The 57671-nt window shown below is 38.7% G+C and carries 53 protein-coding genes, 1 other RNA gene and 2 other annotated features (2 of these 56 cut by a window edge); of the genes, 48 read left to right on the forward strand and 6 right to left on the reverse strand.

The window, feature by feature from the left end; genetic code table 11:
- The 10 genes from safA to yajC all read left to right on the forward strand — a co-directional run.
- Positions 1 to 1854, forward strand: partial view of a SafA/ExsA family spore coat assembly protein gene (safA, locus tag G3O09_RS12395; RefSeq protein WP_163101811.1) — the 3' portion only. Its footprint begins 303 nt before the window's first position; 1854 of the gene's 2157 nt are visible here — the last part of the coding sequence; its start codon lies off the left edge, out of view; it ends in the stop codon at positions 1852 to 1854.
- Positions 1829 to 2812 carry a phosphotransferase gene (locus tag G3O09_RS12400; protein WP_163101812.1) on the forward strand — a complete coding sequence of 328 codons (984 nt, stop codon included), beginning with the start codon at positions 1829 to 1831 and terminating at the stop codon, positions 2810 to 2812. Before safA ends, G3O09_RS12400 begins: the two co-directional genes overlap by 26 nt.
- 141 nt (positions 2813 to 2953) lie before the next feature.
- Complete coding sequence (locus tag G3O09_RS12405) at positions 2954 to 3667, forward strand: YhcN/YlaJ family sporulation lipoprotein (protein ID WP_163101813.1); 714 nt, start codon at positions 2954 to 2956, stop codon at positions 3665 to 3667.
- A 176-nt stretch (positions 3668 to 3843) separates the two neighbouring features.
- Positions 3844 to 4425 carry an intercompartmental signaling factor BofC gene (locus G3O09_RS12410; protein WP_240338420.1) on the forward strand — a complete coding sequence of 194 codons (582 nt, stop codon included), beginning with the start codon at positions 3844 to 3846 and terminating at the stop codon, positions 4423 to 4425.
- A 111-nt stretch (positions 4426 to 4536) separates the two neighbouring features.
- Positions 4537 to 5142, forward strand: a complete 606-nt coding sequence (gene ruvA, locus G3O09_RS12415) for a Holliday junction branch migration protein RuvA (RefSeq protein ID WP_163101814.1) — start codon at positions 4537 to 4539, stop codon at positions 5140 to 5142.
- Positions 5143 to 5164: 22 nt separating this feature from the next.
- Positions 5165 to 6166, forward strand: a complete 1002-nt coding sequence (gene ruvB, locus G3O09_RS12420) for a Holliday junction branch migration DNA helicase RuvB (RefSeq protein ID WP_163101815.1) — start codon at positions 5165 to 5167, stop codon at positions 6164 to 6166.
- Positions 6163 to 6369, forward strand: a complete 207-nt coding sequence (locus tag G3O09_RS12425) for a DUF2905 domain-containing protein (RefSeq protein WP_163101816.1) — start codon at positions 6163 to 6165, stop codon at positions 6367 to 6369. The genes ruvB and G3O09_RS12425 overlap by 4 nt, the downstream gene beginning before the upstream one ends.
- Before the next feature lie 31 nt (positions 6370 to 6400).
- On the forward strand, positions 6401 to 7429 hold the full coding sequence (gene queA, locus G3O09_RS12430) for a tRNA preQ1(34) S-adenosylmethionine ribosyltransferase-isomerase QueA (RefSeq protein WP_163101817.1): 1029 nt from the start codon (positions 6401 to 6403) through the stop codon (positions 7427 to 7429).
- Between the two features lie 42 nt (positions 7430 to 7471).
- The gene (gene tgt, locus G3O09_RS12435; protein WP_163101818.1) at positions 7472 to 8611 is read left to right on the forward strand and encodes a tRNA guanosine(34) transglycosylase Tgt; all 1140 of its coding nucleotides are present in this window, start codon (positions 7472 to 7474) and stop codon (positions 8609 to 8611) included.
- 31 nt (positions 8612 to 8642) lie between these two features.
- Complete coding sequence (gene yajC / locus G3O09_RS12440) at positions 8643 to 8918, forward strand: preprotein translocase subunit YajC (RefSeq protein WP_163101819.1); 276 nt, start codon at positions 8643 to 8645, stop codon at positions 8916 to 8918.
- A 146-nt stretch (positions 8919 to 9064) separates the two neighbouring features.
- On the opposite strand, the gene G3O09_RS12445 is transcribed toward yajC, so the two are convergent.
- A complete protein-coding gene (locus G3O09_RS12445; protein ID WP_163101820.1) occupies positions 9065 to 9445 on the reverse strand; it encodes a TIGR04086 family membrane protein in 381 nt (126 codons plus the stop codon).
- A gap of 121 nt (positions 9446 to 9566) precedes the next feature.
- On the opposite strand from G3O09_RS12445, the gene G3O09_RS12450 reads away from it, so the two are divergent.
- Complete coding sequence (locus G3O09_RS12450) at positions 9567 to 10238, forward strand: DUF421 domain-containing protein (RefSeq protein WP_240338421.1); 672 nt, start codon at positions 9567 to 9569, stop codon at positions 10236 to 10238.
- On the opposite strand, the gene spoVB is transcribed toward G3O09_RS12450, so the two are convergent.
- Complete coding sequence (gene spoVB, locus G3O09_RS12455) at positions 10227 to 11774, reverse strand: stage V sporulation protein B (protein ID WP_163101821.1); 1548 nt, start codon at positions 11772 to 11774, stop codon at positions 10227 to 10229. The two genes, G3O09_RS12450 and spoVB, sit on opposite strands and share 12 nt — an antisense overlap.
- Before the next feature lie 144 nt (positions 11775 to 11918).
- Here spoVB and G3O09_RS12460 point away from each other — a divergent pair, with 144 nt between their 5' ends.
- The 7 genes from G3O09_RS12460 (at position 11919) to G3O09_RS12490 (ending at position 21645) form a co-directional block, all read left to right on the forward strand.
- On the forward strand, positions 11919 to 12215 hold the full coding sequence (locus G3O09_RS12460) for a post-transcriptional regulator (protein WP_163101822.1): 297 nt from the start codon (positions 11919 to 11921) through the stop codon (positions 12213 to 12215).
- Between the two features lie 288 nt (positions 12216 to 12503).
- Positions 12504 to 14759 (forward strand): protein translocase subunit SecDF, encoded by a 2256-nt coding sequence (gene secDF / locus G3O09_RS12465; protein WP_163101823.1) that lies wholly within the window; start codon positions 12504 to 12506, stop codon positions 14757 to 14759.
- Positions 14760 to 15166: 407 nt separating this feature from the next.
- Positions 15167 to 17536 carry a single-stranded-DNA-specific exonuclease RecJ gene (recJ, locus tag G3O09_RS12470; protein ID WP_163101824.1) on the forward strand — a complete coding sequence of 790 codons (2370 nt, stop codon included), beginning with the start codon at positions 15167 to 15169 and terminating at the stop codon, positions 17534 to 17536.
- Entirely contained in the window at positions 17527 to 18039 is a 513-nt protein-coding gene (locus tag G3O09_RS12475; RefSeq protein WP_163101825.1) for an adenine phosphoribosyltransferase, read from the forward strand. The genes recJ and G3O09_RS12475 overlap by 10 nt, the downstream gene beginning before the upstream one ends.
- A gap of 309 nt (positions 18040 to 18348) precedes the next feature.
- Positions 18349 to 20544 (forward strand): RelA/SpoT family protein, encoded by a 2196-nt coding sequence (locus tag G3O09_RS12480; protein WP_163101826.1) that lies wholly within the window; start codon positions 18349 to 18351, stop codon positions 20542 to 20544.
- Between the two features lie 12 nt (positions 20545 to 20556).
- A complete protein-coding gene (gene dtd, locus G3O09_RS12485) occupies positions 20557 to 20997 on the forward strand; it encodes a D-aminoacyl-tRNA deacylase (protein ID WP_163101827.1) in 441 nt (146 codons plus the stop codon).
- Positions 20998 to 21171: 174 nt separating this feature from the next.
- Complete coding sequence (locus tag G3O09_RS12490; protein WP_240338422.1) at positions 21172 to 21645, forward strand: GNAT family N-acetyltransferase; 474 nt, start codon at positions 21172 to 21174, stop codon at positions 21643 to 21645.
- A gap of 54 nt (positions 21646 to 21699) precedes the next feature.
- Here the strand turns inward: G3O09_RS12490 and G3O09_RS12495 are convergent, their stop codons facing one another.
- Positions 21700 to 23490, reverse strand: a complete 1791-nt coding sequence (locus tag G3O09_RS12495) for an N-acetylmuramoyl-L-alanine amidase family protein (protein ID WP_163101828.1) — start codon at positions 23488 to 23490, stop codon at positions 21700 to 21702.
- 294 nt (positions 23491 to 23784) lie between these two features.
- Here G3O09_RS12495 and G3O09_RS22190 point away from each other — a divergent pair, with 294 nt between their 5' ends.
- The 5 genes from G3O09_RS22190 (at position 23785) to G3O09_RS12515 (ending at position 29065) form a co-directional block, all read left to right on the forward strand.
- Positions 23785 to 23961, forward strand: a complete 177-nt coding sequence (locus G3O09_RS22190; RefSeq protein ID WP_205439651.1) for a hypothetical protein — start codon at positions 23785 to 23787, stop codon at positions 23959 to 23961.
- Positions 23962 to 24038: 77 nt separating this feature from the next.
- Positions 24039 to 24280, forward strand: a binding site (T-box leader).
- 75 nt (positions 24281 to 24355) lie between these two features.
- Entirely contained in the window at positions 24356 to 25627 is a 1272-nt protein-coding gene (gene hisS / locus G3O09_RS12500; RefSeq protein WP_163101829.1) for a histidine--tRNA ligase, read from the forward strand.
- Between the two features lie 17 nt (positions 25628 to 25644).
- Positions 25645 to 27420, forward strand: coding sequence for an aspartate--tRNA ligase (aspS, locus tag G3O09_RS12505; RefSeq protein WP_163101830.1), 1776 nt, complete (start codon positions 25645 to 25647; stop codon positions 27418 to 27420).
- A gap of 62 nt (positions 27421 to 27482) precedes the next feature.
- Positions 27483 to 27668: non-coding RNA, 6S RNA (gene ssrS / locus G3O09_RS12510), on the forward strand.
- Between the two features lie 626 nt (positions 27669 to 28294).
- A complete protein-coding gene (locus G3O09_RS12515) occupies positions 28295 to 29065 on the forward strand; it encodes a tRNA threonylcarbamoyladenosine dehydratase (protein WP_163101831.1) in 771 nt (256 codons plus the stop codon).
- A gap of 19 nt (positions 29066 to 29084) precedes the next feature.
- Here the strand turns inward: G3O09_RS12515 and G3O09_RS12520 are convergent, their stop codons facing one another.
- The gene (locus tag G3O09_RS12520) at positions 29085 to 30371 is read right to left on the reverse strand and encodes a replication-associated recombination protein A (RefSeq protein ID WP_163101832.1); all 1287 of its coding nucleotides are present in this window, start codon (positions 30369 to 30371) and stop codon (positions 29085 to 29087) included.
- Between the two features lie 223 nt (positions 30372 to 30594).
- Between G3O09_RS12520 and cymR the strand changes: the two genes are divergently transcribed.
- The 5 genes from cymR to recD2 all read left to right on the forward strand — a co-directional run bounded on the left by cymR (position 30595) and on the right by recD2 (position 36636).
- A complete protein-coding gene (gene cymR, locus G3O09_RS12525) occupies positions 30595 to 31014 on the forward strand; it encodes a cysteine metabolism transcriptional regulator CymR (RefSeq protein WP_163101833.1) in 420 nt (139 codons plus the stop codon).
- A 33-nt stretch (positions 31015 to 31047) separates the two neighbouring features.
- On the forward strand, positions 31048 to 32190 hold the full coding sequence (locus G3O09_RS12530) for a cysteine desulfurase family protein (protein ID WP_163101834.1): 1143 nt from the start codon (positions 31048 to 31050) through the stop codon (positions 32188 to 32190).
- Between the two features lie 15 nt (positions 32191 to 32205).
- Positions 32206 to 33321: a tRNA 2-thiouridine(34) synthase MnmA gene (gene mnmA, locus G3O09_RS12535; RefSeq protein WP_163101835.1), complete on the forward strand. Its 1116-nt coding sequence runs from the start codon at positions 32206 to 32208 to the stop codon at positions 33319 to 33321.
- A 131-nt stretch (positions 33322 to 33452) separates the two neighbouring features.
- The gene (locus G3O09_RS12540; RefSeq protein ID WP_163101836.1) at positions 33453 to 34115 is read left to right on the forward strand and encodes a tetratricopeptide repeat protein; all 663 of its coding nucleotides are present in this window, start codon (positions 33453 to 33455) and stop codon (positions 34113 to 34115) included.
- A gap of 100 nt (positions 34116 to 34215) precedes the next feature.
- Complete coding sequence (recD2, locus tag G3O09_RS12545) at positions 34216 to 36636, forward strand: SF1B family DNA helicase RecD2 (protein WP_163101837.1); 2421 nt, start codon at positions 34216 to 34218, stop codon at positions 36634 to 36636.
- 273 nt (positions 36637 to 36909) lie between these two features.
- Here recD2 and G3O09_RS12550 read toward each other — a convergent pair whose 3' ends face one another.
- Positions 36910 to 37524: a PH domain-containing protein gene (locus G3O09_RS12550; RefSeq protein ID WP_163101838.1), complete on the reverse strand. Its 615-nt coding sequence runs from the start codon at positions 37522 to 37524 to the stop codon at positions 36910 to 36912.
- 263 nt (positions 37525 to 37787) lie between these two features.
- Here G3O09_RS12550 and G3O09_RS12555 point away from each other — a divergent pair, with 263 nt between their 5' ends.
- The 16 genes from G3O09_RS12555 (at position 37788) to G3O09_RS12630 (ending at position 53498) form a co-directional block, all read left to right on the forward strand.
- The gene (locus tag G3O09_RS12555) at positions 37788 to 38519 is read left to right on the forward strand and encodes an SH3 domain-containing protein (protein ID WP_163101839.1); all 732 of its coding nucleotides are present in this window, start codon (positions 37788 to 37790) and stop codon (positions 38517 to 38519) included.
- A 148-nt stretch (positions 38520 to 38667) separates the two neighbouring features.
- A complete protein-coding gene (locus G3O09_RS12560) occupies positions 38668 to 39144 on the forward strand; it encodes a PRC-barrel domain-containing protein (RefSeq protein ID WP_163101840.1) in 477 nt (158 codons plus the stop codon).
- Between the two features lie 11 nt (positions 39145 to 39155).
- Positions 39156 to 39347: a hypothetical protein gene (locus tag G3O09_RS12565; protein WP_163101841.1), complete on the forward strand. Its 192-nt coding sequence runs from the start codon at positions 39156 to 39158 to the stop codon at positions 39345 to 39347.
- A 224-nt stretch (positions 39348 to 39571) separates the two neighbouring features.
- Complete coding sequence (locus G3O09_RS12570; protein WP_163101842.1) at positions 39572 to 40666, forward strand: AI-2E family transporter; 1095 nt, start codon at positions 39572 to 39574, stop codon at positions 40664 to 40666.
- Between the two features lie 71 nt (positions 40667 to 40737).
- Positions 40738 to 40965, forward strand: a binding site (T-box leader).
- A gap of 66 nt (positions 40966 to 41031) precedes the next feature.
- Positions 41032 to 43668 carry an alanine--tRNA ligase gene (alaS, locus tag G3O09_RS12575; protein ID WP_163101843.1) on the forward strand — a complete coding sequence of 879 codons (2637 nt, stop codon included), beginning with the start codon at positions 41032 to 41034 and terminating at the stop codon, positions 43666 to 43668.
- A gap of 134 nt (positions 43669 to 43802) precedes the next feature.
- Entirely contained in the window at positions 43803 to 44072 is a 270-nt protein-coding gene (locus tag G3O09_RS12580) for an IreB family regulatory phosphoprotein (protein WP_108669496.1), read from the forward strand.
- On the forward strand, positions 44072 to 44494 hold the full coding sequence (ruvX, locus tag G3O09_RS12585; RefSeq protein ID WP_205439652.1) for a Holliday junction resolvase RuvX: 423 nt from the start codon (positions 44072 to 44074) through the stop codon (positions 44492 to 44494). The genes G3O09_RS12580 and ruvX overlap by 1 nt, the downstream gene beginning before the upstream one ends.
- A gap of 13 nt (positions 44495 to 44507) precedes the next feature.
- On the forward strand, positions 44508 to 44795 hold the full coding sequence (locus tag G3O09_RS12590) for a DUF1292 domain-containing protein (protein WP_163101844.1): 288 nt from the start codon (positions 44508 to 44510) through the stop codon (positions 44793 to 44795).
- Between the two features lie 384 nt (positions 44796 to 45179).
- Complete coding sequence (gene mltG, locus G3O09_RS12595) at positions 45180 to 46307, forward strand: endolytic transglycosylase MltG (protein WP_163101845.1); 1128 nt, start codon at positions 45180 to 45182, stop codon at positions 46305 to 46307.
- A 317-nt stretch (positions 46308 to 46624) separates the two neighbouring features.
- On the forward strand, positions 46625 to 47266 hold the full coding sequence (locus G3O09_RS12600; RefSeq protein WP_163101846.1) for an O-methyltransferase: 642 nt from the start codon (positions 46625 to 46627) through the stop codon (positions 47264 to 47266).
- Positions 47267 to 47278: 12 nt separating this feature from the next.
- Positions 47279 to 48208 (forward strand): peptidase U32 family protein, encoded by a 930-nt coding sequence (locus tag G3O09_RS12605; RefSeq protein ID WP_163101847.1) that lies wholly within the window; start codon positions 47279 to 47281, stop codon positions 48206 to 48208.
- A gap of 24 nt (positions 48209 to 48232) precedes the next feature.
- Positions 48233 to 49507 (forward strand): peptidase U32 family protein, encoded by a 1275-nt coding sequence (locus G3O09_RS12610; RefSeq protein WP_163101848.1) that lies wholly within the window; start codon positions 48233 to 48235, stop codon positions 49505 to 49507.
- Positions 49504 to 50139 carry a uridine kinase gene (gene udk, locus G3O09_RS12615; RefSeq protein ID WP_163101849.1) on the forward strand — a complete coding sequence of 212 codons (636 nt, stop codon included), beginning with the start codon at positions 49504 to 49506 and terminating at the stop codon, positions 50137 to 50139. The genes G3O09_RS12610 and udk overlap by 4 nt, the downstream gene beginning before the upstream one ends.
- A gap of 271 nt (positions 50140 to 50410) precedes the next feature.
- Positions 50411 to 50887, forward strand: coding sequence for a transcription elongation factor GreA (gene greA, locus G3O09_RS12620; RefSeq protein WP_163101850.1), 477 nt, complete (start codon positions 50411 to 50413; stop codon positions 50885 to 50887).
- Positions 50888 to 50943: 56 nt separating this feature from the next.
- A complete protein-coding gene (locus G3O09_RS12625) occupies positions 50944 to 52710 on the forward strand; it encodes a peptidoglycan D,D-transpeptidase FtsI family protein (RefSeq protein ID WP_205439653.1) in 1767 nt (588 codons plus the stop codon).
- Positions 52711 to 52781: 71 nt separating this feature from the next.
- Positions 52782 to 53498: a YrrS family protein gene (locus G3O09_RS12630; protein ID WP_163101851.1), complete on the forward strand. Its 717-nt coding sequence runs from the start codon at positions 52782 to 52784 to the stop codon at positions 53496 to 53498.
- Positions 53499 to 53806: 308 nt separating this feature from the next.
- On the opposite strand, the gene G3O09_RS12635 is transcribed toward G3O09_RS12630, so the two are convergent.
- The gene (locus tag G3O09_RS12635) at positions 53807 to 54010 is read right to left on the reverse strand and encodes a DUF2536 family protein (protein ID WP_163101852.1); all 204 of its coding nucleotides are present in this window, start codon (positions 54008 to 54010) and stop codon (positions 53807 to 53809) included.
- 169 nt (positions 54011 to 54179) lie between these two features.
- On the opposite strand from G3O09_RS12635, the gene G3O09_RS12640 reads away from it, so the two are divergent.
- From G3O09_RS12640 to G3O09_RS12655, 4 genes are all read left to right on the forward strand, one after another.
- Positions 54180 to 54818 (forward strand): class I SAM-dependent DNA methyltransferase, encoded by a 639-nt coding sequence (locus tag G3O09_RS12640; RefSeq protein WP_163101853.1) that lies wholly within the window; start codon positions 54180 to 54182, stop codon positions 54816 to 54818.
- A 19-nt stretch (positions 54819 to 54837) separates the two neighbouring features.
- Positions 54838 to 55536, forward strand: coding sequence for a 5'-methylthioadenosine/S-adenosylhomocysteine nucleosidase (gene mtnN / locus G3O09_RS12645; protein ID WP_163101854.1), 699 nt, complete (start codon positions 54838 to 54840; stop codon positions 55534 to 55536).
- A gap of 169 nt (positions 55537 to 55705) precedes the next feature.
- Positions 55706 to 56629 carry a PLP-dependent cysteine synthase family protein gene (locus tag G3O09_RS12650; protein WP_163101855.1) on the forward strand — a complete coding sequence of 308 codons (924 nt, stop codon included), beginning with the start codon at positions 55706 to 55708 and terminating at the stop codon, positions 56627 to 56629.
- Between the two features lies 1 nt (position 56630).
- Positions 56631 to 57671 carry the 5' portion of a bifunctional cystathionine gamma-lyase/homocysteine desulfhydrase gene (locus G3O09_RS12655; RefSeq protein ID WP_163101856.1) on the forward strand. It continues 93 nt past the right edge of the window, so 1041 of the gene's 1134 nt are visible here — the first part of the coding sequence; its start codon is at positions 56631 to 56633; its stop codon lies beyond the right edge, outside the window.

Here is a 57671-nt window from a genome sequence, read left to right on the forward strand (position 1 = left end):
AAAGAAGCTCCTATCGTGAAGGAACAACCAATCGTGAAAGAAGCTCCTATCGTGAAGGAAAAACCGATTGTGAAAGAAGCTCCTATCATGAAGGAAAAACCGATCATGAAGGAAAAACCGATCATGAAGGAAAAACCGATCATGAAGGAAAAACCGATCATGAAAGAAAAACCAATCATGAAAGAAAAACCGATTGTAAAAGAAGTTCCAATTGTGAAAGAAAAACCGATTATAAAAGAAGTCCCAATCGTGAAGGAGAAACCAATCATCAAGGAAGCTCCTATCATGAAAGCGCCACCTAAACCAATCATGAAAGAAATGCAAAAACCAAAACCCGTCGTGCCTGAGATTGATATTAATAATTACTATTTGGTCAACATGAATAAAATGAAGCCTGCACCTGTAAATGCCCCACCTGTCCTACCAGAAAATATTATGAAACCTGTGAAGGAAGAAGTTGCACCGGCCGTGATGCCACAACAGGAATGTATCCCTATTACACCTCTTATGCCAGGTACAGGTTATTGTCCTCCTTGTCATCCGTGGGCATTTCCAATGGTCCAAGGTGCGATGTACCAACCAATGCCTATGATGGATGAAAGCTCAAGCTGGATGGAGTCTTCTTCATTTATCATGGGGGGAGGTTTCCCTGGTCATCACCATCATTATGGAATGCAACAACCGGCATTCGCTCATCATATGCCACCAATGCCTTATCCAGGGATGAATCAACCACAAGCTTTCCAGCATGGCTACCCGCAAGTACAGGGGATGTCACAATTCGTTCCACATAAATATCAAGTTGAATCATCGAGCTTAGGAGAGTCTTCTTCACATATGGGCCAACACATGATGCCGTTTGGTCACCAAATGCCATTCGGTAATGTTATGCCAATGAATGTGGCAGGTGCACAGTACGAACAAGATGCAGACTGTGGCTGTGATGATGAATCTCCAGAATCTCCGTCCATGATGGCGGGAGCTGGCTTACAGCCGTCTTCAACACAGCAAATCCCAATGCATCAACAGCAAGGTGTTCCGCAACAAATGGGGTACCCACAAACTGGATTTGGTAGCATGCAATCACCAGCAGGAGGTCAAATGCCATTTATGGGAGGTCAGCAGTCCCCAATGGGAGGCCAAATGCCGTTCATGGGCGATCAGCCACCAGCTGGAGATCAAATGCCATTCATGGGAGGTCAGCAGTCCCCAATGGGAGGTCAAATGCCGTTCATGTGCGATCAGCCACCAACAGGAGGTCAAATGCCATTCATGGGAGGTCAGCAGTCCCCAATGGGAGGCCAAATGCCATTCATGGGCGATCAGCCACTAACAGGAGGTCAAATGCCATTCATGGGAGGTCAGCAGTCCCCAATGGGAGGCCAAATGCCGTTCATGGGAGGTCAGCAGTCCCCAATGGGAGGTCAAATGCCATTCATGGGGGGTCAGCAGTCCCCAATGGGAGGTCAAATGCCATTCATGGGAGGCCAACAGTCCCCAATGGGAGGTCAAATGCCATTTATGGGAGGTCAGCAGTCCCCAATGGGAGGCCAAATGCCGTTCATGGGAGGTCAGCAGTCCCCAATGGGAGGCCAAATGCCGTTCATGGGAGGTCAGCAGTCCCCAATGGGAGGCCAAATGCCGTTTATGGGAGGTCAGCCACCAACAGGAGGTCAAATGCCGTTCATGGGAGGTCAGCAGTCCCCAATGGGAGGTCAAATGCCATTCATGGGAGGCCAACAGCCTATGCAAACCTTCCCTGGGATGTTTCCCGGTTCATCTCAAATGCCAGTAAATCCTCAGACATTTGAAATGCCGAGGTTTGCTGATGAAAGCAGCGAGTATGAGCGTTAATCATTTAGAAGGAGACAGTGTATTTTACACTCGTCTCCTTGATTATGTAGAAGAATGTTCATTAATATTGTTCAAATATATTAAATTAAGAAGTAATGTATATGTCATTTATACAAACGAAGGAATCTTTTTATTAAAAGGATTTTCCTCTAAAGAAAAGTTGGAGCTTCAAAAAGCTTTTACAGCTTACCTTTATGAACAGGGCTTTTATGAGACCTATAAATTCCGTGAAGATCATAAGTGTTTTTCATACCGAGGCTTAACCTATACGTTGATTGAATATCTGCCATCTCGTTCAAAAAAATTCTCCTATAAAAAAGAGACAGACAGGGTGGAAGGGTTGAAGCTTCTATCGAAGTTCCATGAAGCTGGAAAAGGATTTAAATCCCCAACAGGAAAGGCCTTGCCGAAACTTCGTCAAAAAGACAAATGGGAAGAACGAATTAAAGTTTTTGAACAATTTATCCCATCGGTTCAAACTTTCGTATCTGATTCAATCATCTCATCATTTATGGAATGGGGAAGGTGGTCATTGGAAGGATTGGGAAAATATAATGAATTTTTGAACAAAGAAGAAAATACGGTGCTACACGGTGATGTTGCCCACCATAATTTTTTACGAAAAAAAAATGGCGCATTATCTATCATCGATTTTGATTTAATATCATCAGGGCCTCCGATATTAGACATCCTCCAATATGCCAATCGAATTCTTCCCTATTTACATGATTTTGAAGCAATATGGGATTATCATGGGATCACCAAATATAAAACTAATCCAGCTTTCTTATATGCTTTGGCATTTCCGGCGGATATATTCAGGGAGTGGAACAGAATTTTTCGAGAAAACCTAGTCAACAATCAGGTTTATGTCCATTCTATTTGGAAATTAACAGTAGAACAATACTCGGAAAGAATGAAGTTTTATTCTTCTTTGTCAAAAATGGTGGGAGGGTGATATGTTCCCTCCAAAATTTAAAAGAAATACCTTTAATGTTTTGTACTTAAAACCCCCATTTCTTTAAACACTACTAAGGAGAAGGTAGGACTGCCCACGCAGTTTGCCAACTCAAGTGTTAGGAAAAAGGGGGTTTTGCTATTGGGCAAGAAGATAATTTTAGTTCCAGTGACGATTCTTATGGTAGCAGGTATTACTGGATGTTCTACGAAAGATCAAGCAAGGAATTCTGTGAACAACATGACAGAAAATGTGGGATATTATACAAACCATAAAGAAGAGAAAGGCAATGCAATATTGCTTGATGAACAGGCTCCGGTCCCACATATCATGAATGACTATAACAATTATTACGATAATCGTGAAAAAGAACGTCTCGAGCATGATGGAAACCCTACCGTCCCCATTGCAGACCGTGATTACGGATGGTTTGCACAAGATGCCGATTACAATCGAGATGATAAGAACTATCATAACCACTTGGTAACAACTCGCCCAGCAAGACCTTCCTACTATACAGCGTATGAAGGAAGATTAGCTGAAAAGCTATCCGAAGCTGCTGAGAAAGATGCCAATGTGAAGGCTGCCCGTGCTGTCATTAACGGGGATAAAGCCATGATCGCTGTGTTGATTTCTGACTTTAATAAATCAAAAGAGACTAAACAGCGTTTAGAGAAACAATTAACACCCCTTGCTAACAATAAAAAAGTTTTTGTCCTTACTGATTCCGGTGTTTATTATTATCTTCAGTCATTAGATAATGGCCTTCGTGATGGCGGTGGAAGTAATATCGATCAAATGAAAGCCGATAATATGCTTCAAGATATATCTAACCATCTCAACCATAGTGAGTAGTTTTTTGGGGGCAGTTCCTGCCTCCTTTTTTCTTTGTTTAAAAATGGATAAAAATAGCATGGTGGGACAGACTAAAAACATAGGACGGAGTCTAAGTAATATTTAGTGGATTTTTCAATTTTATAAAAAATAAAATGAATCAATATTGGAATATTTTTTCACCATGGGGTGAGGTCATGTTAAAGCGTACTTTTACTAAAAGGTATTACATACTGTTTTTACTAGTGTCAATCCTGCTTTTTGCTATGTCAACGCTGGGAGATTCAAGTTTAGCAAAAGAAAATAAGCGAAATCCAATCACAATAAATAAGACTCAATCTCAAGAAGTCATGATACCTTCGAAACCATTAAAAAGAAAAATCATTTTGCAGCGAGAGTATCTGGATGGAGATGTGAGCGAAGAGACCATTATCGTAGAAATCTTGGCAATGGAGGATTTATGGGCTCAATATAGAGATTGGCAGCTTGTAGATCAAAATGAAAACAGGATGATTTTTAAGAAAACAATGGATGACATTTCACCGTTACTAAAAGCAAACGGTTATTTTGGAATAACAGAGGATGGTACCCTCTCCATTTTCAATGGTCGACCAGATAGTGCTGATATTATTCAATCCTTCTTTCAGATAGATGTTGAGAAACTGGAAGGTTTGAAATACGAAGAATTGAAACATGGCATTCGAATCTTGGACAAACATCAATATGTCCAGGTGCTCGAAGCATTCAAGCCTTATTCAGTTTTAGGAATACATGACTAATGATTTTGCCGAGTGGATTTCCATCCTCTCGGTATTTCCTGTTTCACTTCTTTAACTTCTATAGGATTGTATGTTACAATGTTGTACAGCAAACTGTAGGAGAGGGAAAATTTGTTCGATTATATAACTGGTACGGTGGATTATATTAGTCCAGAATACATAGTCGTGGATAATGGGGGGATCGGGTATCTTATTATGACGCCTAATCCTTTTATTTTTTCCACTGGCAAGCAAGAAAAAGTATTTATTCATCATTATGTCCGAGAAGATATAGCAGCATTTTATGGCTTTAGGGGTAGGGAGGAAAAGGCATTATTCCTTAAGCTAATTAATGTGACAGGGATAGGTCCAAAAGGTGCGTTGGCAATATTAGCATCTGGACAAGTGGAACAGGTTGTCCAAGCGATTGAAAATGAGGATGAAAAATTCCTTTTGAAGTTCCCAGGAGTGGGCAAAAAAACGGCCAGACAAATGATATTGGATTTAAAAGGTAAGCTGGAGAATATCGTTCCCGATTATTTCCCAAATCTATTCAATAATAAGCTTGAAACAGTACAAAATTCCACGTTTTCTGATTCATTGGACGAAGCGATGGAAGCGTTAAAGGCCCTTGGCTATTCTGATAAGGAAGTCCAAAGAGCTGCAAAGGACTTACAAAAAGAATCATTAACAACAGAAGAGTATATAAAAAAGGCATTACAATTGATGCTAAAATAATCATGCAAAAGGAGGGAAGAACATGGAAGAGCGTATCGTGAATCAAGAAGCGGATCTCCAGGATGTATCTTTCGAACAAAGCTTAAGGCCGCAAAATCTTCGGCAATACATAGGGCAGGATAAAGTGAAAGAAAACCTTCAAATTTTTATCGAAGCTGCAAAGATGAGGCAAGAAGCCCTTGACCATGTTCTTCTATACGGACCTCCAGGATTAGGCAAAACGACATTGGCAACCATCATTGCCAATGAGATGGGTGTAAACATTCGCACTTCGGCAGGTCCTGCAATTGAAAGACCAGGTGACCTTGCTGCGATTTTAAGCTCCTTAGAACCGGGGGATGTGCTGTTCATTGATGAGATACATAGATTGCCGAGAACGGTAGAAGAAGTCCTCTATCCGGCAATGGAGGATTTCTGTTTGGATATTGTGATTGGGAAGGGGCCCACAGCACGTTCTGTAAGATTGGATCTCCCGCCTTTTACACTGGTTGGTGCAACTACAAGAGCAGGATCTTTGACTGCGCCACTAAGAGATCGTTTCGGAGTTCTAAGTAGATTGGAGTATTATGAAGAACAACAGCTAAAGGATATTCTTCTACGTACGGCTGATATTTTAGAGACTGATCTATCGGAAATAGCTGCAGATGAACTAGCAAAACGTTCTAGGGGGACACCTCGTATTGCGAATCGCTTGCTTCGCAGGGTCCGTGATTTTGCTCAGGTAAAGGGTACTGGGGAAATAACTTTTGAACTTGCACAATATGCACTTGAATTGATGCAAGTGGATAGAAGGGGCTTAGATCATATTGACCACAAGCTCCTACTGAATTTATTGGATCGGTTTAGAGGCGGTCCTGTAGGTTTAGAAACAATTGCGGCAACGATAGGGGAAGAAGCACACACGATTGAAGATGTGTATGAACCGTATTTGTTGCAAATCGGTTTTCTTCAGCGGACACCTAGAGGGAGAATTGCTACGGACCTTGTTTACCACCATTTTGGCAGGGAAGTACCTGTTAAATGAGCGGCATTCCTAAGTTAATGATGATTTTAGGAGCAATTCTATTGATCATGGGTTTTCTTGCCCAGTTTATTAAAATTGGTAAATTGCCAGGAGATATATTAATCAAAAAAGGTAATGCAACATTTTATTTTCCAATCGTAACCTCAATTATTGTAAGTGTGGTACTTTCCTTGATTTTTTATATCATTGGAAAACTAAAATAGGACATAAATTTTGTACAGGATGTGAAAGACAATGAAGGTGGATTTATTTGATTTCCATTTGCCCGAGGAATTGATCGCTCAAACCCCACTTGAGCAAAGGGAAGAAAGCCGCCTCATGGTTTTGGATAAAAAAACCGGTGAGACAAAGCATGATATTTTTAAAAATATCAAAGAGTATTTAAGACCGGGTGATTGCTTAGTCTTGAATGATACTAGAGTATTGCCTGCCCGTCTTTTTGGTATTAAAGAGGATACGGGTGCAAAGGTGGAATTGTTATTGCTCAAGCAGGTAGAGGGCGATACATGGGAAGCCCTTGTGAAACCTGCCAAGCGGGTTAAAGTAGGAACGGTTTTGTCTTTTGGTAATGGTAAATTGACGGCTACTTGCGAAGAGGAACTCGAGCATGGAGGACGAATCATTACGTTCAAGTATGAAGGAATCTTTTATGAAGTGTTGGATGAACTAGGGCATATGCCGCTTCCTCCATATATAAAAGAGCAGCTTGAGGAGAAGGATCGTTATCAAACCGTGTTTGCCAGGGAAAGAGGGTCGGCAGCAGCTCCTACCGCAGGCTTACATTTCACGGAATCATTACTAGAGCAAATAAAGGATATGGGTGTCCATATCGCTTTCATTACACTACATGTAGGATTAGGGACGTTTAGACCGGTTAGTGTAGATGACATTAATGAACATGATATGCATGCGGAGTTTTATCAGATGACTGAAGGAACAGCTCACCTACTGAATGAAGTAAAAAATGATGGCGGTAGGATAATTACTGTGGGTACAACCTCCACAAGGACATTAGAAACAATCGCATCGAAGCACAATGGTAAATTCGTAGCCGAAAATGGATGGACGAGCATTTTTATCTATCCAGGGTATGAATTTAAAGGGATTGATGCGATGATTACTAATTTTCATTTACCGAAGTCAACCTTGATTATGTTGATCAGTGCATTAGCAGGTAGGGAAAACGTTTTACGAGCATATGATGAAGCTGTGAAGGAAAAGTATCGATTCTTTAGCTTTGGTGATGCAATGCTCATCATTTAATTTAAGAGTCATGTTCACTATGACTCGAAGGGAGTAAATAGATTGACAGCGATTCGATATGAATTGATTAAAACATGTAAACAAACAGGTGCCAGACTAGGACGTGTACATACACCACATGGTTCTTTCGAGACACCAGTTTTCATGCCAGTGGGCACTTTGGCTACTGTTAAGACGATGTCACCTGAAGATATTAAGCAAATTGGTGCAGGAATCATTTTAAGCAATACCTACCATTTATGGTTAAGGCCGGGGCATGAAATTATTCAAGAAGCTGGTGGTTTACACAAGTTTATGAATTGGGATCGTGCAATCCTTACTGATTCTGGTGGTTTCCAAGTATTTAGCTTGAGTGAATTCCGTCAAATTGAAGAAGAAGGGGTCCATTTCCGTAACCATCTTAATGGTGATAAACTTTTCCTGTCTCCAGAGAAGGCAATGGAAATTCAGAATGCATTAGGGTCTGATATTATGATGGCATTCGATGAGTGTCCACCATATCCAGCCTCCTTTGAATATATGAAGAGCTCTGTGGAAAGAACGTCTCGTTGGGCTGAACGTTGTTTAAAGGCTCATCAACGTCCGCAGGATCAAGGGTTATTTGGAATTGTTCAAGGTGGAGAATACGAAGAATTAAGAAAGCAAAGTGCAAAGGATTTAGTCTCCCTTGATTTCCCTGGCTATGCGATTGGTGGATTGAGTGTAGGGGAGCCAAAGGATGTTATGAATCGTGCACTTGACTTTACGACTCCATTGCTGCCAACAAATAAGCCAAGATATTTAATGGGAGTAGGCTCTCCAGATTCATTGATTGATGGAGCGATTCGTGGTGTAGATATGTTTGATTGTGTTCTTCCGACCCGTATAGCAAGAAACGGAACTCTGATGACAAGCAACGGCCGCCTTGTAGTAAAAAATGCTAAATTCGCTAGGGATTTTGGTCCTCTAGATGAAAATTGCGATTGCTACACTTGTAAGAATTATTCTAGAGCGTATATAAGACACTTAATTCGATGTGATGAAACATTCGGAATTCGATTAACGACTTATCATAATCTGTATTTTCTGGTAAAATTGATGGAGAATGTGAGACAAGCGATCCGAGAAGATCGACTTGGAGACTTCAGAGAAGAATTTTTTGAGCAATATGGTTTCAACAAACCGAATGCGAAAAATTTCTAAATAATATTCACGTAGAAAGGAGTTGAATTTCATGCCAGAATTATTGGGAACAGTTGGTCCTCTTCTAATTATGTTCGTCCTATTCTATTTCCTTTTGATCCGTCCTCAGCAGAAACGCCAAAAAGCGGTTCAAACGATGCAGAGCGATTTGAAAAAAGGTGATAAAATCGTAACAATCGGAGGCCTTCATGGCTTCGTAGATTCAATCGATGATAACAAAGTTGTCATCAAATGTGGAGATGGTTCACGTCTTACATACGACCGTTCAGCAATCCGTGAAGTAACGGAGAAGGGAACAGGTCTTTAATCTGTAACATACTGATTAATGGCAAAAGCCCGAAGAGATAATCTCTTCGGGTTTTTATTTTTATTTGGTTAAGACTTAGTATTTCAATTTAGGAAGAAAAAAGATGCCTAAAGCGTCACATTCGACATCTTAGACATCTATGCCATTTATTTATTCCCACCACTCAAATTGACTCCTAGGATTCCACCCATCATGCTTGTAGCAATAAAGCAAGCATGATAAATCCATTCCTTAGCTGAAAAAGAGCTATCATGGCCAAGATATTGAAATAGTAAAATGATGGCTGTATAAAGAATCCCTGTGCCGCCACCTAGCATCCACCCTTGCTTTTTACCTTTTCCACCAGAGATGAATCCACCAATAAACAATGACAAAAATGACATTGCCATCATGACATACGTGAGAGAGGATTCAGTCAAAGACGAAAATCTTAATATTAGAGAAAAGATGAAGCTTATTGCTATAGCAAAGATAAAGATAGATCCTACTCCAAACAAAATCGCCGAACCCATTTTTTTTGATTCCATACTCCCTCATACCCTTTCCATTCAAGTTCAAGCAATATAAACGCTTTGTACAAGCATATTCTCACAGTTTTTGATTTAGACTATAGACATTGTAATTTTCACCGGGGAGGGGGAAGAAACGTTGGAAGCCTTCGTTTATATTGGATTACGTACTCTATTCATGTACATATTAATCATTGTCATATTTAGATTAATGGGTAAGAGGGAAATTGGAGAATTAAACATCCTTGATCTTGTAGTATTTATCATGATTGCAGAATTGGCTGTCATATCAATAGAACAGCCTAAATCCCAAATCATTCATTCTATTTTTCCGATGATTCTACTAATGCTTATACAAATTTCTTCAGCCCTATTGTCGCTAAAGAGCCAACGTTTTAGGGAATTTGTGGATGGCCGGCCTACCTTGATTATTAGCGATGGCAAAATTGATGAAAAAGCGATGAAGAAGCAACGGTACAATTTTGAAGATCTGTTAGTTCAGCTAAGGGAAAAGGACGTTCAGGATGTAAAAGAAGTAGAATACGCTATTCTTGAAACCTCTGGAAAATTGTCGGTATTTAAAAAAGAAGAGCAGAACCAAGAGCAAACGAAGGAAACTTACTTGGCACTGCCCCTGATCTTGGATGGAGTCATCCAACACCGAAATTTAATTGAATTTGATAAAACACAGGAATGGCTCCTTGAACAAATGTCAAAAAAGGGTTACCCCGATATTAGAAAGATTTCTTACTGTAGTTATGACAATGAATCCTTTTTTATCGATGAGAATAACATTTCATCAACGGATTAAAAAACTGATATAGGGAATTTTTTGCAGCTCACTTTTCTTTATGACTTTCATCCCAATCAGCAGGATAATAAAAACAATGGTCAAAATTGTGATGGATACTAATAAATTGGTGATTGGCCCCATTGCGGTAAATATTTTATTGTAGCAAAGGAAGCCTATAAAACCTGACAGGAAAGTTACCCCTAACGTAACTAAATATTGACGAACTTCAATGGTGAAAGATACTTTCTTTACGATTGTGAAAAAATGTAGAAAAGTGACTAATACAATTCCAACGGCCATGCCAAGCGCTGCCCCCATAATCCCAAATTCTTCTCTAGAAGCCAGTAGGAAAATGATGGCAGTTTTTGCTACGGCGCCAATCAAACTGTTAATCATAGCGGCCTTTGCTAAATTCAGTGCTTGTAAAACTGATTGAAGCGGCATTTGATAATAATAAAAAATGAAAAATGGAGCCATGAATTTAATAAATACAGCAGACCCGGAAGTACCATACATGGCTTCCATTAACGGGACTGCAAATACATAAAGTGCAATGACGGATAAGCAACCGGTTATAAACGTAATCCTCAGGGCTTGCTGCAGCCTATATTGAATGGCTTTGTAATTCCCAGATGCATGGGCTTCGCTTACAGCTGGTACAAGTGAAGTGGAAAGCGCCATCGTCACGAAAGATGGGAGCATTAATAATGGCAAGGCATAGCCTGTTAGTTCTCCGTATTGCTTGGTAGCGACACCAGCTGAGATCCCTGCTATTGCCAAACTTTGGGCGACTACAATGGGTTCTAAAAACCAGGCAATCGATCCAATCATTCGGCTACCCATGCTAGGTAAGGCAATGCTCATTAATTCGTTGAAGGTATCTCTACCTTTTCGAACTGATTTAAAAAAATTGCTTCTAACTTTAAAGTGTTTCTTGACCTTAAAAGTAGTCATAAGGTAAGCAAGTGAAACGAGCTCTCCAATGACCGAAGAAAGCATTGCCCCCGCAGCCGCATATTCAATACCATAGGGTAGGAAGGATTTTGTCATGACAGCTATAAGAGTGATGCGCACTACTTGCTCCAGCACTTGGGAATAAGCAGCAGGTTTCATATTCTGTTTCCCTTGGAAATAACCCCTTAAAACGGATGAAACGGCTATGATAGGTACAATTGGCGCAATCGCCATTAATGGCCAGTAAGTCCGTTCATCCGTGAACAATGTCTCAGATAGGATAGGAGCCAATAGGAAAAGAGCAGGAGTAAAAATTAAAGACAATCCAACTGTAATACTTAATGAAACTACTAAAATTTTCTTAATCCTCTTTTGGTCTCCCACTGCATTCGCTTCTGCTACGAATTTTGAAATGGCGACTGGTAGGCCAAATTGAGTGATTGTAATCACTAGGAATAATGTCGGGAGAGCCATCATGTACAGGCCAACCCCTTCTTCGCCTATAAATCTAGCGACCACTATCCGATTGACAAACCCAAGTACCCTGGTAATCAGACCAGCAACCAGTAAGATCATTGCCCCTTTAAAAAACTTCGACATCCCGATTACCTGCCTTCTCAAAATGGATCAATTCATATACAATAATTTATATGCTTGTAGTTGGACAAAACATGACAAGCGTTTCTCTCATCCTAGAATCCAGTCCTAAAAATAGAATATAGGTCACAGAGAGAGGTAGAATTTATGGGAAATGGTCATCAGTTTGACGAGTTTAGGCAAAATGTCATACCTGCTTTACAAAGCAAGAGGGAAGAATTTGTTCTTTTCGGATACGGTGAAGTGAAGGAGCAGGACATTTGGCACTATCTTCAAAAGAAGAAATGGAAAAAGCCTCAAAATTCCCCTTCGTTACACACTGTCGTAAACGACATCTTGAGATTGAATGTTAGTGAATATATGCATTTCGCTACGATTGAGGCATTCAAAGCGTCTTCAAATGGTTTAGATGGCCCAGATGCGTTTAAAGACTTATTAGGATGAGGTTTTAGGAGTTTCATTTTTTTCCAGACTTGCAAGTGGAAAATCCTATTTTAACCGGATTGACAGTGTTTTTAAATTGACTCATAATATGATGGGAGCTTAGATTTTCCCAGTGGAATTGTAATATCATAGCTTAGTCAGTTTTATAATAAAGCCATTAACAATTTTATTGTGCCGACATTTTCCCTTAAAAGTAAGAAAATTCAGCTTTTTGCTGAATAAGAACTTTTGTCCCGCATCAAATGTTTAGTTAAGGCTTGAAACGTACCTGAGGAGGATCAATACATAATGGTCAAAAGATCTAGAATTGTCGCCTTTTTAATCTTGGTCGTTGCGATTTTTGCAATGATGGGGACGACTACAACAAAAATTTTGGATAATATTAAACTCGGTTTGGATCTACAAGGTGGATTTGAAGTCTTGTATGAGGTTAAATCCGAAAACGGTAAGAAAGTGGATGAAAAAATTCTAGCTAGTACTGCAAGTGCCCTAGATCGTCGTGTTAACGTACTAGGTGTGAGTGAACCGAGTATTCAAATTGAAGGAAAAAATCGTATTCGTGTTCAACTTGCTGGAGTAGATGATCAAAATAAGGCACGTGAAATCTTATCCACTCAAGCAAAGCTTTCATTCCGTGATTATAATGACCAAGAAATGTTAAAAGGGTCTGATTTAAAGGAAGGTGGAGCAAAACAAACCTTCATGGAAAATCAACCTGTTGTTGAAGTAACATTAAAAGATGCAAATAAATTCAAAGAAGTTACAGAAAAAATTTCAGCAATGCCTGCACCAACAAACGTATTAGCAATCTGGTTGGATTTTGAAGAAGGTAAAGATTCTATTCAAAAACCTGATACACAAGATAATATGATTTCTGCACCTTCTGTAAGAGAAGTGTTTAACCAAAATACAGTTCTAATAACTGGTTCTTTTACAATTGAAGAAGCGAAAGATTTAGCGGATTTGTTAAATGCAGGAGCACTCCCTGTAGAGCTTAAAGAAGTATATTCTACTTCAGTAGGAGCGAAGTTTGGAGAAAAGGCTTTAGAAAGTACAATCCTAGCAGGAATTATCGGTGTTGCAGCTATTTACCTATTCATGCTTGTTTACTATCGTTTCCCAGGTTTTGTTGCAATTATTACTCTATCCATCTATATTTACCTAATTTTATTGGTATTTGATTGGATGAATGGTGTTCTGACACTTCCTGGTATAGCTGCACTAATCCTAGGGGTTGGTATGGCAGTCGATGCAAATATCATTACCTATGAGCGAATTAGGGATGAACTAAAACTGGGTCGTTCAGTTAAAGCAGCCTATGAAGCAGGAAATAAAAATTCACTGTCTACCATATTAGATGCTAATTTAACAACCATCCTTGCAGCGGCTGTATTATTCTATATTGGGACAAGCTCAGTAAAAGGGTTTGCTACAATGTTAATCATCAGTATATTAATGACTTTTATTACTGCTGTATTTGGAACTCGTATTTTCCTAGGGCTTTGGGTAAATAGTGGATTATTCAATAAAAAACCAGGCTGGTTTGGTGTTAAGCAAAAAGATATCCGTAATTTATCGGAATCAGAATCAACTCTTGATATTCCTACCCGCTTTGATCGTTTAGATTTTGTCAACAAACGAAAAATTTATTATGGATTTTCGATTGCTCTTACGGTAATTGGAATTGTCTTCCTATTAATATTCAAATTAAACCTTGGAATCGATTACAGCAGCGGAACAAGGGTTGATGTACCTTCAAAAGAATCACTAACAACTTCACAGGTTGAAGATGAATTCAAAAAAATTGGCCTTGAAATTGATGATATTGTCCTTTCAGGTAAAAATAACGATACGGCTAGTGTTCGTTTAATAGGGGTATTAGATAAAAATGAAATTTCTAAATTAAAAACTCATATGAAGAGTGAGTTTGGATTAGAACCAAACGTAAGCACTGTTTCACCTACAATTGGAAAAGAATTGGCGAGAAATGCGTTGATTTCGGTCCTGATTGCATCAGTAGGAATCATTCTTTATGTCACATTACGTTTTGAATGGAGAATGGCCCTTCCTGCTGTTATTGCATTGCTACATGATGCATTCTTTATCATTACAATATTTAGTTTATTCCGTATTGAAGTTGATTTAACTTTTATCGCAGCAGTGTTAACCATTGTCGGTTATTCAATTAACGATACAATTGTTACATTTGACCGTATTCGTGAGAATTTACGTGCGAAGAAAAAAATCAAAGATGCTTCAGAATTAAAACAAATTGTAAACGTGAGTATTCGTCAGACACTTACTCGTTCCATTAACACGGTTTTGACGGTAATCATTACAGTAATTGCGATGATTTTGTTTGGAAGCGAATCTATCTTAAACTTCTCAATTGCGTTATTAATTGGATTGACAGTAGGAGTTTATTCATCCATCTTCATTGCTTCCCAACTTTGGCTTGATTTTAAAATTAAGGAGCTAAAGAAAAAGGGTACATTGATTACCTACGTAGAAAAGAAAAAGAATACGGATGAGGCGCAAGTCTAAACATCCATTTACTGAACCGTAGGAGCAATCCTACGGTTTTGTAATTTGTAAATAAGCAGTGAGCGATTCCACAGGATGTGGTGATGTCAGCGTTCGCCACAGGACGTGACGGATTTTAGCTGACGTTCCTTACTAACGGGACGCTTCCGCTTTTCTATTTGTCATAAAGGTTTATCGTTTGTAGTTAGAGCAGTGTCTAGCTTCAGCGTCCAGCGACTAGTGTGCTTCGGCCTCCTCCTTACGATAAGTCAACATCGAATCACTATCGTTCTTCGTGTTTCCTTTATCTCATGCGGATTCCTCCAGCCCATACGTCGCTTAACGGGACGCTTCCGCTTTTCTTGAATAAAACAAATTGAAACGCTTTAGTTGGTCTTGTATAATTAGGAAGGTTAAGGGGTGAATGTATGTTACGATCAAAAACCCGTTGGAAGGTTGAATTATCTAATGAAGAAAGAGCTAGTTTGCTCTCCACTCAACTAAACATTGCACCTTTAGTGGCTAAATTACTGGTGAACCGTGGAATGGATACCTTGGAAACAGCACAGTCTTTTTTATTTCCTGAGGAAACTCCTTTTCACGATCCTTACTTGTTAAAAGGGATGGATATTGCCGTAAATAGGATACATCGGGCAATTGAACGAAAAGAGCTTATTCGCATTTTTGGTGATTATGATGCAGATGGAGTCAGTAGTACAACGGTTCTAATGGAGACATTAAAAAAGCTGAATGCGAATGTTGATTTTTATATACCAAACCGATTTTCAGAAGGTTATGGACCCAATGAAACAGCTTTTAGACTTGCGAAGGAAGAGGGCGTTTCATTATTAATTACGGTTGATACTGGCATTTCGGCTATTCACGAAGCTGAAGTGGCCAAAAATCTTGACATGGATTACATTATTACAGATCATCATGAGCCTGGACCAATACTACCGGAAGCCCTGGCTATTATCCATCCTAAGCTAGAGGATAGTACTTATCCATTCAAGGAATTAGCTGGTGTAGGGGTTGCATTGAAGCTTGCACACGCATTATTAGGTGAAGTACCTTATGATTTACTTGAAATAGCGGCAATAGGGACAATTTCTGATCTCGTTCCCTTATTTGGTGAGAACAGGTTAATTGCCTCAAAAGGAATTCAGAACATGAAATCAACCACAAGACCAGGATTGCGTGCTTTATTCAAAGTCGCAGGTATTGAGCCCTCTTCACTGAATGAGGAATCCATTGGTTTTGGGATAGGTCCGCGTATAAACGCTGCAGGCAGACTAGGAGATGCAGATCCTGCTGTTGAATTGCTATTAACAGAAGATTTTGAGACGGCATATTTCATAGCAAGTGAAATTGATGGCTTGAATAAAGAAAGACAAGCATTAGTCCAACAAATCGCTGCAGATGCTATAAAAGAAGTGGAAGAAAATTGGCCTATTGATGAAAACTCTGTCATTGTCGTCGGTAAGGAAGGATGGAATTCTGGAATAATTGGAATTGTTGCCTCTAAACTGGTTGATAGATTTTATAGACCAGCAATTGTTTTAAGCTTTGATCCAGAAAAAGGATTGGCTAAAGGCTCTGCTAGAAGCATTGAAGGTTTTGATCTCTATCAAAATTTATCTCAATGTCGCGATATATTGCCTCATTTTGGTGGGCATCCTATGGCAGCTGGAATGACCCTGAAAATAGAAGACGTTGCAGATTTAAGAGAAAGATTAAATCAATTGGCTAAACAGAAGATGACTGCAGAAGACTTTGTGCCCGTCACTAAGCTTGATACAGTCACTTCAATAGGAGAAATCACACTTGAAAGCATCTCGCAAATGGAACGGCTCGCCCCCTTTGGAATGGGAAATCCAAAACCAAAAGTTATGATTAATGAAGTAAAAATCAGCACCATCCGTAAAATTGGAGCAGAATCTAATCATATGAAGGTAATGCTGGAACATGATGGTTTTACGTTGGATGGAATTGGTTTTGGTTTAGGAGAATTGGTAGATCATATCTCTCCTATTACTTCTATATCTGTTGTGGGGGATGTTTCAATCAATGAGTGGAACAACATGCGTAAACCTCAAATATTTTTGCATGATATTTCAGTGAATAATTGGCAGCTATTTGATTTTAGAGGTTCTAAAAAGATTTCCACTACGTTAGAGAAAATACCTAAAGATAACCGTATATTAATCGTTTTCAATGAATCAACAATGGAAAAACTACAGTTGAACTCATATCAAGCGGAAACGGTAGTATTCTTGGATAAAATAAGCCAAAAGAATTTTACTCTTAGTGGAAAAAATATTGTTTTGATTGATCTACCGACAAATTTAAATCAATTGAATACACTATTTAAATGTGGGACACCAGAAAGGGTATATGCTCACTTTCATCAGGACCAACAACATTTCTTCAGTACAATGCCGACAAGGGATCACTTTAAGTGGATGTATGCTCTTGTCAAGAAAAAAGGCACCTTTGAGGTCAATAGATACAGTGATGACATAGCTAGACATAAAGGCTGGTCAAGGGATACTGTCGATTTTATAGTTAAAGTGTTTTTTGAACTGGATTTTGTTACAATAGAGAATGGATTTATTTCAATAAAAGAACAAGCAGCAAAAAGAGACTTTCACGAATCAGCGTCCTTTAAGGATAAGAAGGAACAATTCCAATTGGAAAATGATCTTTTATATTCCTCTTATGGACAGCTATACAATTTTATAGAGTCGTTATTGTCAGAAAGCGTGCAGCTTGAGGAGGAAATGGAACAATGGATTTAAAGCAATTTGTTACTATCGTGCCTGATTGGCCAAAGCCTGGAATAAAGTTTAAAGATATCACAACATTAATGGATAATGGGGAAGCATATCGTTATGCTACTGACCAGATCGTAGAATATGCTAAAAAAAGACAAATCGATTTAGTTGTTGGACCTGAAGCTCGTGGATTCATCATTGGATGTCCTGTTGCTTATTCGTTAGGAGTAGGTTTTGCTCCTGTAAGAAAAGAAGGAAAATTGCCACGTGAAACTATTAAAGTTCAATATGGTCTTGAATATGGGAAAGACGTATTAACAATCCATAAGGATGCCATCAAACCAGGTCAAAGAGTATTAATCACTGATGACTTACTAGCAACTGGTGGAACGATTGAAGCGACTATCAAGCTTGTGGAAGATCTTGGTGGTATTGTCGCAGGTATAGCATTCTTAATTGAATTGTCATACCTTGATGGAAAAGATAAATTAAACGGTTATGATATTCTTACTCTCATGACATACTAAATAGATACGAATCCTATTGTTGACAATTTATTTGTTGATAATAGGATTCTTCTTTTTTTTATGTAAATTCGGCGAACAGTGTCTGCATTTCTTTCCAAAATGGAATTATATTCACCTTTACTTCTAGAAAAATGTCGAAATAGGAAGAAAAGAGGGGGAAACTCTTTACATTCTCCTTCTTTTTTTTGATAATAGATACAATATGAATTTTTACAGAAACACAATAGTTTAACTTTAGCCTGTGTGAGTGGCTGAAGGTTTTTATAATATATTCAAAAAATCCCGTTATTTAAATAAAAAGGTGGTTTCATGGCGAACGAACAAGTAATTAGTGCTGAACAGGTAATTGAAAGAGTTGGAAAGTATTTACAACCTTCGGATGTGAGTATGGTAAAAAAAGCTTATGAATTTGCTGAGAACGCACATAAAGAGCAATTTCGTAAATCGGGTGAACCTTATATCATCCATCCAATTCAAGTAGCTGGGATTCTTGCTGACCTCGAATTGGACGCTGCAACTGTTTCCTCTGGATTCCTGCATGATGTAGTTGAAGATACTGGGGTAACCCTAAAAGAGTTGGAAGAAGCCTTCAATCAAGAAGTAGCCATGTTAGTAGATGGCGTCACTAAGTTAGGGAAAATTAAATATAAAAGCCAGGAAGAACAGCAGGCCGAAAACCACCGAAAAATGTTTGTCGCAATGGCCCAGGATATTCGGGTCATTCTTATCAAACTAGCAGATCGTCTTCATAATATGAGGACTTTAAAACATCTTCCTCTTGAAAAACAACGCAGAATTTCTAATGAGACTTTAGAGATTTTCGCTCCGCTTGCGCACCGACTGGGTATTTCGACTATTAAATGGGAACTCGAGGATACTGCTCTGCGATATTTAAATCCACAACAGTATTATCGAATTGTCAATTTAATGAAGAAAAAGCGTGCAGAACGTGAAGATTATTTAGATGGTGTAATTCAAGAAGTTCGCGAAGGCCTTGGCGAGGTGCATATTAAAGCAGAGATTTCTGGAAGACCGAAGCATATATATAGCATTTACCGTAAGATGGCATTACAAAATAAGCAGTTCAGCGAAATCTATGATTTACTTGCTGTTCGAATTCAAGTGAATAACATCAAAGATTGCTACGCTGTCTTAGGAATCATTCACACTGCCTGGAAGCCAATGCCTGGACGTTTTAAAGATTATATCGCTATGCCTAAGCCAAATATGTATCAATCCCTTCATACGACCGTTATTGGGCCTAAAGGAGATCCTTTAGAAGTGCAAATCAGAACATTTGAAATGCACCGTATTGCAGAATATGGGATTGCTGCCCACTGGGCTTATAAAGAAGGTAAAGAAGTCTCTGAAAATCAGTCTCTTGAAGAGAAGCTGACATGGTTCAGAGAAATCTTAGAATTCCAGGATGATGCGACTAATGCAGAAGAATTCATGGAATCCTTAAAAATTGACTTATTCTCGGACATGGTATTCATTTTTACTCCAAAAGGAGATGTATTTGAGCTACCTGCTGGATCCGTACCTATCGATTTCGCCTATCGAATCCATTCAGAGATAGGAAATAAGACGATTGGGGCTAAAGTGAATGGGAAGATGGTCACTCTCGATTATAAGCTTAAAACGGGTGACATCATTGAAATTCTCACATCCAAGCATTCATATGGGCCTAGCAAAGATTGGTTAAAGCTTGCTCAAACTTCACAAGCCAAGAACAAGATTCGAACTTTTTTCAAAAAGCAAATGCGTGATGAGAATGTCGAAAAGGGAAGAGAGCTTGTTGAAAAAGAAATCAAGTTAATGGAGTTTGACTTAAAAGAGATTTTAACAACTGAAAATATTAAAAGGGTGTCAGAGAAATTTAATTTCGCCAATGATGAGGATATGTTTGCGGCTGTTGGATACAACGGAATCACTGCACTTCAAGTGGCTAATAGATTAACGGAAAAGTGGCGTAAAAAGAAAGAATTAGAACAAAAAGCTAGTATCACAGACGCTGTTTCTGAATTGAAATCTCTTCATTCTGTTAAAAAACGTGAATCTGGAGTAAGAGTCCAAGGAATCGAAAATCTCTTAATCCGTCTTTCTCGCTGTTGCAACCCGGTACCTGGAGATGAAATAGTAGGCTTTATCACCAAGGGCCGTGGTGTGAGTGTCCACCGTAACGATTGCACAAATATTGTCGGTGATGATGCTGAAGCAAGGCTCATACCTGTTGAGTGGGAAAGCAGCCTGAATGATAGAAAAGAATATAACGTGGATATTGAAATTAGTGGTTACGATAGACGTGGTCTATTAAATGAAGTATTACAGGCCGTAAATGAAACGAAAACGAATATTACCGCCGTTTCTGGAAGGTCAGATCGTAATAAGGTTGCTACCATTAACATGTCTATTGCCATTCATAATGTGAACCATTTACAGAAAGTCGTCGAGAGAATCAAACAAATCTCCGAAATATACTCTGTACGTAGGATCATGAACTAAGGGGTTTTTTCCATGAGAGTAGTATTACAGAGATCAAAAGAAGCTAGTGTGACTGTCACTGGCGAGGTCATTGGAAAAATTGAAAGTGGGCTTGTCCTTCTAGTGGGAGTTACCCATAACGACACTGAAGATGATGCCATCTATCTAGCGGATAAAATTGTGAATCTCCGGATTTTCGAAGATGAACAAGGGAAGATGAATCATTCACTATTAGATGCTGGTGGACAAATTCTTTCCGTTTCTCAATTTACTTTATATGGGGATTGTAGGAAAGGGCGTCGCCCGAACTTCATGGAAGCGGCTAAACCTGACCAAGCAATAGATCTCTATAACTTTTTTAATGAACAACTCCGTCAAAAAGGAGTCGAAGTGCAAACAGGTGAGTTTGGTGCCATGATGGATGTTCAATTGGTCAATGATGGACCAGTAACATTAATTTTGGACAGCATTTGAATAGAATCGATTAAAAGCAGTGGTGTAAGCCATTGCTTTTTGTTTACACTTTAATTAACCATAATTTAGAAATGGGAAAGTAAGTTACTTTAAAGGCAATATAGGGAATTAATCCTTTTTTTCGCCTTAGGGTCGCCGATTTGATGATTGATCAATTCAGGGGGAACTAGTAAAATGAGAATTCAAAAAATGAATGAAAAAATGGCACTTGATATTCTAGGATGGAAATATGAATCTCCTTATGATTTCTATAACAACAAAATTTCTACAGATGCGATCAAAGAACTTCTAGAAAATAACTATTCAGGAGTATTTATTGATGATGAATTAATTGGTTTTTTCTGTACGGGTACTGCGGCTCAAGTACCGAGTGGTTCTACAGTTGGTGCTTATGAAGAGAGAATGGTGGATATTGGGTTAGGGATGAAACCAGAAATGACGGGAAAAGGAAGAGGAATGGATTTTTTTTATTTTGTCATGAGTACCATTCGAGGATTGAATGGAAATGGACCTTTAAGATTAACAGTTGCTAGATTCAATCAAAGAGCCATACATTTATATGAAAAATTTGGATTTGTCCAAAAGGATCAATTTGCAAGTGCATCTTCAGATTTCATTACGATGGTAAAGGCTAAAACTACAGAATAATATAATGGGTGCTAGAAAGGTCGTCCAATGCATGGACTCTTCTAGCACCCTGATTCACTTAATAAAATATTCCGCAAGTCCATTAAAGATAGCCTCTGATACAGCCTCTTGATAAGCACTTGATAATACGGTCATTTCCTCTGCGGGGTTTGATAGATAACCAAGTTCCAATAAAATTCCCGATGCTCCATTTTCCCTAATGACGTGATAATCACCTTTACGAACATTCCTGTCCTTCATTGAAGTTCCAGAGATTAATTTTGAATGTATTTCATCAGCTAAGTCTTTCTGATAAGGATGGTAATAATAGGTTGTAATTCCGTTTACACTGCTATCATTACTACTATCATAATGGATACTAATAAAAGCATCAGCATTATGATAATTTGCAGAGCTAGCTCTCGATCTAAGTGTCACGTATGTATCACCGATTCTTGTCAGCACGGTTCTTCCACCAGCAGCTCTTATTTTATCACTTAACAATTGAGCTGTTCGCAGGGTTAATGCTTTTTCAAGAGTTCCTCGGGAGCCGGTTGTACCATTATCGCGCCCCCCATGGCCAGGATCAAGCACGATTGTCCTGTTTGTAAAATACTTTTCCATGCGTGACTTTGTTATTTGCGGGGCATCACCTTTGGAGGAAACAATCCATCCTGCTACATATGCGAATTGGTCATTTTCTAGTGCAATCTTATACCAATCTCCTTCGACGGCAATCAAAGGGAAGGTATCACCTTCATTAGTGGATAACAGGGCTTCAGAATGTGCACTTGGTTCTTTTCTTAGTAAAGTACCATCATGAATAATCACGATTTTTCCATTCTTAAAATCTTTTTTCTTAATAGGCTGTGCATCCAATGATTGTCTTACGTACCAAATGGGAATCCATCCAGTTTCTTTATTAGGAAGAGATAAGGCAATCCAATTATTCTCTTCATCCAATACTTTAAACTCGTGTCCCTTTTTTAATGTAGATATAACCTTCCCTGCAAAAGATGGTGTTGCGCGGACTTTAATGTTCTGTGCAGTCACGATGGCTTTGCCACCTTTTAAAGTTTCTTTCTTTTGCGCATCTTCAGGGTTTGATAAATCTTCCTTTTCCTTTGAGGTGGTAACTTCTATATAATCTTCGTGGACCCAGCCTGTTTTCCCCTCATGTTGTACCTGAAGCCATTCATCAGCAATTTTTATTACTTCAACTTTTGTATCTAAAGTAAGTTTGCCAATAATATCAGATTCTAACGAAGGCTTAGCTCTAAAATTTAATGATTTCACTTTGATGATTCCAACAGATTTTCCAGACTGGGAATCGGATTCTTTTTCTTTTTCTTTTTCTTTTATTGGTTCTGGTTGATTGATCTCTATAAATTCGGCTGATGCCCAACCTTCCATTTCTACCGACTTCACTTTCAGCCAATTTTCATTCCTTGAAACGATTTGAACCTGTTGATTTTGTTTAAGGCTCCCTACTATTTGAAAGGTTGTTCCTGGACCAGTCCGCACTCGAAGACTTTCTACAAGTACAACACCTGTTTCAACTCCCGTTTCACTTTCCTCTTTATTGGGGGAGGAAACTTTTTTTACAAGCCAGTGAGCGATCCAACCAGTTCTATTTTTCAATTTTACTTCGTACCATTCACCTTTTTCTCCGATAACTGTAAACACTTCGCCAGCGGAAGCCTTTTGAGCGATCGGATAACTTAATCCCGGACCCTCGCGGATATTGATTATTTTCTTATTGATCGTAACCTCATACCCTTCTGCTTTCTTCTGGTCATCCATGGTGGTGCCAGTAGGGAAAATCAGGAGTAAAACGATCAGGGTCTTGATCCATATCTTCAACATCCGTTCCACCTTTCTAATTAATCTGTTTCAGTGCTTTAATAAAATTCTCGATTTAAAAAAAATTCCCTTTTAAAAACGTAAAAAAAATGAAAAATAGGGAAATCCTAATAGGGTAATGTTTATTTCTTGAGTAGATAATCACTCGTCTTTTGAAGGTGCTATTTCGTACTACCAATCTTTATATTTTTCAACTGTTGTAAAGAAGTGGACAGATAGTATTGCACTAGATCAGTTTTCTATATGGATTTTGACATCCAAAGAAACCATTTTAACATATCTAAGGGAGGCACAAGCATGAGATTCAGTGATAAGGGAAATATGAGCCATTCAGGAGAGAATCAGATATTTGGTGTAGATTTACATGATTTTATCCAAAAAGAACAAAGCTCCAATATGTTTGAACTGGCTACGGAATTTGGATTGAATATGAGGGAAGTACGAAAGTTAAAGAAGAAACTAGAACGGTCATGAAATATAATTTTTCCTGCTTATCTTGACATTCAATCCATCGAACATTATTATTAAAAAAATAATAATACATATAATGATGGAAACCGATGAGGGAGAAAAGTAGTTGAGATACACAAGACAAGAGAGGGACGGTCACAGGCTGAAAGCGGTCCTACTTGATGACTTAATGAACGAACACTCCTTAGGCTTCGCTCTGAAAAGGTCTTTGCACCTTAGTAGGAGATGGACGTAAACAGGCGTTAACTGTTTAAAGTGGAAGTGCCTTTATAAGGCATTTCAATTAGGGTGGCACCACGGGAATCAAACTCTCGTCCCTTGTAATTTTGTATTACAAGGGACGGGAGTTTTTTTATTTCTCTTGCCCACTAAAATTTCAATAAGGGAGAGATGATCCATGTCCATTCAAATTCCAAGAGGTACACAAGATATATTACCTGGACAATCTGAACTATGGCAATTCATCGAGGCGCAAGCAAGAGACTTGTGCAGAAGATATCAATATAAAGAAATTCGTACTCCTATATTCGAACATACAGAGGTGTTTCTTCGAGGTGTGGGTGATACAACTGATATTGTCCAAAAGGAAATGTATTCTTTCTTAGATCGTGGTGGTAGGGAAATCACGCTTCGTCCTGAGGGTACAGCACCAGTGGTCCGCTCTTACATAGAGAATAAAATGTTCGGCTGGGCCACTCAACCTGTAAAACTTTTCTATTTCGGACCAATGTTCCGTTATGAACGACCTCAAGCTGGTCGATTCAGACAATTTGTTCAATTTGGGGTTGAGGCATTGGGAAGTGCGGACCCGGCCATTGATGCAGAAGTATTGGCATTGGCAATGGGAATGTATAAAGGAATGGGATTGAAAAGTTTAAAGCTTGTGATTAATAGCCTTGGAGACCGAGAAAGCAGAACAATGCACCGAGAGGCTCTTTTCAATCACTTCCAACCTAGGATTGGGGAATTCTGTAGTGATTGTCAGAATCGTCTAGAAAAGAATCCTTTAAGGATCCTGGATTGTAAAAAGGATCGTGACCATGAATTAATGGCATCTGCACCTTCAATTCTTGAGTATTTGAATGAAGATTCCAAAGCATATTTTACTAAAGTACAAGAGCATTTAAATTCACTTGAAATTGAATTTGAAGTCGATCCTACACTAGTACGTGGTTTGGATTATTACAACCACACTGCTTTTGAAATCATGAGCACTTCAGAAGGATTTGGAGCCATTACGACTCTTTGTGGAGGCGGAAGGTACAATGGTTTGATGGAAGAGCTCGGAGGTCCTGAGACTCCGGGGATCGGATTTGCCATGAGTATTGAAAGATTGATTGCAGCATTGGATGCAGAACAGGTTAGACCTGTTTGGGATGATAGCATTGATTGTTACGTGGTTAGTTTAGGGGAAGCCGCAAAAGATTTCTCAGTTAAACTCGTATATGAATTAAGAAGAAAAGGTTTTTCAGCCGAGAAGGATTACAGTGATCGTAAGACTAAGGCACAATTTAAAGCGGCCGATCGTTTAAATGCAAAATATGTTGCCGTGTTGGGAGATGATGAACTTGCCAAGCAAGTCATCAATGTGAAAAACATGGAGACAGGCGAACAAAGAGAAGTGGAACTTGATCAGTTTATAGAAAAATTCATGGAAATGCAGCGCTAATAGAGGAGGAACAGCATATGTACGGTAGATCATACTTCTGTGGTGAAGTGACAGAACAAGCAATTGGGGAAGAAATAGTAGTAAAAGGATGGGTTCAAAAGCGTCGTGACCTTGGTGGATTAATCTTTATTGACCTACGTGACCGTACAGGTCTAGTACAGGTTGTTTTTAATCCGGATTTTTCGAAGGATGCGCTTGAAATTGCAGAAAAAATCCGTAGTGAATATGTTTTGGATATAAAAGGGAATGTAGTGGCTCGTCAAGAAGGTACTGTAAATCCAAAAATGAAGACAGGAAGAATTGAGATTCATGCTTCTCAAATATCTATCATTAATGAAGCGAAAACCCCTCCATTTATGATTGATGACAAAACCGATGTTTCGGAAGATGTCCGTCTTAAATATCGATATTTAGATCTTCGTCGCCCAATGATGTTTGAAACATTGAAAATGCGCCATCAAGCGACACAAACCATTCGTAATTTCTTAGATAGTGAAGGGTTCTTAGATATTGAGACACCTATCCTAACAAAAAGCACGCCTGAAGGGGCTCGTGATTATCTAGTGCCTAGTCGTGTTCATGAGGGAGAATTCTATGCTCTTCCTCAATCACCTCAGTTATTTAAACAATTATTGATGGTTTCTGGGGTTGAACGATATTATCAGATAGCAAGATGCTTCCGTGATGAGGATCTACGAGCAGACCGTCAGCCAGAATTCACTCAAATCGATATTGAAACAAGCTTCATGAGTCAAGAAGATATCATGTCTATGACTGAGAATATGATGGCGAAAGTCATGAAAGAAGTAAAAGGGTTGGATGTAACATTACCATTCCCACGCCTTACTTTCGATGACGCAATGAATCGCTATGGATCCGATAAACCAGATACTCGTTTTGAAATGGAATTAGTCAATATTTCAGAACTTGTGAAGGATTCAAGTTTTAAAGTGTTCTCAGGAGCAGTAGAAAATGGTGGAGAAGTAAAGGCCATCAATGTAAAAGGTGCTGCCCCTAAGTATTCTCGTAAGGACATTGATGCTCTTGGAGAATTTGCTGCTGTTTATGGAGCAAAGGGATTAGCTTGGATGAAGGTAGAAGCCGACGGATTAAAAGGACCGATTTCAAAGTTCTTTGAAGGTGAAGCTGGTGAGGCTTTAAGCAAAACCTTAGAAGCTGTAGAAGGCGACCTTTTATTATTCGTAGCAGATAAAAAGAATGTTGTCGCTGATGCACTAGGTGCATTACGTTTAAAACTTGCAAAGGAACTTGGCTTGATTGATCAGAGCAAATTTAATTTCCTTTGGGTTACTGAATGGCCACTTCTTGAATATGATGCAGAGGCAGAGAGATATTCTGCTGCTCACCATCCATTTACAATGCCTGTTCGTGAAGACATAGAAAAATTAGATACTGACCCTAGCAGTGTCAAAGCATATGCTTATGATTTAGTGCTAAATGGGTATGAATTAGGTGGCGGATCCCTACGTATTTTTGAAAAAGAAATTCAGGAGAAAATGTTCTCTTTATTAGGATTCTCACCAGAAGAAGCTATAGCACAATTTGGATTCTTATTGGAAGCATTCGAATATGGGACTCCTCCACACGGTGGAATTGCGTTAGGTCTGGACAGACTTGTGATGTTATTAGCTGGCAGAACAAACCTACGTGACACGATTGCTTTCCCTAAAACGGCAAGCGCGAGTTGCCTCCTAACGAATGCACCAGGTAAGGTAAGTGATGCTCAACTAGATGAACTAAATTTAGCTGTAGTATCAAAAAAAAGTGAGTAATTTCCTATATGACTTCACTTGAATTTTCAATGTTTCATATGCTATGATGTTACCAATAAGCGAGAGTCCTGATGTGTACGTCACCATAACCTATAAGTTTTGACCGAACACTTATAGTTACGGGAGCTTACGTTTCAAAGCTGCGTAAATGCCTCATCTCGAAGGGGACTTACAAAAGCCTAGAACAAGGCACCCACCTGCGTAGAGCGGGTTCAAAACGAAGGAGGAACGGCACGATTGGGGCTCTTGCGTCCTTATATGAGTAATCACCTGTACAGGAAACTGTACAGGTTTTTTGGTGTTTTATAACCAGTAGGATGTACTATGGGGTGAATAGGGTAAAGTAATGAAGAGCGTCATTCCCATCATGAATGTAAGGGGAAGTGACTAATTCTAAATGTTAATCAAACCTTAAGTCTTCTAATAGTATAAAGAATAACTTTCTGAAGTCTGAGCAGTGTCTAGTTCCAGGCGCCCAGCGACTAGTGTGCTTCCGCCCCCTCCTTACGATAAGTCAACATCGAATCACTATCGTTCTTCGTGTTGTCTAGCTTCGAGCGCCATCGGCTCGAGGTCATAAGCCAATCCGTCCGGAAGGTAAAAACCAAACTTCCAGCCGGCTCGTCTTATGCTGGTCGCCGATAAGCTGGCGCTCTACGCATTTCAGGCTTCCTTTATCTCATACGGGGTTCGTCCAGCTCATACGTCGCTAAACACAAAGGAAGGCTTCTTAGAATTAACCTCGCAGGAACAATCGGCTTTTTGATTGTTCCGAGGGCGCTTCCACTTTTCTGATAGAAATACTTGTATTAATCAATAGATATGTTATAGTACTGATTGAATCAGTCGTAGATATAATAATGGAGTTGATCATATGCTACATCAATTTTCAAGAAATGAATTGGCCATCGGTAAAGAAGGCCTTGAAAAGATGAAAAATACAACTGTTGCTATATTAGGAATCGGTGGGGTCGGCTCGTTCTCAGTTGAAGCATTGGCACGTTCAGGTGTCGGTCGTTTGATACTTGTAGACAAAGATGATGTAGACATCACGAATGTAAATAGACAGCTTCACGCTCTATTGTCCACTGTAGGCAAATTTAAAGCTGACTTAATGAAAGAAAGAGTCCAGGACATCAATCCAGAGTGTGAAGTCATTTCTTTAAAAATGTTTTATACCGAAGAAACCTATGAAGAGTTTTTCAGTTATAACCTTGACTATGTGATTGATGCTTCAGATACGATTTCTTATAAAATCCATTTAATGAAGGAATGCTTGAATCGTAACATACCAATCATTTCTAGCATGGGTGCAGCAAATAAGATGGATCCTACACGCTTTCAAATTGCGGATATATCCAAAACACATACAGATCCGATTGCGAAAGTCATCCGTACACGACTTCGTAAAGAAGGAATTAAAAAAGGGATACCAGTTGTTTTCTCCGATGAAAGCCCAATTGTCATCCGTGAAGAGGTTCGTAAAGAAGTCGGTAAAGATGATGCTGTTATCCGTAAAGCAAAAATGCCACCTTCCTCCAATGCTTTTGTTCCTTCAGTAGCTGGATTAGTAGCGGCTAGTTGGGTAGTGAGGGAAATACTAAAGGATGTTAAAGTCGTACGTGTCAGTGATGAAAATAAGTAATAGAAAAGCTCAAGCTTCACTACCTTTTGGTTGTGAAGCTTGAGCTTTCGATTTTTTCATGGACTTGAGCCAATGCTTGCTCAAATTTCCCTGTTTTTTTCGGCTTATAGTATTTTTTATGCTTAATTTTTTCTGGTAGATACTGTTGTTGCACCCAACCACTCTCGTAATCATGTGGATATAGATATTCGAGACCTCTTCCAAGGTCTTTTGCGCCTTTATAATGAGCATCCTTCAAATGATCTGGCACATCTCCACTGATGCCTTTACAAATGTCACTTATTGCAGCATCCAAAGCACTATACGCAGAATTTGATTTTGGAGATAGGCTAAGCTCAATCACAGAATTCGCTAAAGGAATCCTTGCTTCAGGAAATCCCAGTCGCTCTGCTGCCTGGACAGCTGCTAGTGCCCTTGGTCCGGCTTGAGGATTGGCAAGTCCGATATCTTCGTAAGCAATAACGACAAGCCTTCTACTGATGCTCACTAAATCCCCTGCTTCCACAAGCCTTCCTAAGTAATGAAGGGCAGCATTCACATCGCTACCGCGGATCGATTTTTGGAATGCTGAAAGGACATCATAATGTGCATCTCCATCTTTGTCATGGGAAAAACTTTTCTTTTGGATGCATTCCTCTGCATCTCCTACTGTAATACGGATAATTCCATCTTCGTCAGGTTGAGTTGAGGACACGGCTAATTCGAGTGCGTTAAGGGCACTTCGCACATCACCAAAAGAAGCAATTGCTAGGTGATGTAAAGCTTCCTCTTCTACTACGGTATTAAGCTTTCCTAAACCTCTTTCTTCATCTTCCAGCGCCCTCTTTAGTGATTGCAAGATTTCATCCTCTTCAAGCGGTTTCAACTCAAAGATTTGACATCTACTACGAATGGCAGGGTTTATTGCATGATAAGGATTGCTTGTAGTCGCTCCGATAAGGACAATGCTACCGTTCTCAAGGTGAGGGAGTAGGAAATCCTGTTTAGCTTTATCCAATCGATGGACTTCATCAAGAAGAAGAATGACTTTCCCTGACATTTTTGCTTCTTGAACGACAATTTCCATATCTTTTTTATTATTTGTGACAGCATTTAGAGTTCGAAAAGCATATTTCGTGCTTCCGGCAATCGCGCTGGCAATGGAAGTTTTGCCAACCCCAGGAGGCCCATATAGAATCATGGAAGAGAGTTGTTTTGCAATGACCATTCTGCGAATGATTTTTCCTTCCCCTACCAAATGCTTTTGTCCGATGATTTCATCTATGGAACGAGGGCGCATCCGGAATGCGAGTGGTTTTATACTCATTTAGATAATTCCCCCAGATTTTATCTTAATACTTTCTAATACAATCGGTTTTATATACTTTACCATAATGTATAATATAGATAAAATGCATTACTTTTAGTTGTATGCTATAATTTCAAAAGTCTTTCATACTATGGGAGCTATAGTACCTAAAGGTTTTATCTACTTATGTTCATACGAATAACTTAAGTTGCTACTTTATATATATTGAGGTGCCAGAAAAATGAAAATTTCTACTAAGGGACGCTATGGACTTACAATCATGATTGAATTAGCACGTAAGCATGGTGAAGGCCCGACATCATTAAAGTGTATTGCACAAACACATGATTTGTCAGAGCATTACTTGGAACAACTGATTGCCCCGCTTCGTAATGCAGGACTTGTAAAGAGTATCCGAGGCGCTTACGGAGGATATGTACTGGCAAAGGAACCGAACCAAATCACATCTGGAGATATCATTCGAGTACTAGAAGGTCCGATTACACCTGTTGAAGGAATTGAGGATGAAGAACCTGCAAAACGTGAATTATGGATTAGGATCCGTGACGCGATTAAAGATGTATTGGATAGTACCACACTTGAGGATTTGGCTAGTTACACAGAAGATGGAAACAATGATTCTTATATGTTTTATATTTAAATTTAAGCTTGATGGTTGGAAGGAGAATTATCGGTGGAACGCATTTATTTAGACAATGCTGCAACAACCCCAATGCATCCTAAGGTCATTGAAGAGACGCTGACAGTCATGCAATCGCATTTTGGAAATCCTTCGAGCATCCACTCCTTTGGGAGAGAATCAAGAAAATTATTGGATGACGCCCGAACAGTATTGGCTAAAAGCATCGGTGCGAAACAAACAGAAATTCTTATTACTAGCGGTGGTACGGAAGCGGATAACACAGCTATTATTGGGGTTGCTGAAGCGAATAAGCACCGGGGACGCCATATTATTACTACAGCAATTGAGCATCATGCGGTGCTGCATACGTGCGCTTTTCTTGAAAAACAAGGATATGAAGTTACTTACTTACCAGTAGATGTTAGAGGGAAAATTAGTTTTGAAGATCTGCAACAGGCCCTTAGGGAAGATACCATCCTTGTTACCATCATGTTTGGTAATAATGAGGTAGGTACCATCCAGGAGATTCAAAAAGTAGGTGCAATGCTTAAGGATCATTCGGCATTCTTCCACACGGATGCAGTACAAGCTTATGGAATTTTATCGATTGATGTGTCTGAATTAGGAGTCGACTTATTATCTGTTTCTTCTCATAAAATAAATGGTCCAAAAGGAATTGGATTTTTATATGTAAGGGAGGGTGTAAAAATTACACCTTTATTATACGGAGGAGAGCAGGAAAGGAAGCGCCGAGCCGGAACAGAGAATATCCCTGGAATTGTAGGATTTGCGAAGGCTGCAGAGCTTGCTTATGAATCACTCGAAACAAAAGTGGAAACCTATCTTTCTTTTAAAAGAAGAATAATCGATATATTTTTAGAAGAAAACATTCCCTTTTCAGTGAATGGCGACACCAATAGCGCACTTCCACATGTATTGAATATTAGCTTTCCAGGCACCAATGTAGAAGCCATGCTTGTAAACCTTGATTTAGCTGGCATAGCAGTATCGAGCGGGTCTGCTTGTACTGCGGGATCTATAGACCCTTCACACGTATTGGTAGCCATGTTTGGCAAAGGGGCAGACCAAACTAAGAATTCTATTCGCTTTAGCTTTGGCATGAATAATACAGTAGAACAAGTAGAAAAAGCGGCTAGGGAAACAAGTAAAATCGTTAAACGATTAATAAGATAGAGATGAGGTGACATCATGAAAAAAGAACCAAAGGATACCCGAGTTGTAGTGGGAATGTCCGGTGGCGTAGATTCTTCTGTCGCAGCTCTTTTGTTAAAACAACAAGGGTATGATGTGGTAGGAATCTTCATGAAGAACTGGGACGATACAGACGAAAATGGAGTTTGCACAGCTACGGAAGATTTTGAGGATGTCATCAAGGTTTGTAACCAAATTGGTATTCCATACTATGCTGTTAACTTTGAAAAACAATATTGGGACAAGGTGTTTACGTATTTCCTAGAGGAATATAAAGCAGGACGTACGCCTAACCCAGATGTGATGTGTAATAAAGAAATCAAATTCAAGGCTTTCTTAGAGCATGCACTGAATCTTGGAGCCGATTATTTGGCTACAGGTCATTATGCACAAGTTGTGTTCCGTGACGGCGAATATAAAATGCTACGTGGCATTGATGAAAACAAGGATCAAACGTATTTCTTGAATCAATTAACACAAGATCAGCTTGAAAAAGTGATGTTCCCTCTTGGTGGCATTGATAAATCCAAGGTACGTGAAATTGCAAAAGAGGCTGGTTTGGCTACTGCCGCAAAGAAGGACTCCACAGGTATTTGTTTTATCGGGGAACGAAATTTCAAGGAATTCCTCAGCAATTACTTGCCAGCACAGCCAGGTAATATGGAAACTCTGGATGGAGAAGTAAAAGGTAAACATGACGGGTTAATGTACTATACCATTGGGCAACGTCAAGGTCTAGGTATCGGTGGCAGCGGAGATCCGTGGTTTGTCGTTGGAAAAGACTTAAAGAAAAATGTACTTTATGTTGAACAAGGCTTTGAAAACGAGAAACTCTATTCGGATTCAATTAAAGCTGTCGATATTAGCTGGGTAGGGAAAGTTCCTCAAGATGGGGAACTAACATGCACGGCAAAGTTCAGATATCGTCAGGCTGACAATGCTGTCACTGTAAAGCTTTTGCCGAATGGTGAGGCACAAGTCATTTTTGACGAACCAATTCGGGCAGTAACACCTGGACAAGCAGTAGTATTCTACAATGGTGACGAATGCCTAGGTGGAGGAACTATCGACGAAGTATATCTTAAAGGTGAAAGACTGACATACGTAGGTTAATGCAACTAATCCCTCTGTCACATAGGCAGAGGGATTTTTAACTATCATATGGGGTCTGACCCTATTCAGCTATTCAGCCTGTTGTTGTGGTATACTGTTTAGTAGAATTTTTGGATAGTGAGGAGTTTATTATGGATAAGAATCAACAAGGTATTCAGTTTATGAAAGAAGGAAAATGGGAGGATGCAGTTAAAGTATTCTCAGAAGTAATAGAGGAAAATCCGAATGATCCTGTTGGCTATATTAACTTCGGAAATGTATTGACTGCTGTAGGAGAACTACAAAAAGCTGAGAATTTCTTCAAAAAGGCAATCGAGCTGGACGAAAAAGCTGGGGCTGCCTATTATTCTTTAGGAAATTTATATTTTGATGCAGAAAAGCTAATAGAAGCAAAAGATATGTTTGAAAAATCACTACGTGCCGGCCTTGATAATGCCGATACGTACTTTATGCTTGGCATGACTTTATTAAGTTTGGATCAGCCGAAACTCGCGATGCCCTATTTACAACGAAGTGTAGAATTAAATCCTGAGGATGCCGATGCCCGTTTCCAATATGCATTGTGTCTGGCGAACGCTGAAATGTATGAAGAGCTAATCAATGAATTAAATGAAGTCATCAAGCTTGCTCCTGACCATTCAGATGCTTATTACAATTTAGGAGTGGCCTATGCGGGCTATAAAGAGGATTTAGAGGCTTCGTTAGGATATTTCCAAAAAGCACTCGAAATCCAGCCTGATCATGTTCTAGCTGCAAACGGTAAGAAAATGGTTGAAGCGGCGATGAATGAATAAAAAGTAGAATTTATTGCTTAGATTGAAATGGGAATCCCTTTTTCATCTACGTAAATATATAATGATTACAAACAAAGTAATAATTTAAGGAGGGAAGAACATGCAGCACTCATTGGATTTATTTGCGGATGGGAATAAGCAGAGAATATTTATGAAAGGTAGACATCTTGTCACGATCTTTCATAATGACCAAAATCTTTACTCTGTAGTTCGAATCCGAGTGGATGAAACGAATGCAGTCTACGATGAAAAAGAAGCCGTCGTGACAGGTTACTTCCCTCAAATGTATGAACATGAAACCTACATATTTTACGGCCAATTGAAGGATCATCCAAAGTTTGGCCTTCAATTCCATGTAGAACAATTTCAAAAGGACATTCCTCAGACAAAGGAAGGAATTGTTCATTACTTATCCAGTGACTTGTTTAAAGGGATTGGAAAAAAAACAGCCGAATTAATAGTAGATACCATCGGTGAAAATGCGATTTCAAAAATATTAGAAAATCCTTCCTTGCTCGATAGTGTTCCTAAACTTGCCGGGGATAAGGCAAAAATGCTATACGATACTCTAGTGGAACACCAGGGGTTGGAGCAAATTATGATCGCTCTAAATCAATATGGTTTTGGCCCACAATTATCGATGAAAATCTACCAAGTATATAAACAAGATACGTTGAGTTTAATTCAGTCTAATCCATATAAAATGGTGGAAGATATTGAGGGTATTGGTTTTGGAAGAGCGGATGAATTAGGATTTCAGCTTGGAATAAGCGGTAGTCATCCTGACCGTATCAAAGCAGCATGTTTATATACGCTAGAATCTTCTTGCATCCAAGAGGGTCATGTTTTCATGGAAGCAAAAGATCTTTTGATTTCTGTAAAAAAACTTCTTGAAGAGAATAAGAGAGATGGAATCGAATTTAAAGAAATTTCTCAAGAAGTCTTGAAGCTCCAAGAAGAAAATAAACTTGTAATTGAAGAACGAAGATTATTCACTCCCTCGCTATATTTTTCAGAAAAAGGCATTGTGAACAATATCCATAAAATCCTACAGCAGACACAATATAAAGACCAATTTCCAGAATCAGAATTTTTGATGGCGTTAGGAGAACTAGAGGAGCGTTTAGAGGTTGAGTATGCACCTGCCCAAAAGGACGCTATACAAAAAGCTTTAATGTCACCTATGCTTCTTTTAACCGGTGGTCCAGGTACAGGGAAAACGACCGTCATAAAAGGCATCGTCGAGCTCTTCGCTGAATTGCATGGAGTTTCTATGGATATTAAAGCGTATAAAAATGACGAACCTTTTCCATTCATTTTAGCGGCACCAACCGGAAGGGCTGCTAAAAGAATGAGCGAATCAACAGGATTGCCTGCAGTAACCATCCATCGATTGCTTGGCTGGAATGGAAGTGAAGGATTCAGTCGCAATGAAGACAATCCGATTGAAGGAAAGCTTGTCATTGTTGATGAAATGTCAATGGTTGATACTTGGCTTGCACACCAGTTATTTAAGGCTCTACCAAATGACGTACAACTGATTATGGTAGGAGATGAAGACCAACTTCCTTCAGTAGGTCCAGGGCAAGTGTTAAAGGATTTACTTCTTTCTGAATGTGTACCAACCGTAAAACTTGAAACGATTTATCGACAATCTGATGGATCTTCCATAATTGAATTGGCACATGAAATAAAAAAAGGCCGCTTGCCAGACAACATAGCTACACAACAGAAGGATCGTTCCTTTTTTCCATGTAGTACATCTCAAATTGCAGCTGTAGTAGAAAAAGTTGTTTTAAATGCTAAGAAAAAAGGATTCACTTCTAAAGATATCCAAGTCTTAGCACCAATGTATAGAGGACCTGCAGGAATCGATAGTCTGAATAAAATGCTTCAGGAAATATTTAATCCTAATACAGATGGGGCAAGAAGGGAACTACCATTCGGTGAGGTTGTTTACAGAGTAGGTGATAAAGTCCTGCAATTGATGAATCAACCTGAAAGCGGTGTTTACAATGGGGATATGGGAGAGGTTATTTCAATCTTGTTTGCTAAGGAAAATACAGAAAAACAAGATCTGGTAATTGTTTCATTTGAAGGAATCGAAGTGACTTATACACGCCAAGATTTAACCCAGATTACCCATGCTTATTGTTGCTCCATCCATAAATCGCAAGGTAGTGAATTTCCGATTGTAATTATGCCTATTGTAAAAAGCTATTATCGAATGTTACGTCGAAATCTCATCTATACAGGGATTACTAGAAGTAAGCAGTTTTTAATTCTTTGTGGAGAAGAAGAAGCCTTAAGAACAGGGATTCAACAAAACCTTGAGCAATCGAGAAAAACCACACTCCTAGAAAAACTGAAATTGACCATCCATCAAACACAAGAAGAGCAAAGCGAAATGACATCCGGTGATACCACTAAATCCTATGAAGAAGTTCTATGGAATACCGATCCGCTGATTGGCATGGAAGACGTCACACCTTATGATTTCATGGAAGTAAATATTGGATAATTTTTTAACAAGAGTTGTAACTAGAACAACTCTTTAGATTGTCGACAAAATGTAACGAGAGTACGCTCTCTCGATACCTTTGTCATTTTTGATATGTATTGTAGAAGAAAAGGTTGATTTCCGCTCCAGGCGCTTGCTTTCCGGGGGGCGTTCGCCCTTCGCTGCAATCAATTTCTCTAGTTCTTAGTTAACTTCTTTCATTGAAAAACAAAACAAGAGTTGTTACTAGAACAACTCTTGTTTTGTATTCGTCTAACATTTTAGGACAACTAATTAATTTTGAATATATTTTTGAAAAACATTAGAGAAATCTTTGGTAGTGTGATTAGTATGTATATTAGTCAACCAAGTATTGACAAAATTAGCAATATTACCGAATTCTTGGGATACATTAGCTTCAACAGTGCGATTATTTCTAATAACCTCTTCAGCTACTTGAAGGCTTTTGTCTCCATAAGAAAGAAGTCTTGCATTGTCCTTCTGTATCATTGAAATTGCAAGTAGTGCTTTGTAAATATCAGCTACTGCTGTAGCATGCTTCTTATGCACATCGATGGATAATTCTCTATTCCCAATTGTAAATTTCAACTCGATATCTAAATCGATTGTCCCTGCAGTCTCGATACTTACTCCACTTATTTCGTGCAATACATAATCATATCGTTTTAAATTACGCTTTGAACTTACCGCGGAATCTCCATCAACATGGATCAGTGCTAGATTTGTAAAGCAATATTCATCCTTTTTAGATTTGATCAGAAAGAAAATCTTTTCATTATCTTCACTTAGAACAAAATCGTCTGCCTCTGTTTTGTCATAGTCACTAGGTTTGATAATTTCACCAATATCACTAAGTCCTAAAGCTTCACTTGCTAATTTTTTAAACATGAAAAATCCCCTTTCCGTTTCGCATTCAAGTACGCTTATAATAATATCATAAATGAATTGTCAGTAATTGTAAAATAATGTAAATTCAGAATTATCCTCCTAAAAAAGTTAATTACGTTTCGATGGAAAACGTTACACTTTATGATTTCATGGTAGTATGATACATCCCTTCTTGATATAGAGAAGATGAGTATATAGTATTGTAATATTTTTCTTTATACTCGTGTATATCATATTGTATTGAAGAAATTGGGGAGGTAAAAATGAAAAAGTTTCTATTTTTATGCGCTTGTTTAATGTTATCATTTGTCATCAACCAGCAGCCTTCACTGAAAGTAAATGCAGAAGAAGAAATCATTTCAAAGAACCTAATTACTATTACAAATGAGGTAGAAGTTAAAAAAGGAGCAACAAATAATTACCCAACTGTTTTTACAATGACGAAAGGAACCCGCGTTTATGTAAGAGATACTTTCGTTGGAATTAATGGGCGTAAATGGGTATCTGTTGTTACTCATGGTTATAAGTCAGGTTGGGCTTTATTAGAAAAATTTGAAGTGCCTTCACCGGAAGCAGGAAAAAAAGCTTTTATTACAGACCAGATTGAAATCAGGAGAGGGGCACACGGGGGATATGCACCAGTTGCAACTCTACAAAAAGGAATGATTGTCACCCAAGTAGATACATTCATGACCTTTTCAGGTCAGCTATGGTATAAAGTGGATACTGGCAGATATCAAGGCTGGATAGAAAGCCTATATCTCCAGAATTATGTGGACTATTATGGTGTAGGAACTATTAGTGGGAAATATGGTGTAGTAAGAAAAGGTGCATCAATAGATTATAGTGTTAAAGCTACTTTATCCCAAGGAACAGAAGTATATACGTTTCTAAAATTCCTGAATATCCGTGGTGAAATTTGGTACAATATTCGAACTCCACAAGGAATTTATGGCTGGATTAACTCAAATGAAATTTCGGTTAAACCATATTAAAGGGAAAGAGCTTAGTCAAAGGTAAGATTACTTTTGACTAAGCTCTTTCTTTTTGAGTCTGTGGTTATGATTGGCATGGAAAACGTTACACCTCATGTTTTTATAGAGATAAACGGATAATATGAATGTTCGGAAAGGATGGTGTACTTTGCGAACATTCTCATTGCTAAAAGGCTTGCCTTTGTACAGTAAAAACGGGAAAAAAATTGGTGAAGCTTGTGATTTGACCATCTCTGAAGAGGGAAAAGTGACAGGAGTTCTCTTAAGCAGATCTGCAATCCTCAAAAGGACAGTCCAAATTCCTTTAGAAGAAATCGAACTGTTCGAAAGTGATGGGATATACCTTAAATGTGATGATTTAACCAAAATAAAACCTCAACCATACGAATATACGCTCCATCACAAGGATTCAATAGCCGGCAAACAAGTCATTGGGAACCGAACCGGAAAAACGATAGGTGTGTTGGAAGATGTATATTTTACGGAAAATTTGGGCAATATTGTAGCATATGAAATTTCCAATGGTTTCTTTTCGGATCTTACAGATGGAAAACTCCCATTATCTACACACAATCCACCATCACTTGGAGAGGATACCATCGTCATTCCTGAAGCCGTTCAGTGAGGTGTCAAATTGTGATTAAATGCCCAAATTGCTCCAGTAAGGATATTGGTAAAATTGGTGTAAATCAATATTATTGCTGGGGATGTTTTATTGAATTGTCAGTTTCAAAAGGTATAATCAATACTCACCAAGTTGAGGAAGACGGAAGCCTTAGTTCACTTGATGACCTGTTTGAAGAGGAAGATCGCCGCTACACCATGTGATTTAGGTGGATGAATGATGAGACTCAAAATATCCATCAAACAGTTGAAACGAAATGTGAAGTCCTTTTTGTAAAATGATGAAGTCTTGCCACCGCTGGCAAGACTTTTTTGGTTGTGTTTTTAATGAAAAATACCCAAACACTTGACCTTACAAATCTGTATGAAATCACCATCTCCGTAAACAATACGATTATAAGTAATGATGGTGAAGAGGAGGTAGTCGAATGAATATACGTATGAAATGGTTCTATCGATTAGGCTTCTTATTGTTATTATTTGTAGTAATTTATGTTTTTTTTATATTAAAACCTCTATGGATGCCCGTCCTTCAAATTATCATGACGGTTTTGATTCCTTTTTTAATTGCTGCATTTGTCAGTTATCTTCTGCATCCAGTCGTGGAATTGCTTCATCAAAAAGGAATGAAACGAGGAATCGCAGTTGTAATCATTTACTTGCTTTTTTTCGGTGGACTGGGTTTTTCCCTTTATAAGGGAGTGCCAATTATGATTCAACAGGTGAAGGATCTTTCTGAAAACGCTCCAGTTTTTACTGAACAATATCGAGGTTTTTTAAATGAACTAGATCATCATACTTCTGATTGGCCAGTAGCCTTCAAAGAAAAAATAGATAAGGGGATCCTTTTTGTAGAAAATAGAATCGATGCCCTTTTTTCAAAGGTAACGGGCTATTTGACTGGAATTATGGATTTCATTTTTTTGATTGCCATCATCCCATTTATAGCGTTTTACATGTTAAAGGATTTTGAAGATATCAAAAGAGGGGCTTGGTATATAACTCCAAACAAATGGAGAAAAACTGCGATATCTTTTTTACAGGATGTCGAACATTCCCTCGGAAGTTATATCAGGGGTCAATTAATCGTCTGTGTGTCGATTGGACTTATTTCTACCATTCTATTTTGGTTAATCCATTTGAAATATCCATTGATTCTAGGATTCATCATTGGTGTTACGAATGTAATCCCTTATTTTGGTCCAGTGATAGGAGCTGTTCCAGCAATCATTATAGCAGCAGCATTATCGGGAAAAATGGTGTTGTTTGTTATTATCATTGTTTTTGGATTGCAATTTTTGGAGGGAAATATCCTTTCGCCACTTATTGTAGGCAAGAGCTTACATATGCACCCTTTAATGATTATGCTTGCTCTGCTAATTGGTGGAGAAGTAGGTGGAGTAGTAGGTTTGATAATCGCTGTTCCCATTTTAGCGATTCTTAAGGTAGCCATTATGCATGCCCGTACTCACTACATCCTTGCTAGAAAGGAAAAAATACAGAAAAGCTCAATCAATGAATGAAAATCGGATATTCAGCAAATATTGACAAACGTCCCTCTTCTGCCTATAATCCTGATTATAGGTTAACTATAAGTAAAACGTTGAAGGATCAAGTATGTTATAGTCCATCTGAGTGTTTGACACATAAGAGAGGAATTTCCTAGGCTGAAAGAAATTCCAGATGAAGGATAACAGAAAGCTAATCCGGAGTGTAGCTAATTCCTACCGTTTAACCGCGTTAAGGTGATTCTAAGGTGATGGACTTGAAAGTTGAGTCCATAATCAGGGTGGTACCGCGAGTTATGTCTCTCGTCCCTGTCAGGGGATGGGAGCTTTTTTTGTGTCTAAATTTACATATTTTACCAATTTTCAGGAGGGAAACGATTATGAAAAAGCTAACTGGCGCTCAAATTCGACAAAAGTATTTAGATTTCTTCAAAGAAAAAGGACATCACGTAGAACCAAGTGCACCACTCGTTCCGCATGATGACCCATCATTATTATGGATCAATTCAGGGGTAGCAACATTAAAAAAATATTTTGATGGCCGTGTTATTCCAGATAATCCACGCATAACGAATGCACAAAAATCAATTCGTACCAATGATATTGAAAACGTAGGAAAAACTGCTCGTCACCATACATTCTTTGAAATGTTGGGTAACTTCTCCATTGGTGAATACTTCAAAGAAGAAGCTATCACTTGGGCATGGGAATTCTTAACAGATGAGAAGTGGATTGGATTTGATCCTGAAAAACTTTCCGTTACAATCCATCCTGAAGATGAAGAGGCATTTGAACTTTGGAACAAAAAGATTGGTGTACCTGCAGAACGTATCGTCCGTCTAGAAGGGAACTTCTGGGATATCGGGGAAGGTCCAAGTGGTCCGAACACTGAGATTTTCTACGATCGTGGTCCTGCTTATGGAGATGATTTCAGTGATCCTGAGTTATATCCAGGTGGAGAAAATGAACGTTATTTAGAGGTTTGGAACCTTGTCTTCTCACAATTCAACCATAATCCAGATGGTTCATACACGCCGCTTCCTAAAAAGAACATCGATACTGGAATGGGCTTAGAGCGTATGGCTTCAGTCATTCAAGATGTTCCAACGAACTTTGATACAGATCTATTCATGCCGATCATTCATGCTACGGAAGAAATTTCGCTTGAAAAGTACCGTGTGGATAAAGATAAAGACGTTGCTTTCAAGGTAATCGCTGACCATATCCGTACTGTGGCTTTCGCGATCGGTGATGGAGCATTGCCTTCCAATGAAGGCCGTGGCTATGTATTAAGAAGACTTTTACGCCGTGCGGTTCGTTACGCGAAGCAAATCAATATCAACCGCCCGTTCATGTATGAACTAGTGCCTGTCGTTGGCGAAATCATGCATGAATTCTATCCTGAGGTAAAAGAAAAAAGTGATTTCATTGCGAAAATCGTAAAAAATGAAGAAGAGCGTTTCCATGAGACATTGAACGAAGGTCTTCACATATTATCTGAAGTAATCAAGAAGGAAAAAGCGCACGGAAGCTCAGTCATTAAAGGATCTGATGTATTCCGTCTCTATGATACGTACGGTTTCCCAGTTGACTTGACTGAAGAGTATGCTGAGGAAGAAGGCATGACAATTGATCGTGCTGGCTTTGAAACAGAAATGGAAGCACAACGTGAGCGTGCTCGTGCTGCTCGTCAAGATGTAGACAGCATGCAAGTCCAGGGTGGAGTTTTAGGGGAAATCAAGGTGGAAAGTCAATTTGTTGGCTATGATAATCTTGAAGCAGAAGGCACAATCGTAGCCATTGTGAAAAATGGTGAATTGATTGAAGAAGCACAAGCTGGTGAAGAAGTGCAAGTCATCCTTAGCGATACTCCATTTTATGCAGAAAGTGGAGGACAAATTGCAGATAAAGGCTTTATCGTAAATGAAGACGTAAAGCTTTTAGTGAAAGACGTACAAAAAGCTCCGAATGGACAAAACCTACATGGTGTTATGGTTGAGAATGGTGTATTAAAATCTGGTGCAAGTGTCGTTTCAGAAGTGGATGTTGAATCGAGAAGCCATATCGTAAAAAATCATACTGCGACTCATTTACTTCACCAAGCATTGAAAGATGTGCTTGGGGAACATGTAAACCAAGCTGGATCTCTTGTTCAAACTGACCGCCTACGTTTTGATTTCTCTCATTTTGGACAAATTAAGCCGGAAGAACTTGAGAAAATTGAAGAGATTGTCAATGAGCAAATTTGGAAGAGTACACCTGTAGTAATTGAAAACAAAGCCATTGACGAGGCAAAAGCAATGGGAGCTATGGCTCTTTTCGGAGAAAAGTATGGTGATATCGTACGCGTCGTTCAAGTTGGCGATTATAGCATTGAACTTTGTGGAGGATGTCATGTTCCTAATACAGCTGTAATCGGATTATTCAAGATTGTATCTGAATCCGGTATTGGTGCTGGCACAAGAAGGATTGAAGCTGTAACTGGAGCGGCTGCATATAAGACCCTAACGGACCAAATCGGTATCTTAAAAACAGCAGCTACAAAAGTAAAATCAAGTCCAAAAGATGTTCCTACTAGAATTGATGCATTACTTGGTGAAATTAAAGAATTACAACGTGAAAATGATTCTTTAAAATCTAAGCTTGGAAATATAGAAGCAGGAAATCTTGTTAATAATGTAATAGATGTAAATGGAGTACAAGTATTGGCTGCCAAAGTACAAGCATCTGATATGAATAACCTACGTAATATGGCGGATGAACTAAAGCAAAAGCTAGGCTCTGCTGTTCTAGTGCTTGGTTCAGTCCAAGAGGATAAAGTAAACCTGATTGCAGGCGTAACGGACGACTTAATCAAAAAAGGTTACCATGCTGGAAAATTGATAAAAGAAATTGCAACTCGTTGTGGAGGCAGTGGCGGTGGTCGTCCAGACATGGCACAAGCTGGTGGGAAAAATCCAGAACAATTGGACTCAGCGCTTAAATTTGCTCAAGAATGGGTAAAATCAATTTCATAATCCCAGACTGATAGTGTACAATGGTAGTAATAATAACCAGTTTTCCAATCAAGTTAAGGGTATGACCAATAACTTGATTGGGAAGTTTGAAAAGGGTACAATAAAAAACTGAACTCTTAAAGCGAGGTGCACGTATGAGTTCCTTTGATAAGACGATGCAATTTAACTTTCCAGAAGAGCCATTTGAACGTGATATTAGAGAGGTTCTATTTCAAGTACACGAAGCTCTTCAGGAAAAAGGCTACAACCCGATTAATCAAATTGTCGGCTATCTTCTTTCTGGAGATCCAGCCTATATCCCGCGCCATCAGGATGCAAGAAATTTAATCCGTAAGCTTGAACGGGATGAAATTATCGAGGAATTAGTCAAATCTTACTTAAAGCACAATCGTGAGGAAGCATAATGCGGACTATGGGATTAGATGTAGGTTCAAGAACCGTCGGAGTCGCTATTAGCGATGCGATGGGCTGGACAGCGCAAGGAATTGAGACGATTAAAATCAATGAGGAGCAAAAGCAACTTGGGTTAGATCGAATCGGAGAACTTGTGAATGAATATGAAGTATCAAAGGTGGTTGTTGGTTGGCCCAAAAACATGAACGGTACGATAGGTCCTCGTGGAGAAGCGAGTGAAGCCTATGCAAAGGCAATAGAAGTCAAGTTTGGTTTACCTACAGTAATGTGGGACGAGCGTTTGACGACTATGGCTGCCGAAAGAGTGTTATTGGAGGCCGACATGAGCCGAGCCAAGCGTAAGAAAGTTATTGATAAAATGGCTGCTGTCATGATTCTTCAAGGATACTTGGACAGCGTGTCAAAAAACTAATGAGGTGACCAGAATGGAACACGGACAAAACAATATTACAATCGTTGACGAAAGCGGTAACGAACAACTTTGCGAAGTGCTTTTCACATTTGATTCGGATGAATTTGGTAAATCATATGTATTGTACTACCCAATCGGTGAAGAAGATGAGAATGGCGAAATTGAAATCCATGCTTCTTCTTTTGTACCAAGCGAAGACAATCGTGATGGTGAATTATCACCAATCGAAACAGAAGAAGAGTGGGATTTAATTGAGGAAATGCTAAACACATTCCTTGATGAAGAAGAAGACGAAGAGTAAAAATGAATGAGGAAGCCCTTCACGTATGCGTGAAGGGCTTTTTTATATTAGGAATCTTTCAGGAGATGGGTCATTAATGTACCAATTTAACATCAATATTAATGGAAATGATCATTAACAAGTGTTTCTAGAAAAATGTCTATTAAATTGGAAGTTACTTGTAAAAAATACCCCCAGTTTGTCCAACATTATCGACAAATTTCTTGGACTTTATGTGTCTATTCCATTCAGGTTTTTAAAACTTTGTCGGAAATTGTGATTTTAGGTCAAAATTTTAGTATAATGATTCGTGGTGAACTTATTAAACCAAATAGTATTTGATTTATAGATAAAGAAAAAAGCGGATCATATTCTTGCGCTTTTCTAATATGAAAGGGGAAAGTTATGTCTGAAAATCAATCAAAGAAGGATTTTATGCTTAAAAAGCTTTCTGAACGTAGAAGCGAAGCTAAAGTCGTAAGGAAAATAGTTTTGATTACATCACTTATTATCTTCCTTGTTATATGCGGTTCGGCTGCTGGAATCTATGCCTATGTAAATTCAGCGCTAAAGCCTGTCAATCCTGAAGATGAAAGCTTAAAGTCCGTTGAAATTCCAATTGGTTCTTCGGTTTCAGGGATCTCGAACATCTTAGAGGAAAATGGGATTATTAAAGATGCGCGCGTTTTCAAATATTATATTAAGTTTAGAAATGAAGCTGGATTCCAAGCGGGTGAGTACAAATTATCTCCTTCGATGACGTTCAAGGAAATTCTTGCTTCCATTAAATCAGGTAAAATCATGCAGGAAGCAGTTTTGAAGATGACCATTCCTGAAGGTAAACAACTTACACAAATAGCGGGAATCATTGCAGAAAAAACTGGCAAAGATGCAGAGGATCTGCTTGCTGAAATGAATAGTAAAGCGTTTGTGGAAAAAATGCAGACTCAATTTCCTGATCTAATAACGGACGAGGTCTTTAATAAAAATATTAAATTCTCTCTAGAAGGATACCTTTTTCCAGCAACTTATGAATTTTTTGAAGAAAATCCAACAACAGAACAAATCGTAAATGTGATGTTGAAAAAGACAAATGAAGTACTTGTTGAATATCAAGGAGTCATGGAAGAAAAAGAATATACCCCACATAAATTACTAACGATGGCTTCTTTGATTGAAGAGGAAGCAACTGAAAAAGTCGAACGGGAAAAAATATCTTCTGTCTTCTATAATCGAATAGATGTAGGTATGCCATTACAAACAGACCCAACTGTTCTGTATGCGTTAGGTGGACACAAAGACCGTGTACTCTATAAAGATTTAGAAGTAGATTCACCGTATAATACGTATAAGGTTAAAGGTCTACCACCAGGTCCGATTGCCAATGCGGGAGCATCTTCGATTGAGGCAGCATTACAGCCAGCGGATACTGACTTCCTATATTTCCTTGCCACATCGACGGGGGAAGTAATCTTTACAAAAACGTTGGATGAACACAATCGAGAAAAAGCCAAGCACATTACTAATAACTAAAAGTAATACAATTAGTCAAGCTCTTAAGAGTTTGGCTAATCTTTTAAATGGTTATCTCGTCCAACTGTGGAAGCAAGACTCATCCTTTAAAGGATAGATTGTTTAGCAATTTACAATCGATTATGGTAAAATGTATAAAGTGATTTTTTATTCAATCATTCCTCGGCGCTAGCCGAGTTTTTTCTTGTAATTCAGATAGATATATTGGCAGTCGCGACGTAGTTCCTAATTATTAAGTACAGCTACGTCTCTTTCTTGCGTGAAGGCTAGCCAATTGTTTAGTAAAATAGTTAAATTGTAATGTGTGGAGGTACTTCATGAAACAAGAGATGGAGACATATTTAACATCTTTAGTAACAGAGAGAACTGCTCTTTTTACAGAAATGGAACTATATGCTTCACAGCATGAAGTGCCCATTATGGATTTGATAGGAATGGAAGCTCTTCTTCAATTATTAAGGCTTCATAAACCGAAAAAAATATTAGAAGTTGGTTCTGCTATCGGTTATTCAGCTCTTCGGATGGCCGATGCCTTACCAGAAACCACCATCGTTACCCTAGAACGAGATGAAGAGCGAATTGAAAAGGCTCAACAATATTTCAAAAGATCTAAGCATGGGGATAGAATAGTCCTTTTAACGGGGGATGCACTTGAACTACAAGATCGAGTTGCAGAACATGGTCAGTTTGATGCTATTTTTATTGATGCTGCCAAAGGGCAATATAGGAAGTTTTTCGAACTTTATTCACCTCTACTATCTGAACACGGTTTAATCATTACTGATAACGTCCTGTACAAAGGATTAGTAGCAATGGATGAAAAAGAAATCGATCAAAGAAGGATCAGAAGTCTTGTAAGGAAAATAAGGGATTTTAACGTTTGGTTGACTGACCATCCTGATTATCATACAACAATCCTGCCAATAGGCGACGGGGTTGCAATATCGCTAAAGAAATAAGAGGTGAACGCAATGAAGAAACCTGAATTACTTGTAACGCCTACAAGCGTTGAGGATATTCAAGGCTTAATAGAAGCTGGTGCCGATGCGTTTGTTATTGGTGAACAGAAGTTTGGACTACGCTTAGCTGGAGAATTTTCACGTGATGACGTAGCAAAAGCAATTGAAATGGCACACCATGCTGGCAAAAAGGTTTATGTCGCAATGAACGCCATTTTCCATAATGATAAAATCGAGGCATTGGGTGAGTATATTACCTTCCTTCAATCTGTGAAAGCAGATGCGATCATTTTTGGTGACCCAGCAGTACTTATGGTCGCACGTGAAGTGGCACCGGATATGCCATTACATTGGAATACTGAAACGACTGCAACAAACTATTACACATGTAATTATTGGGGCAGAAAAGGCGCAAAACGTGCTGTACTAGCCCGTGAAATAAATATGGATGCCATCATTGAAATGAAGGAAAATGCCGAAGTTGAAATTGAAGTGCAAGTTCATGGAATGACTTGTATGTTCCAATCGAAGCGTTCTTTACTTGGAAATTACTTTGAATATCAGGGTAAGGCAATGGAAGTTGAAAACCGCAAGCATGAAAAGGATATGTTCCTTCATGACAAGGAACGAGAAAATAAATATCCAATCTTCGAAGATGAAAATGGCACTCACATCATGAGTCCAAATGATATTTGTATTATTGATGAGCTTCAAGAAATGATTGAAGCTGGTGTAGATTCCTTTAAAATCGATGGGATTCAAAAGTCAGCTGAATATATTAAAGAAATCACGAGCCTATATAGAAAAGCAATCGATCTTTGTGTAGATGACATCGATGCATATGACGATATCAAAACAGAGTTAGTGGAAAAAATTGAAGCGATCCAACCGACAAATCGTCCGTTGGATACTGGCTTCTTCTTTAAAGAAACAGTTTATTAATAGAAATGGAATGGAGGAATAGCCTTGAAAGCTATTACTGATAAAATTTCTGCAATTGTTGATGGTAAAAGGGTGATTGTCAAAAAACCTGAACTCTTAGCTCCGGCTGGAGACTTAGAAAAATTGAAAATTGCTGTTCGATACGGTGCAGATGCTGTATTTATCGGAGGTCAAGAATATGGTCTTCGTTCAAATGCAGGAAACTTTACTTTTGAAGAAATGAAAGAGGGCGTAGAATTCGCCAAACAATATGGTGCTAAAATCTACGTCACTACTAATATTTTTGCACACAATGAAAATATCGATGGTCTGGAAGATTATCTCCGTGGTATCGCAAAAGCTGGTGTACATGGGATTATCGTAGCTGATCCTTTAATTATAGAAACGTGCCGTCGAGTGGCTCCGAATGTGGAAGTTCACTTGAGCACCCAACAATCCCTGTCTAACTGGAAAGCAGTCCAGTATTGGAAGGAAGAAGGATTAGAGCGTGTTGTTTTGGCACGTGAAACAAGTGCAGATGAAATCCGTGAAATGAAAGAGAAAGTCGACATTGAAATCGAGACTTTTATTCATGGTGCTATGTGTATAGCCTACTCTGGACGTTGTACCCTTTCAAATCATATGACTGCACGTGATTCAAACCGTGGTGGTTGCTGTCAATCCTGTCGATGGGATTATGACTTATACCGAATGAGCAGCGATGAAGAATTGGCTCTTTTTGAAGCAGAAGATGCGCCATTCGCAATGAGTCCTAAGGATTTAAAATTAATCGAATCCATTCCTCAAATGATTGAGTTAGGTATCGATAGTTTAAAAATCGAAGGTCGTATGAAATCCATTCACTATGTAGCCACTGTAGTGAGTGTATACCGTAAAGTCATTGATGCGTATTGTGCGGATCCAGAAAACTTCAAGATTAAGAAAGAATGGCTTGAAGAGTTGGATAAATGTGCAAACCGAGAAACAGCCACAGCGTTCTTTGAAGGAACACCAGGGTATAAGGAGCAAATGTTTGGGAACCATAGCAAAAAGACTACAATTGACTTTGTGGGTCTTGTTCTTGGCTATGATGCAGAATCCCAAATGGTTACGCTACAACAACGGAATTATTTCAAACCTGGTGAGGAAGTTGAATTTTTCGGACCTGAAATTGAAAACTTCACTACTAAAATTGAAACTATCTGGGATGAGAAAGGCAATGAACTGGACGCAGCTCGACATCCGCTTCAGATTGTCAAGTTCAAAGTAGACAAGCCTGTTTATCCTTACAACATGATGCGTAAAGGAGAACTAGCATGAAGAAAAAACCCGTTGTAATTGGGGTCGCGGGGGGATCCGGATCAGGGAAGACTAGCGTTACCCGCTCAATCTATGAGACATTCAAAGGGCATTCCATTCTCATGTTAGAGCAAGATTACTACTACAAAGATCAAAGTCATCTTCCAATGGAAGAAAGACTGAAAACGAACTATGATCATCCATTGGCTTTCGACAATGACTATCTCAAAGAACACATCAATCAACTATTGAATTACCAACCAATTGAGAAGCCTGTTTATGATTATGCAATTCATACACGCTCTAATGAGGTAATTCGCGTTGAACCAAAAGATGTTATCATCCTTGAAGGGATTCTTGTTCTAGAAGATGAAGGTCTTCGTGATCTAATGGACATTAAATTGTTCGTTGATACCGATGCAGACATTCGTATTTTACGTCGCTTAGCTAGGGACATCAATGAGCGAGGAAGAACAATTGAATCAGTTATTGACCAATACGTAAATGTTGTAAGGCCAATGCATAATCAATTTATCGAACCATCAAAACGCTATGCAGACATTATTATACCTGAAGGCGGCCACAATCATGTTGCTATTGACTTAATGGTTACAAAAATTAAAACAATTCTTGAACAAAAGTCATTTTTGTAATAACATTGCATAGATAAAGTATATAGAAATAAATAGTACAAGCTGATTTTGTATACTCAAAATGTGTGAACTACATTTAATGATGCGCGCCCTTAAAGGACGCGCACTTATCTATGGATTCCTCTTAAGGGAATCCATTTACATAACCAAATGTATCCGCACTGAGCTACATTAGACCGAAAGCTATTATTAAAGGTCGAATAACATAATTTTTTGTGTTGGATTATCGGGGCAAAAAACCTTGATAGAGACTAAGAAGGAGTGAAAAAGTTTGGCTACAGAAAAAGTTTTCCCAATGACAAAAGAAGGTAAGCTTAAGCTTGAGCAAGAGCTTGAAAATTTAAAGTCTGTAAAACGTAAAGAAGTTGTAGAGCGCATTAAGATTGCTCGTAGTTTCGGTGACCTTTCCGAGAACTCTGAGTATGATTCTGCGAAGGAAGAGCAAGCTTTCGTTGAAGGCCGTATTACTACTCTAGAAAATATGATCCGTAATGCTAAAATCATCGAAGAAGATGAATTGAATTCTGATGTAGTTACATTAGGAAAAACAGTTACTTTTATTGAGCTTCCTAACGGAGACGAAGAAACTTACACAATTGTCGGTAGTGCGGAAGCTGATCCGTTTGAAGGCAAAATCTCAAATGATTCACCAATCGCTAGAAGTCTTTTAACAAAGACAGTAGGCGATGAAGTAGTCGTTCAGACTCCTGGTGGAGAAATGAATGTACGCATTATCTCTGTAAAATAATAAACATTATGTTTTAAATGACCGCACCTCGTCGACACTGTTGATGAGGTGTTTTTATGTTGAAGAAAAAAAGACTCTATACATTTGCAATTATTCAAATGCTCCTTATATGTGCATTGTTGGGGAGAATCGCCCAACTACAATTAATCGATACTGAATCTTTTTCAAAGCATAATATCAATTTAATTGAAGCAAGTGTGGCTCAGCGAACACAAACCGTTACGGTAGACGATGGTAGAGGTAAATTTTACGACCGGTTTGGAAATCCACTTGGACATGAGGAAATCCCGACATTAATCTTATTTCCTTTTTTAAAGAAAATGACTTGGCCTTCCAAAACGATTGCAAGTTTGGCAGGAATTAAAGAAGAAATATTATTAGCTGATATACAAGAAGCTAAAAAGCCGTTTCCGTTCTTAAAGGATGGAAAGCCCATAAAGCTATCTAATTGGCAAATGGAACAAATCAATAACCTTAAAATCCCTGGTGTTTTTGCCGTGGAACAAAATTTTGGTGTGAAACATGTCCCAGCACAGCAACTGATTGGTGGTTTAACACAATCTGCAGAAATAAAAGAAAAACGATATGGAGACAGGGAATTGTCCATAAATACGAAATTCGGCGATAAAGGGCTTCAAGAACAATTTGATGAAGTTTTACTTTCAACCGGAGAGTCTAAACTCGTGTTCCACGTTGATGGAACAGGGGGGCCATTGTTTGGATTGGACGTGAAATATTTATCTCCCTCCAACCCCTATTATCCAGTCAAGGTCATCACAACGATTGATAAAGAAGCTCAAAAGCTAGCCGAGAAATTAGTAGATGAGCATCATATTCAAACGGGGGGATTGATTTTGCTTGATATAGAAACGAGTGAAATAAGGGCCCTCGTGTCAAAGCCTGACGTAAGTGATAATCCCAATGAAGGACAAGGTGCGCATAACTTCATGTTCAAACGGGCGACACCTGGTTCCGTATTCAAAACGGTCGTGGCTGCAGCAGCCATTGAGAATGGTATAATAGATACAGAATCTGATCGAATGTTTAATTGTGATCAAAATATATTGGGTCAAAGTGAAAACGTAAAAAGAAAACTAGGTCAGCTAAATTTTGTGGATAGTTTTGCACAAAGTTGCAATCGGACTTTTGCTGAATTAGCCAACGATTTAAAGACTAAAAACCCTGAATTACTTGAAGAATATGCTGAAAAATTGAATCTTGTTGAGCGTTCAGGATGGACTGGGGAACTATTCCACAATGACTCATTTGAACAATTGTATAAAGAGGAACAAGGAAGAATATGGCTCAAAAAAGAGTACAACAAGGATAAAAACTTAATCTCCCAAACTGCGATTGGACAACAGGATGTGCAGGTCACTCCACTAGGGATCGCCAACATGATGGCGACTATCGCAAAAGGAGGAGAAAGGGAAAAGGTAAAAGCTGTCGATCGACTCGAATACGCCGACGGTACTTTATTGGTTGACTTTGATTCTAAAAAAATCGAAGGCAATTCTATTTCTTCTTTCACAGCTCAAAAGCTGCAATCCATGCTAAGAGAAGTAGTAACGAATTCTAAAGGAACGGGTGCGCTGTTAAACAATTTGCCTTATAAAGTTGCAGGGAAATCTGGGACAGCGGAAACCAACAAAGAACATGATAAAGAAAACCTTTGGTTTGCAGGCTATTTTCCCTTTGAAAAGCCAAAATACGCACTAGTTACCGTTAGACTGGATGCGACTGAAGGGGATGAGGGGGTAAAAAGATTATTCGCGGATATGGTGGCAGGATTATACAATTTAGATCATCGTGAACAAGAATAGATATTACTTCAAAGCTTGGGAAGGACATGGTAGAATGGCTTTAGCTTTGTTTAAAGGGGGAACATTTATTTATGAGGAATGGATTTGACTCATCTAGATACAATACTCGCTCTGATATGAAAACTAAAAAGAGGAAAATCAACAGGATATACAATATATTGCTAGGCATTGTCATCGTATTAATTTTTATTGTTGGAGGATCCATTTTCCTTGGTGGTTCAAACGAAGAGGCATCTACAGCTGACGATAAAAAGAAAGCGGAGTCTGAAACTGAAGAGAAAAGTACTAAACAAGAAACTGCTACTACTACTGTAGAGGAAGAAGAAACAGAATCAACAGAATCAGAAACAGATTCAGATTCCGAAACTGAAGAGACCGCTACAGAAACAGAAGAAGTGGCTGAAGAAGAAACCGACTTATCAACAACCGATCCAAATGCAAAAGTAGAGGTTGAGGGTAGTGGAGATAACGTTCGAACCGCCTACACAAATGATAGTTGGAAGCCAGTGGGGACCGCCCAAACAGGAGAACATAGTGCTGATTTCACCAAAGATGGAACTGATTGGACCGAAATGGAAAAGGCAATTATGTATGGTGCTGGCCAGACCGAGGGGAGCTATACACTTTGGTGGCTTCAAAAAGGAGAAAATCCTACAAGCCAAGCAATCGGAACTATCTCTCCAAAAGATAATAGTGTTACGTATAGAGTGTATATCGATTGGATAGACGGTCAAGGCTGGAAGCCAACGAAAGTTGAAGAATTAATCGTTAACGACAAAAAGAAATGATAGTTTAGAGGTGGTCTCCCGCATAATTTGGGATGTCCACCTCTTTTTTAGTCTCTTTTAAGAAATCATAAATTGGCAGCAGATAAGTAAGTAGCCAATTTTAGGAATAAAGTATAAGTGCAACTAGGCAATCGCCAGCGATAAGGCTTTGCGCTAGCCAAGTTTTCAAAGATACTTTCGAAATCTTAAAAATACTTTCGATATCTCAAAAATACAATCGAAAACCCAAAATTACATTCGAAAACGCACAAAATACTTTCAAAAATCACGAAATACCGATTTTTCGACAAACTTGCATTATATCACCATTATTTAGCACGGAAATGTACGACCGCACTATAAAATCGTCTACCTTCCTCACTGACAAACATTTGGTGGGATACAGAGTTTACACGCAGCATTATAGCTTTGTTAATTTCAATTTGATTAGCAATCTTTTTTTCCAGTTCTTGTATACTTTCAGCTTCAAAAAATTCTACTTTGTCTTCCATCAAATCAAAATGAATATTCAAGATCCATGCCTCCTTATACCGAATATGATATACCAAACAATATATTACCAAATGGGCTCAGTTTTTAATACTTGAAGATTAAGCACATCATGTGTTAAATTTAGAACAGTTTTAATTTTAATTCATACTATATCCATAGGAATTATATAAATTAAAGGGGAATCGTATTATGGGTAGAGAATTTCTCGATGTTTTTGAAAACTGGGCAGATTCATATGATGAGACTGTAATTGGACACGATGAAGAGTATAAAGAGGTTTTCCGTCATTATGAGCAAATTCTGAAGACTGTTGCGGATAAATCAATTGGTCATGTGCTTGAATTTGGTGTAGGTACCGGGAACTTAACTCAGAAATTACTTGAAAAAGGCCACAAGGTTACAGGAATTGAGCCTTCCGAGCCAATGAAGAAAATAGCAGAAGAGAAATTAGCAGGGAATGTAATTCTAAAAGATGGGGACTTTCTAGAATTTTCAGTTGATGGAAAGGTTGATAGCATAGTCAGTACGTATGCATTTCATCACTTAACGGATGAAGAAAAGGAAAAAGCAGTCCGTGGTTATGGAAACCTACTTGCAACTGGTGGTAAAATAGTCTTTGCGGATACGATGTACGAAACAAAGGAATCGTATAATCAAGCAATCAAAAATGCTGAAGAAAAAGGCTTTTTGAATCTTGCTAATGACTTGCAGACTGAGTATTACACTACTATCCCTTTTCTGAATGAAATTTTGGATGCAGCAGGCTTTGAAGTGAAATTTTCTCGTTGCAATGATTTTGTCTGGATTCTAGAAGCAACCAAACTATAATACGAGAAGAGGTTGTACCATGAAAGTTGCCATCATTGGAGCAATGGAAGAAGAAGTGACTATACTTAGAGGACAATTAGAAAATCTGCAACAAGAGACTGTTGCTGGTTGTGAATATAATTCAGGTACATTAAATGGTGTAGATGTAATTTTATTGAAATCTGGAATTGGTAAAGTGAATGCAGCTATGAGCACTGCCATTCTATTAGACAAATTCCAACCAGACTTTATTATTAATACTGGATCTGCAGGAGGATTTTCTCCTGATTTAAATGTGGGAGATATTGTCGTTTCCACTGAAGTTCGACATCATGATGTTGATGTAACTGCATTTGGTTATGAGTATGGACAAGTGCCTCAATTACCAGCTGCATTCCAAGCAGATGCAAAATTGGTTGAAGTTACTTTGAAAGCAGCAGAGTCCATTCATGAAGTAGCAGTGGCCAAAGGACTAATTGCTACTGGTGACTCATTCATGAATGATCCAGTACGTGTAGAATTCGTGCGTGGAAAATTCCACGATCTGCAGGCGGTTGAAATGGAAGCAGCGGCAATTGCCCAGGTAGCTCACCAATTCAACGTGCCATTTGTAGTCATTCGAGCACTTTCCGATATAGCTGGTAAAGAATCAAACGTAAGCTTTGAAAACTTCCTAGAAAAAGCAGCTCATCATTCTTCACAATTAGTCGTGAAAATGGTAGAGCAATTAAAAAACTGATTAAGCTTTAGAGGATTGCGGTCAATGATTGACAGTAATCCTCCTATTTGTACTTCGTAGAGAAGTAAGTCAATGAAGTGGCCAATTTTTTAGGAATAAAAATATTAGTGCAACATTCAACTATTTGCATATACAAAACTAGGGGTTTCAGACGATAGGAGTTTTGAAAATGAATGTCTACAAAAGCATACATGATTTAATAGGCAATACCCCTTTGCTTCAAATATCTCATTTTTCACTACCAGAAGGTGTCAATATATATGCAAAACTAGAATTTTTTAATCCAGGTGGTAGCGTAAAAGATCGTTTAGGCAAAGAATTACTAGAAGCCGCTCTAAAGAGTGGAGAGCTAAAGCCGGGAGGAACGATCATCGAGCCGACAGCAGGGAATACGGGGATTGGCGTGGCATTAGCTGCCATTAACACAGGCATACAAGTCATATTCTGTGTCCCAGAGAAATTCAGTCAGGAAAAACAAGAACTGATGAGGGCATTAGGGGCTAAGGTTGTCAATACTCCGACTGCAGAAGGTATGAAGGGTGCCATTGCAAAAGCGAAGGAAATGCTTGATGAAATTCCAAATTCATATTGTCCACAGCAATTCGGAAATCCATCTAACCCAGAAACGTATTATAAGACGATGGGTCCTGAAATTTGGCAACAGCTTGACGGGAATGTAGATGTATTTGTTGCTGGTGCTGGAACTGGCGGAACATTTATGGGAACAGCTTGTTATTTAAAAGAGAAGAATCCAAACGTTAAAACGGTTATCGTTGAGCCAGAGGGCTCCATTCTAAACGGGGGCGAATCAGGTCCCCATAAAACCGAAGGCATTGGAATGGAATTTTTACCAGGTTATATGGATTCCGAATACTTTAACAGCATTCATACAGTGCTTGATGTAGATGCATTCCATTATGTGAAAGAGCTTGCGGCAAAAGAAGGGTTACTAGTAGGCAGTTCATCTGGAGCAGCATTCTACGCAGCATTGAAGGAAGCTGAAAAAGCAAAGCCAGGAACCAATATTGTAGTGGTATTCCCGGATTCTAGTGAAAGATATTTGAGTAAGAAAATATATCAAGGAGGCATTTAGGATGAAAAAGAAAACGATGCTTATTCATGGTGGCATAGTTGGTGATCCACATACAGGAGCAGTTTCCACCCCTATTTATCAAGTGAGCACATATAAACAAGAAGGTATTGGAAACTTTAAAGGATTTGAATATAGTCGTACAGGAAATCCTACAAGACATGCATTGGAAGAACTGATTAAAGACCTTGAAGGTGGAAAAAGAGGATTTGCCTTTGGTTCAGGTATGGCCGCTATTACAGCTGTTGTCATGCTTTTTGACCAGGGGGATCATATTATTTTCACTGATGATGTATATGGTGGAACTTACCGCGTCATTTCAAAAGTCATGAACCGATTTGGTATTGAGGCAACATTTGTCGATACAAGTGATGTCGCTAATATTGAAAAGGAAATTCGACCAAATACAAAAGCCGTGTTCTTAGAAACACCGACAAACCCATTGCTGAAGATAACAGATATTGAAGCTGTTGCTCAGTTTACAAAAGAAAAGTCATTGAAATTGATAGTAGATAATACATTCAGCACGCCATATTGGCAAAATCCAATCTCATTAGGAGCCGATATCGTACTTCATAGTGCAACGAAATATCTTGGTGGTCATAGTGATGTTGTCGCTGGCCTTGTAGTGGTGAATGATGATCAACTTGGTCAAGATATGCACTTCGTACAGAATTCTACAGGTGGGGTATTAGGTCCGCAGGATTCATGGCTTCTAATTCGTGGAATCAAGACCTTGGGAGTCCGGATGGAAGAGATTGAAGAGAACACTAGACAAATTGTTGAATTCTTAAGCTCTAATCCTTCTGTAAGTAAAATTTTCTACCCTGGTCTAAAAGAACATCCAAATCATGGAGTAGCTGCAAAGCAAGCAAATGGATTTGGGGGGATGGTTTCCTTCGATGTCGGAAGTGCGGAAAGAGCAGATGAAGTATTATCTAAATTAAAATACTTCACACTGGCTGAAAGCCTTGGAGCTGTAGAAAGCCTTGTATCCGTACCCGCTCGTATGACTCATGCTTCTATCCCAGCTGAGCGACGTGCT

Origin of the sequence: Peribacillus alkalitolerans (genome assembly GCF_010882125.1) — a bacterium.
Taxonomy (GTDB): Bacteria; Bacillota; Bacilli; order Bacillales; family DSM-1321; genus Bacillus_BN; species Bacillus_BN alkalitolerans.

Excerpts from the sequence above, each read along its gene's own strand:
- G3O09_RS12550 (WP_163101838.1), bottom strand. The coding sequence starts at position 37,524 with ATGTTTAAAAAATTAGCAAGTGAAGCTTTAGGACTTAGTGATATTGGT.
- G3O09_RS12480 (WP_163101826.1), top strand. The coding sequence starts at position 18,349 with ATGGCGAACGAACAAGTAATTAGTGCTGAACAGGTAATTGAAAGAGTT.
- G3O09_RS22190 (WP_205439651.1), top strand. The coding sequence starts at position 23,785 with ATGAGATTCAGTGATAAGGGAAATATGAGCCATTCAGGAGAGAATCAG.
- aspS (WP_163101830.1), top strand. The coding sequence starts at position 25,645 with ATGTACGGTAGATCATACTTCTGTGGTGAAGTGACAGAACAAGCAATT.
- G3O09_RS12630 (WP_163101851.1), top strand. The coding sequence starts at position 52,782 with ATGAGGAATGGATTTGACTCATCTAGATACAATACTCGCTCTGATATG.
- secDF (WP_163101823.1), top strand. The coding sequence starts at position 12,504 with ATGGTCAAAAGATCTAGAATTGTCGCCTTTTTAATCTTGGTCGTTGCG.
- G3O09_RS12640 (WP_163101853.1), top strand. The coding sequence starts at position 54,180 with ATGGGTAGAGAATTTCTCGATGTTTTTGAAAACTGGGCAGATTCATAT.
- mltG (WP_163101845.1), top strand. The coding sequence starts at position 45,180 with ATGTCTGAAAATCAATCAAAGAAGGATTTTATGCTTAAAAAGCTTTCT.
- G3O09_RS12490 (WP_240338422.1), top strand. The coding sequence starts at position 21,172 with ATGAGAATTCAAAAAATGAATGAAAAAATGGCACTTGATATTCTAGGA.
- recJ (WP_163101824.1), top strand. The coding sequence starts at position 15,167 with ATGTTACGATCAAAAACCCGTTGGAAGGTTGAATTATCTAATGAAGAA.
- G3O09_RS12410 (WP_240338420.1), top strand. The coding sequence starts at position 3,844 with ATGTTAAAGCGTACTTTTACTAAAAGGTATTACATACTGTTTTTACTA.
- G3O09_RS12495 (WP_163101828.1), bottom strand. The coding sequence starts at position 23,490 with ATGTTGAAGATATGGATCAAGACCCTGATCGTTTTACTCCTGATTTTC.
- G3O09_RS12475 (WP_163101825.1), top strand. The coding sequence starts at position 17,527 with ATGGATTTAAAGCAATTTGTTACTATCGTGCCTGATTGGCCAAAGCCT.
- G3O09_RS12540 (WP_163101836.1), top strand. The coding sequence starts at position 33,453 with ATGGATAAGAATCAACAAGGTATTCAGTTTATGAAAGAAGGAAAATGG.
- mnmA (WP_163101835.1), top strand. The coding sequence starts at position 32,206 with ATGAAAAAAGAACCAAAGGATACCCGAGTTGTAGTGGGAATGTCCGGT.
- dtd (WP_163101827.1), top strand. The coding sequence starts at position 20,557 with ATGAGAGTAGTATTACAGAGATCAAAAGAAGCTAGTGTGACTGTCACT.
- G3O09_RS12605 (WP_163101847.1), top strand. The coding sequence starts at position 47,279 with ATGAAGAAACCTGAATTACTTGTAACGCCTACAAGCGTTGAGGATATT.
- G3O09_RS12580 (WP_108669496.1), top strand. The coding sequence starts at position 43,803 with ATGAGTTCCTTTGATAAGACGATGCAATTTAACTTTCCAGAAGAGCCA.
- ruvB (WP_163101815.1), top strand. The coding sequence starts at position 5,165 with ATGGAAGAGCGTATCGTGAATCAAGAAGCGGATCTCCAGGATGTATCT.
- G3O09_RS12445 (WP_163101820.1), bottom strand. The coding sequence starts at position 9,445 with ATGGAATCAAAAAAAATGGGTTCGGCGATTTTGTTTGGAGTAGGATCT.
- G3O09_RS12600 (WP_163101846.1), top strand. The coding sequence starts at position 46,625 with ATGAAACAAGAGATGGAGACATATTTAACATCTTTAGTAACAGAGAGA.
- ruvX (WP_205439652.1), top strand. The coding sequence starts at position 44,072 with ATGCGGACTATGGGATTAGATGTAGGTTCAAGAACCGTCGGAGTCGCT.
- recD2 (WP_163101837.1), top strand. The coding sequence starts at position 34,216 with ATGCAGCACTCATTGGATTTATTTGCGGATGGGAATAAGCAGAGAATA.
- alaS (WP_163101843.1), top strand. The coding sequence starts at position 41,032 with ATGAAAAAGCTAACTGGCGCTCAAATTCGACAAAAGTATTTAGATTTC.
- udk (WP_163101849.1), top strand. The coding sequence starts at position 49,504 with ATGAAGAAAAAACCCGTTGTAATTGGGGTCGCGGGGGGATCCGGATCA.
- hisS (WP_163101829.1), top strand. The coding sequence starts at position 24,356 with ATGTCCATTCAAATTCCAAGAGGTACACAAGATATATTACCTGGACAA.
- G3O09_RS12400 (WP_163101812.1), top strand. The coding sequence starts at position 1,829 with ATGAAAGCAGCGAGTATGAGCGTTAATCATTTAGAAGGAGACAGTGTA.
- cymR (WP_163101833.1), top strand. The coding sequence starts at position 30,595 with ATGAAAATTTCTACTAAGGGACGCTATGGACTTACAATCATGATTGAA.
- G3O09_RS12625 (WP_205439653.1), top strand. The coding sequence starts at position 50,944 with ATGTTGAAGAAAAAAAGACTCTATACATTTGCAATTATTCAAATGCTC.
- G3O09_RS12520 (WP_163101832.1), bottom strand. The coding sequence starts at position 30,371 with ATGAGTATAAAACCACTCGCATTCCGGATGCGCCCTCGTTCCATAGAT.
- G3O09_RS12590 (WP_163101844.1), top strand. The coding sequence starts at position 44,508 with ATGGAACACGGACAAAACAATATTACAATCGTTGACGAAAGCGGTAAC.
- queA (WP_163101817.1), top strand. The coding sequence starts at position 6,401 with ATGAAGGTGGATTTATTTGATTTCCATTTGCCCGAGGAATTGATCGCT.
- G3O09_RS12555 (WP_163101839.1), top strand. The coding sequence starts at position 37,788 with ATGAAAAAGTTTCTATTTTTATGCGCTTGTTTAATGTTATCATTTGTC.
- G3O09_RS12425 (WP_163101816.1), top strand. The coding sequence starts at position 6,163 with ATGAGCGGCATTCCTAAGTTAATGATGATTTTAGGAGCAATTCTATTG.
- mtnN (WP_163101854.1), top strand. The coding sequence starts at position 54,838 with ATGAAAGTTGCCATCATTGGAGCAATGGAAGAAGAAGTGACTATACTT.
- spoVB (WP_163101821.1), bottom strand. The coding sequence starts at position 11,774 with ATGTCGAAGTTTTTTAAAGGGGCAATGATCTTACTGGTTGCTGGTCTG.
- G3O09_RS12515 (WP_163101831.1), top strand. The coding sequence starts at position 28,295 with ATGCTACATCAATTTTCAAGAAATGAATTGGCCATCGGTAAAGAAGGC.
- G3O09_RS12650 (WP_163101855.1), top strand. The coding sequence starts at position 55,706 with ATGAATGTCTACAAAAGCATACATGATTTAATAGGCAATACCCCTTTG.
- G3O09_RS12570 (WP_163101842.1), top strand. The coding sequence starts at position 39,572 with ATGAATATACGTATGAAATGGTTCTATCGATTAGGCTTCTTATTGTTA.
- yajC (WP_163101819.1), top strand. The coding sequence starts at position 8,643 with ATGCCAGAATTATTGGGAACAGTTGGTCCTCTTCTAATTATGTTCGTC.
- G3O09_RS12460 (WP_163101822.1), top strand. The coding sequence starts at position 11,919 with ATGGGAAATGGTCATCAGTTTGACGAGTTTAGGCAAAATGTCATACCT.